Source organism: Leptospira gomenensis, from assembly GCF_004770155.1.
Taxonomy (GTDB): domain Bacteria; phylum Spirochaetota; class Leptospiria; order Leptospirales; family Leptospiraceae; genus Leptospira; species Leptospira gomenensis.
Genome location: NZ_RQFA01000024.1, coordinates 1 through 44,487 on the forward strand (window position 1 = coordinate 1; position 44,487 = coordinate 44,487).

Genomic DNA, 44,487 nt, shown 5'->3' on the forward strand with positions numbered 1-44,487 from the left:
TACCATCCGATATCAAACCGATTCCGAGTTTCATGGATTTGAATCCGGTAACAAGAACCTCGTCACTTAATGATACTGAAATTTCTGGAGCGATGTTCCAGCCAGAAAGGTCGTCCAAGTCGGTGAGAATGTTTTTGTAAAATCCCCACGGAGAAACGAGAGAATACTTTCCGAACTTCCAGTTCTTGAACCGGATCATTTTCGTAGAGAACCGCTCCACCGGATCTTTTTTTTCCGCGAGGCGTTTGTTTGCGATCATCTGACAGATCTCTTTGTCGAAATAATTCGGGACATCCATCTCGTCTTCGAGGAGTCCCCACTTCGTAACCGAAGTCGGATCTTCCGCCCAGGCGGCCAGACCCCAGGATTTGTTTTCGTCGTCCCGATCTTTCGCGCGGTTGATCTCGACGTGATTTACGATTTCGTCGAGGTCTTCGTCTTTCTCGAAGTTCGCTTCTTCCGGAGCGAAAATTTTATCGATCAGGTTCGGGGGATCTGGCCCGAACACTACGAGGCCGTTCGGATCCACCCAGAGGTACCAACCGGGAACAGCTTCTCGGATTTTGTCGAAAGCCTGAGCGATCGTCATCTTCTCGAAGTCGAGCCGTCCACCCAAAAGAATTCCCGTTGAATTCTGGATCCGGGAAACTGATCGGGAAATTCCCTTTGCCTTTGTACAATATTCAGAAACGATTTGTTTCACGACGTCGGACATGAGTGCGGAGGGCTCCGTCCATACCGTTGGGATAACGGTAAGGAGTCCTTGAGGAATCGTTTGCGCTACACCGTCCGGCTTGAGCGCTACGATTTGATTTCCGCCCGTGGAAATCACATTATACCGGCCGTTGTTTTTTGTATCGAATGCGTCCGTGACGAAGAAGAAATTTCCAGGGATGACGGACTCGTGCACCGGAACGTTGAGCGTGATGATCACGTTCACTCCTGCGATCTCGATTTTTTGAATTTCGTAAAGGTGTTTTCCGGGAGCGGGCTTTATTTTGATTTTCTTTAATCGTTCCCGATATCCGAATCCTTTGAATTCGAGTTTCTGAATTTTATCGAAACCTTCGGTCGGATAGTTATAAACATATCCTCCCCACGCGTCTTCCCCTTCGATTGTAATCTTCACACGAGTGAATCGCTCAATCGGGAAGTCCGGCATTGAGTTGAGTTGGAAAGTGATGTCGCGACAACCTTGACGATCGTTTTCGTAACGGAGCTTTTCCCACTTCGTATTTTGTACGTTGATCGGAATTGATCCGAGTAGAGTTCCCGAAATTGTGGAAACGTCGATTCTACCGTCACCAGAATTCCCCGGATCCTCATAGGTTTCGAACGTTTGAATAGGAAGCTGTTGAGAAAACATCCGGGAACCGAATGCACCGAGTCCGCGGAGCGCTATGTTCTTTACCGCGAAACCCATTATATGTAAAACCTCGGACGGAATTTTAGAGTCAGTTCAATGCTTCCCGTTCCCTGGTAACGGACGGCTCGATCGCGCCGGCCGATTGACATCCATCCGCCGTCTGTCATCATGAATTTATTTTCGGAAACTATATCTGTTCCCGCTTTTTTGTGGAGGGCTTTTCCATCTACGCAGTCAATCGTTATGAGATCGTCCGTGTTGAAATTGATTTGCTGGATCCTTACGGATTGACTTCCGCGAAACTCTCCGGTTGCTTTGTCGAGCCTTCCAATATCGATTGCGAAGTCCGGATTCGGATTGAGCGCTTTGATTTCTAATATCGGTTTGACAGCGACGGAATAGCTCGGGAGAGAAAACTCTTTGAACTCTTCGTTGTTCAAAGGAAAGATTTCGATGTTTGGTTTTGAGTTTTCCCAAAGAGCGTCAAGCAAACGAAATTTCATCTCTCCGTCTATGATCCGGTTCTCCAGCCCTTCTCCGGTTTTCGGATCGATTGTTGTGGTCATCACTTTGGCACGGATCTGATTCTCGATGTCTTCGATCCAGAAGTCTCCGTCTTCTTCCGGTTCTGAAAAGAACGCGCCGATTTCATTGATAACGATCCTCGCATCCAGGTCGCGGGGCTTTCCGTTCGCATACGCAAATTTGAGGGTGAAATCTCTTTTACTTTGTTTGGCGTCCCCGATGAATACGGATCCGAACTCTCCCATCTTTTCACGGAAGTCTCCACCGGTTTCGATTGCTGAATGGACGGGCCTCATGGATTCGGTCTCGATTTCTTCGAGGAGTTCCGTCAGATACTCGCCATGTCTGTTATATATTAAATAGTTCATGCGGCGATGGCTGACTTGATCCTTCCGACGATGTCGGAGCAGAAGCGGTCTACGAACGTATCGTAATCCATTCCGTAAATTTGGTTTGTTGCGCTGACGTTCACGTTGTTGATTGTGTTGCCGCCAACGCTTCTTCCTTCGTTGATTGCCTTGAGAGTATCGTAATGACGAGCGGTGGCGCGTTTGTTGATCATATACTCGCCACCCTCCGCGTTGATGTTTACTCCGCCTTGTTCATGAGCCGGTCCGTTGATCGGTCCGCCATAACGGAAGACGGGAGGCATTGGAGGAGGGGTCATATTTACTGCGGACATCGAAGCGGAGCCGGCGGTTAAAACCATTCCGGTCAACATGGTCGCAAGTGCAGGTCCGAGAACCCACCCGACTATTGGAATCGTTGCGGCCATCTGTGCGCCGGCAGCGATCGCATTCATCACACCCATAGCCATGGTCATTTTTATTTGCGCAAGTTGGGCCATCTTTCCCGCATTGAAGGCGTAGAGATTCGCGCCATATTCAAGCCAAGCGAATTTTTTCTTTCGTTCCTCCGCCTCTTTCGCGGCCTGGTCTTCTCTCGCTTTTTTCTCGGCTTCGAGTTTCTTTTGTTCTTCTGCGAGCGCCTTTTGAGTAGCCGCGTTCTTTGTGGCCGCCGCATCCTCTTGCGCTTGCACATTGTCGAGAGCAGCTTGATGGTCAGCTTCGTAACCCGCTTCGAACATGTTTTTGATAGAGAGTTTATCTTGTTCGAATGCTTCGAGAAGATTCAAGAGATCGATTTGTCTTTGCTCTTCATCCGCTTGTTTAGTTTCGATCGCGAGTTTGTCAGCTTCGTATTCTGCTTGCCGATTCTCTATCGCGGCGAGAAAATCCGCGTCTTCTTCTACTCTTTTCCGGTTACGATATTCGCGTTCAATCTCCTCGCGCTTATCTTGGAAGGCTTGCTCTTCCGCGAGAATCGCATCGTTCTTATCTTTAATCTTTTGGATCTCGGCATCGATGAGATCCGTTTGTCTTTGGAGTTCTTTCTCGGCTTGCTTATCAAAAAATTCGGAAATCCATCCGGCGATTGCAACAAGCCTCTGTGCTTTCGCTTGAGCCAACTGTGCTTTTGCTTGAATGACTGCGACAGCCTGTTGAGCGATCTGCCCGACTGCATCGAGAGCACCTTTTAGAGCGCTGCCGAAATCCGATTCAAAGAAAGATTTCACTGTTTGAGACGAGAGCGAAGCGGCATCGATAAGCGGTTGAAACATTCCAGCCGAAACTGGTTTTAGTTTTGGCTCGATCTCGACGGGAAGTTTAACGGGAGTGGCGGCAGATCCGAGAGCTTTCTTTAAATTGTCTTTTGTCGCGTTCGTTCCATCTGGAAACTTTGCCTCAACTTCAATCTGAACTTTCCCGTTCTTATCAGTCGTAACTTGCCGATTTACTTCCGCGCCGAGATCGCGGAGTTTTTTCATTGCGGCAAATGCCTCTTCGGATTTGTCTGCGTCATAAGAAACAGAGAATTTTAAATCCTTCTCTGAGAGTTGTTCCATTTTAATATAGGAATTTATCAGATCGTCGAGGTCTGCTTTCGCCTCTTTGCTTTCTTTTCCGAATCCTTTTGCGCCGCCGGCAGTTTTCTTTAACGCTTCGTTAAGTTTTAATAATTTTTCGATTCGATTATTGTCGGCGAAGTTCCCGTCTGATCCAGCAATCCCTTTTAGTTGTGCTCCAGAAATTCCAGCGGACTTTAAGCTGAGGATGAGGTCGTCAATCGTACGTTTGTATTTTTCTATGTTGCCCCCTCTTCCGTGGGCTAACTTGCTTCCTTCTTCCTTTAAATATTTTAGACTATCTATTTCGTTTTTTTCTAATTTTCTCGTTAGCACCATCTCCGCATTCGCCGCGTCCATTGCTCCCTTGCGCGCCTTCTCCGCTTCCTCCGCTCGGTTCTTCATATAAAGAAACGCGGCACCGAGTCCCATGACCGCCATGGTCAAAAGCCCGACTGGTCCGAGCATTGCGTTGAAAGAAATTCCCAAAGAGGTGAGAACAGGAGCGACCATCTTCGCGGCTACAATCAAACCACTCGCTCCCATGATTACGGAAAGAAGACCGGTCAATCCGACCGTAAGCTGTACGATCGTCTTAAAGAGAGCAGGATTCTCGGATCTCCACTTCAAAATTGCGTCGAGGATTTCCTTCACCTTCTCGACCGCGGCTTTCGCCATATCCGCGAAGTCTTCACCGATTCCTTTTTTCAAAGCGTCGATCGTATCGAGCAGGTTGGAGATTTGCCCTTCCCAGGTTTTGGAAATTGCATCCATCGATCCGGCAACGCCTTTCATTTCTCCGAAGGAAAGAATCGCTTTCGTGATAGCTTCGTCCGTCTTCTCGACGGTTTTGGAAACTCCCTTGAAAGAGAGAGTGACCTTGTCGCCGGCGGAAGAACCACGGATCCCGAATTCTTTAAGTCGTTCGAACTCGCCGGTCATCGCGTCGAGCGCGGCCTCGGTGATCATATCGAAGGACTTGCCCTGTGAAGCGGCAATGTCCCCGAGTTTTATGAGTTCTTTTTCCGTCGGAACGATTCCGCGGTTTGCGAGTTTGATGAAAGAGGAGGTAAGTTCGTTTACTCCGTATGGAGTTTTTGCCGCGAGCACCGCGATCATATTCATCGACGCGGCCGCTCTCTGTTCGTCGCCGAGAGTATTCTTTAGAACGGCGCGGTATTTTTCATACGCACCGGAAACCTGAAGAGCGCCCTGGACCATGCCGCTTACTGCAGTGATAGCGACGGAAACACCGAGCACCTGGAGGAGATCGCGCCACGATGCTTTCGCTTTATTCGATTCGTTTTGAATCGTTCCGGTCGCCTTGGCGATGGCGGCTTCCGTCTTCTTGATTTCTTCCCGGATCTTGTCGGCTCGCTTCGAATCGACATTCAAATTTCCTAAGATCCCTTGGAGTCTCTCCAATCGAGTCCGGAAATCGTTTAAAGTATTTCCGGATTTACTTACGGATTTCTTAATCTTCTCAAAAGCGTTTTCTCCTTTGTTAGAAAGATCGGTGAACGCATGTCCGCCTTTACCTACCAAGTACAAAACTTGACGGAATCCGGAATCGAATGGCGCATTATCAAATTCGATACCCGCGACTACGGATTCAACTGTGGCGGAAGATCCACTCATTCAAAGATATCGAGAAGGTCGGCCGAAGGTATCGGTTTCGCCTCTTTGATCTCCCGTAGAATTTTTGGCAAAGAAAGCATTTTGTCGTAAAAACTTTGAAGTTCGTAAAAGTGTTCGTTGTAGATTTTGTCCGAAATCCCGGATGCGGCGAGAGTATCGTTTATGTATTCAAAACGTCTTTCACTATCTACAATCTTGGCAGCTTTATATCTCCAAATCCTCCCGTAAGAATTCCAGGAATCTATTTCCTGTTTTGAGTATTTCCATCTGCGGAACCGTTCATCTGCGATGATTCGTTGAATTTCGTTCTCTTCTTTTTCCGCCTGTTCTTTCTGTTTTTTTTTACGTATTCTTCCGGCGTTTTCGGAGCTACTTCCGGTTTTCCGGAATCTCCTCCGAGGGTCGCGGTTACGAGATACGTTACAAAAACGTTGATCTGATCTTTTGGGATCAGATCCAATTCAGGAAGATGCCTTTCTAAATCTGGAAGAGCGGCCTTACAATAATCGAAATAATAACGGGAGATTTCGATTCCCGCTTTTCGAAAGCGATCAAGCAGGTCCGCCTGTTCCGGGTTCAGTTTGGTTGCGTCGAGTTTGGAGAAAGGTTTGATCTCACCTTTGAGATCATCGATTTCCTTCGTCTTTCTTTGGTAGTCTTCCGTAATCCTGTCGAGTTGGGCCGCTCTAAAAATCCCGGTTCCGTCGTAGGTTGGAATCGGATATGCCGTTCCATCCGGACGAATGAGAGTTACTTTGAATGGCTCTGCTCTGAATTGATAGAGACGGTCCTCTGACATTTTACTTCTTCCTTTTCTTGAGATACTTCTCGACTTCTTGTACGGCTTCTTCTCGAGTACCGCATCCACGATGGATCAGGATTTTTTTCTCCCGATCGCAAACTTTGAAAGTTCCAAAGCCGTTATCCTCGATCCAATCCGGATATTTTAGTTCCGCCTTTTCGTTCTTCCCCTTTATTTCAGGGGAAGTGTTGGTTTGTTCTGCCATTGGTAGAGTCTCCTTTACGCGACGTCGAAAACGACGGCTTCGGGGTTAATAGATGCGATCACGGGACGGCCGTTGATCGTGCGACGTTTGTCCGGATACGCCATTGCATCCAGGGTGAGCGCAACTTGGCTCGTAGCGTTTCGTTTCTGGTCGGAAGCAAACTTGAACTGAAGCAACCAAAAGTCCATACGGTCTCTTGGATTTTTGGAAATCGCTTCGCCTTCTCCGTAAGCAACGACGGAAAATCTTCTCGCGTTTGCTTTGAAGTTGTATCCGATCGGACGAACGAAAGACATCGCTTCGATTTCTCCTTCGGTGTCTCGGGTAGGAATCGCAGCTCTCGGAATAATCATAGCGAGTTTTTCCAAACTCAATTCCCCGAGTGCCAGAGCAATGGACCAGTCAACCCCACTTGTGAAATGGTTCGCTTCGCTTTCGCCCTGGCCGGCGAATTTGATCGGAGCGACTTTCTCTTCGAACTTGATCGTGATACCGTCTTCGGTTGTTTCTCCCATATCGACTAGTTCCCACTTCCTTCCGGTCGTGAGTGCGGGAACGGAAATGATAAGATCCGCGCGAGTGCCGTCAGGTTCTACGTCCGGATTTCCCATCCGAATCGTGGTCGTGTCGATCTCTTTGATGAAAATGAGTGTTGGCCTTGGTGTTGTTTCGAGTCGAAGATAATCCCCTGGACTCAACTTCGCTGTGAGATCCGCGGAGGTTGCCAGGGAATTCGAAGTGACTCCGCCTGTGCTGAATGTTGGAACGAGAAGAGGTTGCGGTTCTACTCGGTGAAATGCGCGCAGAGGTCCGACTTTGCCGTCCTTCTGCCCGAAGATGTTCATCCCGCCGTTACCGGGAATCGGGTCTACAATTAAACTCATGGTTGGAGGAATCTCCCTGTTACGTTATAGTTGAGCGAAAACTGAAAGAATCCTTTATCGAGAAGACCGAGTGAATACGGCTCATCGATCGGATTGATTCGAGCTAAACGTATGGGAACGATTCCGGGAGGAGTTGAAGGAAGGCCGGCACCCTCCGAGTCCAGTAAAGACGCTGGAACGTCCAAGAGGAGATTGAATTCCTCTCTAACCGCATTGTATATTTTGAATGCAGTTTGTCGAGCGAGTTTTTCGTTTAAGTCTTGAACGATAATATTAAACGATTGCGTTGTGTGTTTTACTGAGTAGAGATCCGGGACGTTACCCGGTCTTCTCTGAATGAGAATGAACCCGTTTGGAGTATTTGCGTTTACCGTATCTTGATAGATCCGCGAAGCAAGAGCGGGTAAACGAGACCGCAAAAGAAAAGTGAAGATGGGAGTAACGTCAAGATACTTTCTCAAAAGTGCCTCCCTGCCATACGCTTAGAAATTCCTTTCGCGAAAACAGGAAGGTAAACCGGACCTGTATATCTTTGGATTTTCGTCGAGAGCCAGAACGGCCCTCTTCCTACCATGGACGCTTTTTTAACGATCGGTTTACCGTTTACGTCTTTTCGTTGAGACACGGGTCTTGGAACCGCGTCCGGATTGTCGTGAAGCGCGGCCGCATACTTCGCAGTGAATCCGATAAGTAGACCGAGCCGTTTGAGTTTTTCTATGGGGAAAGGAAGATAGACTTTTCCAGTGTTCGAATCTTCCGGGACTGTTTTTTTCGAAAGAGGATTCTCGATCGCTTTTCTTTGATAAACTCCGATCGTGGAGGAACCTTGGAGAAACCCGGTGTCGAGGAACGGTTTCGGTTCCTTATTGATCGCATCATTTACGACCAACGGTCCGACGTCCTGTTCTAAGGTCTCTTTCGCGGCTTCTTGGAACGCTTCTTTATACGCATTTAGGCCGGCGATGTGTTTCGAAAAATCAAATCGAATTTGGAACGTCATGCAACATAGAATTGAACGTTCCTTAGATACCTTCCGGCTGGCGGCTTCACATCGTGAACCTGGAACCAGTCCGTCTCTCCTGGGAGTTTTACTTCCCAACCTTTGTTTTCCGTAGCGGGCAATGCGGCCGGTAGTTCTTCTTCGGCGACAAGAATGAAATACGAAGCCTTTGTTTCGCCTCCGTCCTTCCCGATCAGAATCTTTGAACTTGCTTGTAGGTTCACTTTGACGGGATAGGGCTTGTCTGTTCCCGGAACGATATTGTTATCGTTGTCGTAAACCGGCCTTTGGATCTGGATCTCTGCATTGATGAGGAACTTTTGCATCAGGCCGCCTCCTCGTCTGGATACGGATTGAATCCGAGGAGCTCGACCACGTCGAAGAAAATCACGATGACGTGAAGACAGTTCCTATGGAACGGAGTCCACTTCTCCAACTTCGGATATTTCTTAGATTTTCCTGAAATGGAATAGATGTGTCCTTCGAACTTCTTGCAGATTTCTGTAAGCGTATCGTGATCGGAAACTTGAACGAGATCGTTTCCGGTATGCTCGGCGTATTTCTGAACACCCGCGGTTTGCGCTTCCCGCAGGCGTGTGCGCGTGAGCATCTCCGAATAGGAAGAAACGTTGTAGTTTCTTCCGTTGATCTCGAGGTAGTTCCCGTCCGAAATCCCGTCTCGTTTGAGTTTTCTCCGGAATGTTTTTTCCAGATTATCCTTTGCGGTCTTCCAGTTGTTATCCGTCAAAATTCCTTCTGCGAGTTGACGATTGATCTTCGCTTCCGCGATGACCTTCTGTTTCGTCGCTTTAAACACGGACTCGATCTTCTTCTTTCCTCCGGAGGCGGCCGCCTCGAGGTAAGAAAGAGAGTCTTCGTAAATTGCGTTCACGACGTTTTCGTCAACGAACGGACCTTGGATCCGTTTCAATTTCCCGGAAAACCGTGGATCTCTTTTGAGCCGGCTATAGATTCGGTCTGAATTCAGAACGAAGTCCGCGAGAGTTGTTCCTTGAACGAAACCTTTCTCAGCGAGGCTCGGGAATCCATCTTTCCAAATCTGTACCAGATCGTCGAGGATCGCGTTCGCCTGCAAGAGCCGGTCGCTCCAATACCTTTGAGAGGAGCTCCCGTTCTCGATCGCAGTCTTCACGAGTTTGTCGAGACGTTTCTGGACAGTCTTGAAATTGGAAAGGAGGAGCTTGTATTCCTCTTTCAAACGGGAAGAGTCGAAGGGATTTTCAACCTTCTTCCCTCTTCCTTCGAAGTTATACTCCCAGCCTTCGCCCGGTTCCTTAGCCATTAGATCGAGTCCTCAAAGGTCTACGAAGCGGAGTTATCACTTCCCACGTTTTCAGTAAGTTGATAACACGATCCGGCCATTCAGGAAAGTTCGAATTCCGGTATCCGTCAGCGTTCGCCATTTTCAAGACGTTCGGAGAGAAATAATTCTCCTCGTAATCGTTGGATTTCACTCCCGCGAGAGAGGGGTCTCGTTCCGATCGAGCGCTGATTCGGAAATACGCGAGTTCGATCACGGCTTTTTTCAGAGTTTCGGATTGTCGGTCCTGCTCCGGAATTCGTAACTTTGGGTGAATCAGAACATCATCCTCAGCACCGAGAAGAAGCGCGCGGCGTCGCTCGGTGGATTTGGATTCCCAATCGGCCCGATCCCGGGCGCGATTATAGGAGTCTGCTTCGTTCAAAGTTACGATCACGGTTCTTACGCCAGATCCAGTTCCAAAATCTGATCAGTGTCTCCGATTCCCGCTCCTCTCCAAGAGTATCTTGCGAGAGCGTAGTTCAGAGTCAAAGGATCCGTAACGGCGTATTCTTCCATTTCGGATTCGATACCCATTTGGATTTTTCTTCCAGGTAGGATGATCTTTACCTTGTTTTCGTCTGGAATGGCCTTTCCGTTCCAAGTGTAGAGCGGATTGATGCTCCAATCTAAGGCTTGTTTAGAACCTTGGATAGGTTGGATCAAAGTGTTCATCACTTTGGAGATCACAGATTTCTTTTTTGGAGAAGCGAGAACGACAAGACTCGGGTTCGACATGTTTCCGTAAGGACGAGTTTTCAACTTCTCTGCTACCTTCGCACAGCCAAGGTTGAAAAGACGGATATAGTTTTCCGTTTCTGAAAGCCCCGCAACTGTGGAGAATGCCTGGTAGTAGCCGTTGGATCTACCCAAGGCGGCCGCGCCATGTAAAAGAGCTCCGTGATTGTCTCCCATCAGTTGATAGTAGGCAAAACGGAATTCCTTCGCCGCGTCTACGATGCGCCAAATTTTACGGTAACGAATCGTGTCGTCGTTCACTCCGAGAGCCGCACCGAAACGATTCAGTTTTACCTGCATCGCATCGCCGGTGATCCCACCGATCTCCACTCTCTCACCTTCCACGAGCCGTTTCCAAACGATTCCGGAATGGATGTTTGCAATCTCGAAATAATCGAGACCGGGCGTAGTGGGGACTTGGTCAAAGATCGCGTTGTAAAACAGGTCGATTTCTGCGTCCGAATCAACGTAGATGCTCACGTTATCGGTGAACAATTCAGGAAGATCGCCTTTTACAGTTCCGCCGTTAAACGCTTGGAGCTTTTGTTTGTTCCCTTTGAAGGCTTGGAGCTTCTTTTTTGCGAGACGCTCTGGACGACCTACGAAGTGGTCGAGGAGCTTGTTCATGTCTTTTCTCGCTTTGATTCGGAGTTCCGCGTCTTTTCTCGGATCCTTGAAGGCTTGAAGAGCGAGCCAGAATTTTTTCTCTTCCCCTTCCTCGATTAGTAAATCAGCCATTCTTAAATACCGAGAAGGCCGTTAAATCTAAAACGGACTTCAGTTTCGTTCGCCGCGGATGCTTCGAGAGCAATGCCGCATTTTGTATTTCCGGAAGCTGTTTTCGTCAGACCGGATCCGTCACCCGCCCAATACAGAGTGTCGAATTGTGCGAATACATCCGCGGGATTCGATTTCGTGCCGAAGGCTTTTATTGCCTCGAGGTGGGCGGTCACTGTTTCGCCGGCTTTCCCGTATGCGTAAGCTGCATAGAGAATGTTTCCGGATTTAATAACCTGCCCTTTTACGAGGCCGCCGACGGGAGCGGTAACTTGTGCTTGGGGTTCTTCACCTGGTTGAGGATCGATGATAATTTTAGCCATCAGTTCGCCTCGTTAGGTGTCTCGGAAGAAGCCGGTTTGGTTTCATCCTCGGTTTTCGTTTTTGGAGACTTCGGGCTCTTCGCCTCGTTAGGTGTCTCGGAAGAAGCCGGTTTGGACATGGCTTCTCGTAGATCCTCACGAACCGGATTGAGCTTTGTGTCGAAGTCGTTTAGAGATAATTGGCCCATACGGTACCTCGATGTTGATGTAACGTATGGAAACGAGTTTGGGAGAAGAGAAGGTGCCCAATACACCGAGGCGGGATGACTGCCCGTACAGATGTTTCATAAACACTCAATTTTTCTAATGCGTCAATTCTTTTATTTGGCACATAGAAGGATCCGAAATCTTACTTCTTTCTCTTCCGTTTCGGAAATAGATGTTGGATCCGCTGGTCGAATTTCGATTGAACTTACTCCGCCGCTCTTCGCGAAATATCCGTTATCCGGAATCTCGACCGGGTTCCCATTTAGACGGAACGTGAATGGAGCTCTTTTTCCTTTTACAATCTTACTTCCTTCGATGAGTGAACTCTCGTTCCAAAGACATTCGATCTCGAGGTATTCAATTTTCTCAAATTCCGGAAATGAAAAATTCTTATAATCATCGGAGAATCGCGCGCGATAGAATCCCTGCTCTCCCTCTTCGTAACCGTAAAGCTCTTCCGTTGGTTCCAAAAAATCTTTTTGGATAATCGCCTGAGTTTCGTCGTCAATTAAATCGACGACCTTTCGTATGCGCGCAGCCTTCAAAAATCAGTCCTCGTCTTTCGGAAGAGACAGAGAATTCTCGGACTCTTCTTCGTCCTCGTCTTCTTCTTCAAGATAGTCTTTTGTTTCTGTGGATTCTTTTTGAGGAGTTTCCTTCCCTTTAGAATCCTTGAACCAATCCTCACGAAGTTTCTTTGCCTGTGCTTCGCCTTGGTGGCGAGCGATGACTTTCAATTCCGATTCGACTACCTTATCCACAAAGGTGGAGATCGCTTTCGTCTTATCGGTTTTGTATGTCTCCATGTCGAGCTCTTGGATTCGGGATTCCAATTCCTTACGAACGGCTTCAGGAAGTTTCTTTCCCTTCACAGATTCTAAAACCGAAGATGTTGCGTTCGCTCTTTCTGTGCGAAGCGTGATTTCTTTCCTCTCCGCTTCGATGTCAGTCATGGCCTTATTGACCTTCTCCTGATGGTCGTTCAGGAGCTTACGAATGGATTTCTCACCATTCTTATAGTGGCCCTTCCCGGTCCCTTTGGCGTTCTCATCTTCGATAAAATCGGGCATGTAACGGTCTTCGGGAAAAACCATTCCTACGTGGACATCTTTGTTCTTTGTGATCCAGCTTCGGACGATGTCGGTATTCAGCGCGGCCAGGATTTCTTCGATTGTGGGCATATTTGATTTTCCTTTTGGATTTTCTGTCGTTGTGTTTGGTGTGAATGCTTGAAGTTCTGAGAGAGCTCGAACGCCGGGGAATCCGGGTGAATCCTTGGATGATTCGCCGAGGGCAATGGCCGAGATGGCTTCGATTGTTTTGCCGATAAACTCTGCGACTGGAGAAGCGCTTTCGTCTTCGTCTACGTCCGCGTCGAACTCCATGGATACGATATCCTTTTTTTGAACGAGGGCTTTCTTCGATTCGGGGAACGCTCCGATGATTGCTTTCGTCATCTTGCCATCCATTTCGAGATCGATGATCTTTACGATTTCTCCGTGTTCGATGCGGCCGTCTTTGGAGTTGTCTTTTCCGTGACCTTCAAAGAACGGAATCCCCGGTTTGAGGGGTGCGGATTGCACCGCCTCTTTCTTCCAGTTGATATCAATGGCACGGCCTTCCGTTACAGAGAAAGGTTTCGAAAGGCCTTCTTGGATTGCGATCCATGCTTTTAGGAATGGGGTTTTGAACTTCGTTTTGAGTTTCTCGAATTCGGAAACGGACAGGTGGTCCTTTATGAAGTTATCAGGGAGGGAAAAACTTTGGAGTTTAAGCTGCGGCAAGGTGATTCATTTTCTCTTTCGTTCCTGCTTTTTGTTTCGTGGTTTGTTGGTTAGGATCTTGGTTCTGATTCGAAAAATCCGATTCAGCGGCTTGGTTCTTTTTCTCGCCCTCTGCTTCGAGGCGTTCCTTGATAACTTCTGGATCCACTCCTGGGAACATCTCGATCATTGTATCACGGTCGATGAGTCCTTCTTGATAGAGTGGTAGCCAATAGGTCGCAATCATTTGAAGTTGGATCATCGTAGCGAAAGGCAAGTTAATCGAGATTCCGGCCTCCTCGAGAAACTCGATGGAATATCCTTGGAGGAGCATCGCTTTGATGATAAGTTCGTAGAGGTTTTCTTTCCAGATTTCCCGGATCCCGGTGATCGCTGTATTGATTTGTTCGAGCGTTGACTCTGCGCCGGCGTTCGTTCCGAAAAGAGAAATGAAACCGAGAAGATGGATCGGCGTTCCCGATGCACCGGAGACTTTCTGGATCCGGACATTGAATTCCTTAAGGAAGGATTCCGCTCCCGCTCCGGATGGTTCGAGGAACTTCCACTCTACCGGCGAAATCATCATCTGGCCCGGTTCCCAATTCGGATCTCCGTCCGGAATCTCGTTTCCTTCTTCGTCGCGTTTTAAAGGAGTCATGATCAGCTGGATCGTGGCCTCTGCATCCTCGATCGTGGAAGTTTTTCCGACCGGAGTCGGGATCCCGAAAAGGTTGTTTGAGTTTGCGAATTTCTCGAGGATCTCATCCAGGCGGTCGAGATCCGGAAGAATGTTTCCAAGTTTGGGATTTTTTCCGAAGTTCACGAGTTGGAAGTTCTTATAATCGAGAGATTGTTCTTTCCCCCCCTTCTCGTTTTTCCATTTGAGCTGGATTACGGTTTCTTTGTCTTCCGGAGAGAGAACGGTTTCGTATTTGTAGAGGTCTTTCCGGAGATACTTCACTCGGACGTAATCACGATTGAAAAGGATGTGTTTGGTTTTTGTGAGGTCGAGCGCGACTTCGGAATCGAATAGGCCGTTCCGAACGTGATTTTGAAAACCGGAGGAATAAAGTTTATTGTATTCGAGGAAGCGTTTGATGTCGTCTTGGAGAGTTTTGAATTTCGTGTCTTCTTTCGAAGTGAGCGATACGTTTACGCCGTTCCCGGAAATCCAGGTGACGAGGTTATCGATCACGGTTCGGGTGAGCGAGAAGCCTTTGTCTACTTCGGCTTCGTATTTAGCCCGTAAAGCGCGACGTTTGGACTCGGGGGTTTTGTAGGTTTTGGAGAGGTAGGAATCGGAGCGAGTGATCGAACCGAGGATTTCCGCGCACGATCGAAAGCCTTCGACAGTGGCTTGTAGAATTTTGCGACCTGCTTTCTTGGCTTTAATCCCGAACATACGTTTCCTTTTGAAAGACGTATGGTAACGGACCGCTGAGGCTACGGTATGCCAAAGGAGAGAACGGATTCAGTTTAGGAATACGATTTTCCATTTGTCAACGTATTTTTTTACCCCAAGCGTTCCCGAGATTTAGGCTCACGCCTCCGGCTAACGTGCCTTCGAGTTTTTCCAGGGCCATCGTTGTCGTATCGAACTGATCGTCGTGTTTTCCGAAAGGGAACTCAACGTGTTCCCGAATCCACTCCTCCTTCCATGCCGCGAAAAACGGGATCCAGACACGCATATCTTCAAAGACAGGCGAGACTGCTCTACCTCTATCTTCTTTCGAATTTGAGCCTGGCTCATAAGGAACGATTCCGGGAATCTTATTTCGAAGCATGGTAAGAACCGCCGCTCCATTTGCTTTCTTCTCGATGTATATTTTCGTCGTAAGCGGCCACCGGCGTTTCATATCGATGATCGCGTTTCGGGTCGCGATAACATCCATCTGCTTTCTGACGCGATCAAGAAGGTAGCATCCACGACCGATCTTACACCAAACGGCTCCGACGACGAAGTCGGAGTTCTCGGTATCGTCGAACGTGAGATCCCATGTTTGAATGATTGTTTGTTTTCCGGGCGGTAGCTCCGTCCATTCCTGAATCCATTCCCTCTTGATGATCCCACCGTCGCCGGCAATTGGATGTTGTTGGTAGAGGGCTGAGAAAAAAAACGTTCCAAGGCGTTTCCGGATTCTGTTCAGTTCCGCGACCGGGTAACGTTCTGGGCAGAGCGCTTCCCCTTCTTTCCTCCAATCCGGTTCGAGCGTGCAGGATTTCGGGAATGCAAAATGCAGATTCGTTTTGAGTGCTTCGAAATTGACGATGTGCCAGGATTCCGTTCCACCGTCCTCATCGCTTTCCTGTTCAAGCATCCAGCCGGCGAGATCGTAAAGACTCCAGCGAGTCATACACAGGATTATCGCGGCGTCCGGTTCTTTCCGAGTGTAGAACGTGGAAAGATACCATTCGATGATAGCTTGACGAATTGTCGGAGATTTCGCCTCTTTCCAGTTTTTGAGCGGATCGTCGATGATCCCGATATGGAATCCCTTTCCGGTTATAGATCCGTCAACGCCGGCCGACCACATCTCGCCGCCATGATACGCGGACCAGTGGTCTTTTTTCTTTGTGGCGACTTCTCCACCGGATTTCATAAAGAAATCCCGGGCTACTCGACCGAAAGTGAAAGCGAGCGAAGCTGAATACGAACAAAGTCCGATGTTCCACCGGCTTCGATAGTATTGCACGTACGCCGGAAAGAGCCGAGAAACGAGTTCTGATTTCCCGTGTCGTGGCGGCATGAAGATCATGAGCCGTTTTCGTTTCCCCTCGACTACGAGTTGGAGCTGTTCGATTAGGATTTCAGTGTGCCGGTAGAATTTGAAGTGCGAGGCATAGATCGCGATCCATTCCCGGAAGGTGAGTTTTCTTCCGGTGTCTTCTTCCTTTCTCCGGCGTTTGAGCTCTAAGGCAACCTTAGCCTTTAACTCAATCGGAATTTTGAGTATTGAGGAAATCGCCAATCAAAACCTGGATAGGATCTTCACCGTTCGCTATACGTTTCAACTGAGTTTCCGAAAGTTTTTCCAGATTGAGTTTATTAAGGAGGTCCACCGCTTCCGCGAGATTCCCTCCGGAGTGGTTTGAAATGAAAAGTGCCGCTTTCGCATCGCCTTCGGCACCGGCGTAGAATTGTCCTATGACAAGGGTTTCCTGGCGGGTTGCGTTAGCCGGAATGATCCAGCCTTTCTTTCGAAGTTTGGCGATGAATTTTTCCGGCATCGGTTCTTCACCGAGTTTCGATACAACCGTTTTCCAGTTGAGGGAACCGGGTTTCCGCCCTCCTCCATGGCCGTCATTTCCTGGTTGGAACTGCGTTTCAGGTGGTGGGTTGTTTTTTCCGATCGGTGGGCTTTGATCCGGTTTTTTTCCCGGTTTTTTTTGTTTGGTCGGTTTTTTGCTCACGGGAAGAATCCCTATTTATCTCCTATCGTTCGTTGGGTAGTGGAATTTATCTTGTGATTTTGAAAAAGTCTTTCTTATGGAAATTCGGATCGGTGGAAAGGGGCTCTGCGAACGCTTTTCCGCGACGTTCCCATTCGATGGTCCAATACCTTTCCATAAATTCGAGTGAAGATTTGAAAAGCATTTCTCGTTTTATTTCGCGTCGATATCGTTGCGAATATTTCGAACGTTTGTTCATGGAGTCTCCAATCTCACACTTCACAGTTTTACAGAAAAGGAAAGCGATTTTTGGAATTGGTCAGAGTGGAGCGCCGCAACCTGCGCAGAGTGCGGAGCCTGTATCCCGACGTCCGCAGTATCGACAACGTGGATCTCGTTTTTGGAACAGGGAGGAATTCCCTCCTTTCCATTGTTCTCTCATTTTTTCACAGGTGACGATCGTTCCGTTCCGATCCACATAGGCGAGACCATACGGATCGGGAGGTAAATAGTTCGGTAGTCCAATGGCTTCATACACCTTCCAAAATTTTTTTAGTTGGATATCTTGTTCGGAAATATTGCCGCAAGCCTTAGCTTCAAGAATCCGCTGACAGGCCGTCTCTAAATCCACTCCGGTATATTTCCGTATTTCTTTTGCGATCTCAATATCGGAATTACTGAACGATATTTCCTCTCTACTCATTGTAACCTCATTCTTCATAGTCCTCGCCCTTCGGGATAGGTGGAACAGGTCTTACGATGATTTCTTTGGCTTCTTTCGGATCATCGGGAAAGAAATGGAACACGATCCATTTCAGCGGAAGCCAAAGAAAAATCCAGATCGCAAAGAATCCGAGAAGTGTATAGAAAATCGTATAACCCGAGACCAGCTCAAAAGTTTCGAAATCGCTCATAATAGCCCTACCCCTTCACACACATAACTTGTTTTAGTTCTGCCACGATGGAAACGAGCGATTCCTGGTATTTCATAACCTGTATGATATCCTTGTAGGCACCCGGAATCTCATCGAGAACACCCAGATCTTTACGACATTCCACCCCATGAGTCTGCTTTTCCAAATCCTCGACTGAGAAGTGAGCTTTTGCTTTATTGCGCGAGAGTCTACGACCTGCACCATGTGAAGCAGAGTGGAAAGAATCTGGATTTCCGAGTCCCTTCACTATAAAGGATTTTGCCCCCATCGAACCGGGTATGATTCCGTATTCTCCGTTCCTCGCAGAAATTGCACCTTTGCGGGTTACGATCACGTCTTCCCCAAAGTGAGTTTCTTCCGACACGTAGTTATGGTGACAGATAACGTCGAATGTCGTTTCCATGTGAGGAATGTAACGCTTGATTGCGTTCTTATAGAGCTCCATCATCGTAACTCTGTTCAGGTAGGCATATTGTTGCGCCCAAGCAAGATCACGAGCGTATTCCCGCATTTCAGAAGTCCCGCTCAGGAAAACCGCAAGATCCTTGTCTGGAAGAGTTTCGTTGTGAATGAGTCCGCGAGCGATCGCGATATGATGCTCTGCAAGAGTTTTTCCGATGTTCCGGGAACCCGAATGAAGGAGCAACCAGACGTTGTCCTCAGTGTCAACGCAGAGTTCTATGAAGTGATTCCCTCCTCCGAGAGTCCCGATTTGAGTCTTCATTTTTTGGGAAAGATCTTGGACAGTGTGGCTGAGATAAGGAAAATTTCCCATGAGATGGGAGGCGAGTTCCGCATTCGGCCCCTTTGTGAACAACTTGGAAAAAACTTCGTCGTCGTGTGCGTTGAATCCGACAGGGATATCTCTCTCGACTTGACTACGGATCTGTTTCAAGGATTCAGGGAGATCTTTTGAGGTGAGGTTTGTTTTCGAGGCCATCATCCCGCAACCGATGTCTACTCCGACGGCAGCCGGTGAGACCGCGTCTTTCATTGCGATTACGGAACCGACGGTTGCACCCTTTCCATAGTGGACGTCTGGCATCACCGCAACGTGTTTGAAAACCCACGGAAGTTCTGCGATGTTTTTCAGTTGGCCGAGTGCTTGTTCCTCGACCTCTTCTTGTCTCGTCCAAAGTTTGATTGGAACATTCTTACCGTGTAATTCGGATATGCACATTTTATTCTCCTGATATTTTTCTAAAAATTCTTACGCGACTTTCTGAAAAAAACGAAAAGACCGATCGATGTGTCCCGTGGACGGATCGACGGCGATCATTCCGATGTAAGCCCACTTCTTCCGGGAATACCGCGGCTTGTAAGCGTCTTTCCAAATGAGAAGCCCGCCGGGTTTCAAGATTTTGTGAACCTCGTCCATCACCCTTTCCTTATTCACGAGAGGGAGCTTGTAGGTTTTGATCGCGTGTTCTTTGTTCCACGGTGGATCTGCCTCAACGGTGTCGAAGGTGTCTTCCGGATAGTGCTTTGAGAGTTCCGTCGCGTCCCCGCATCGGTCGAGCGGAGCGAGAGTTCCGAGAACTTCCGGCTTTACGTCGAACCGTCCGTAGAGTTCCGAAGGCGGAAGCGATCCGGAAAACAGATGGAGCGCTTTGCCCTTGTTGGGGAGCATCGCCTCGATTCGCTGGATCTCCTGAAGAGCGTAGGCTCCCGGATATTTCGAATGATTCCGAAAATCCTGTCCGTAGTTCCATCTTCCGGAAAAGAAGTCATCACGCTCCCGGTGAAGCCCGGAACTTCCGTATCCCTTTCGCTCTGACCACGCGTTATATTTATCCACAAGTAGGTCCACCGTATCGGCAGGAGATCTGATAGCGGTCGTAATCATCCTATCTTACCGATCCCTGTGATTTCGAATTCCGGTTGCGGTTCGAACGTGAATGGTTTTTTCCACAAACGAGAAATTTCGTTCAGATATTCGTCTGAGATTTTCGGCTCGAAAAGAGAAAGCGCCCCTTTCGTTAGATGGAATGGAAGTGGAAACGAATCCTTCAACACATATCCGAAACCAGATTTCTCGAACCAGACGGATTCTGAGGTTTCAACGCAATCGACAATATTCGTAACACCGACAATTCCACCACGGACTTCCGCGAAATTACTTCCGTAAACGAAATAGAAAATCTTTACTACTCGCTCCGGGAAGATTTTACACAACTTCCTATACGCCATTCGATCGAAAGTTTTAGACGCATGGATGAAAATTTGACCGCGGAAATTTGTCTTCCGTGTTCGATTCTCTATATCCTTCTTTTCCCATTCAGGGCTTTGGTCTTCGATGCGAGTTAGAATGCCGCTCACAATCAGCGTTGCCCACGGCTGACGAACTGAGATCGCTTTTTTCGGGATTTCTTTGAGCAGGTATTCGTTCATCTTTCTTCCCTCTTCGTGAAACTGAAATCATCTATGTCCGAAACGACAACGATCTCGGAACTCCTTTCGAAACCGATCGGACGGCAAAATGCGTTTGTCTTCTCGACTGTTACAGGAATGAAGACACGATCGTTGTGCGGGATAGGTTCGAATTTCCAAATCTCCGGATGGACTGGCGGCCTAACGTAACTCATCAATACCGCCCTCTTCCGTAAACGATCATCGCCGCGTCTCGCGCGTGACTGGACGTTCTTCCGGTCCAACCGGTAAGAATTTGGAATTCTGCGGGCTTGTTCTTCGTTCCGCCCTTCTTCGGATGAACGAGACGGAAAGGAATTCCGTTCTTGTTACAGAACTCTTCCCAAAGTTTGCAGTCTCTTTTTACGGATCCCGCACCCATGCGTTTCGCGCCAGCGTTGTCTCCGAACCACTTTCGTTTTCGTGCGTCTTCGATGAGAAGGCAGAGCGACTTGTCTTTTTCCCAATACGCCAAAACTTCGTCCTGCGCTTTGAGGACTCCGTAGGTCGCAACGTGGACCAACTTCCGAGATTCCCGACTGTAGGCGGCGAACCCGGTATTTACTCCGGGATCGATGCCGATGAGAATCTTCTCGTCAAGCGCATCGAACTGACTTTTTTCGAAGGAGGGAACCGATTTTAGGACGCTCATTCGAAAGACCCCGTTTCGGAATACTTTGTGAGGATCTCCCCGAGTTCACCGGCTTGCCTTCGACTCAAGCGCATACGATCCGCGGTATCGGGCCCGCACCAAATCGTAGGTTCCTTTCCTATCGGTTCGCTTTCGACAATGGAACACATCCGATTTTTGGTGTCCATAAACTTGAGGGTGTTCTGCCCCTTCTTATTTTGAGAGAATACAAATTTTGTTTGGCTCATGCACTCTCCTTCATAGTGCGTTCGTTTTTTCTGAGAACTCGGTTCTGCCAGCTCGCAAGGAGCGCTCCGGAAACGTTGTCTTCTTCCACTGCGATTTTTTTGTAATCGGATTCGATCCAAGATATTCGAACCGGCTCCGGAATTCCTTCCAGGCGTTTGAATTGCGTCACGAAATCGGAAGCCGTCATCCAACGAGGCAAGAGATCGCCGCGGCGGATAACTTGATACATCGCTTCCGTTCCGGTTTCGGGATCGCTTGGACGAATCCGTGAAGCAAAACACGCCTCCCCTGTTTTTCGAGAAACAACATCGTAATATTTTTCTTCCGTGAACGGACCGCGATCTTCACGCTTCGGCGGAGCGATTTTATTCCGCTCCGCTTCTCTACGGGCTCCCTCTTCGAGAGCTCCATAGAAATCGTCAACTGTAATCTCGCGGTCTCGTCTCATCGTCAGATTCAGTTAATTTCTAACCACTCCCTCTCTGTTGGCTTTCGGCGCTCCCCGCAATCTTGACAGATCATTTCTGTAAATTGCTTTGGAAAAGTTTGCGTTGACTTCCATTTATGATCAGCCTCCTCATTCAAGCAGAGCGCCGCTTTAACTTCATAATTGAAACTAATCTGGGTTGTGAATACGAAGATCTTATCGCAGGATACGCAATCTTGATGATGTAAAACACCTTCATCGTATCCATACCCATCGTCGTGATTGATCTCTTGACCATGGTTGCAATACGGACATTTGACGTCATAGCGTTGCAAGGATTCCATCAGGCAGCCGAATTTCCTTCAAAAAGAAGTTGTTGCTCGGCTCTCTTAGGAACGTTCAGAACGCCTTCTTCCCGGATCATTCGGTTTACCGAATCCTTGAAGTATTCGATTCGGGTCATCATCGCTTCACTTATCCGAACTTTCGGATCTCGGCTTCTTTCGAATCGCTTTGGAGTTTTGAATTTCCAAGCGTCTCCGGAATGAGGAAGTTTCTTCGTAACTTCGATCTGAACTTGGAGCCCTTCACCGAGCTTTCCTTTGAAAGTAATTTGTGTAGGCTGGATCAGATACGTTTCCTCTGAATCCAGATTCATCTCGCAGATCTCATTTACATCCAAGCGGAACGAATTGAAGGCATTCATTACTTTGTCATCGTTGAGTGGAAACTCCGGAAGTGTGTAGGGACGTCCGGAGTAATTATCTCGAACGCGAATCTCCAAACCCTCCTTCTTGAAAGCGATGTTCGTAACCTCGTATTGTCTAATAACTTTATTTTGACTCACGTCCTTTCCTCGCCAGTTCGGCACGTTCCTTTTCCATCTTCTCGAGAACTTTCTGAACGAGATCCACTGTCGCGCCTCGCTCCTCTAAAATTTCCGCGATCCTTTTGATTCTGTAGCCGTTGCTAAGATGCCATCGGATCGATTCATCCAGATCTTTTCTCATGCTGCCGGCCTCTTGAACTTGCATGCTCCCCCCTTTGCTTTCTTGAATGCTTCGTAAAATGATTTTGCGTATAGAACCTTTGGATTCTTCGACTCGGGATCGAAGTATTCCTCCGGAGAGTTTGCACTTAGGATGAGTCGTTTTGTTTCTGGCGTAATTTTTTGATCTTGGATCCAGTCCTCAAAAAATTCGAAATCTTCCGGTCCCCTCGATTTAAGTTCTGGCTTGTCCCATGACATCTTCTTCGGAATTCGTAAGGCTTCCGAAGTCGCTCTGATTTGATCGATGTAACTTTTCGCTGAGGAAATTTTTATAGGGATGGGTTTCCAAAATTTCATATCATCGCGGTATAGTTCGGAATCTTTAATGAAAATTAAATTTTCCATTAACTCATAAATCAACGCCGCTTCATGCCCCTCCGTCATAAACCAGTTTATCGCAGAGGTCTCCTTGGATTCCTTCTCATTGTATTTGAGTTTGTATCTTGCCATCAGCTCGATGATCTTGCGGTGAACATTCAGGAACGTAATTTCTTCCGAGAGGGAACTCTTCTCTCTCTCTTTTTCCGTAATAGGTTCATTCTTCTTTGGTTCTTCCGTAATTGGTAGATCCGTACTAGGTTGGTTAATATTTAGTAGGTCGTGATTTTCCGGCGGTGGATTGCCGGACGTGGATGTCCGCGCGTGGGTTTCCACAGGTGGATTTCCACGTGTGGGTTCTGGGGTCTGGACGTCTTCCGGTTGTCCAGACTTGATTTTCACGTCTGGGTTTTTCCGCTTTTTGATTTCTGGAACAATACCTGAAAAATGCGGATTGAGTGACGGGTGTTCGTATATGATATATTCATGGACGAATTCCCCTTTCTCGTTTCTAAATCGATTCCTATGGAAATATCCATGTCGTTCCAGGGCTTTCCAAGCTGATCGATGAGACGTCTCGCCATTGGAAGAGTGTCGCTGAGTCTCGGAAAAATTTATGATCCAATCATCGGGACGAGCGAGGCAGAGGCCAAGAAGACCTTTTGCCTCCAACGGAAGGCTTGGGACAAAGAAGAATTCGGTATTGATCGTTTTGTAAAACGTCTCTTTCTTATTGACCCTAAAAGTTTTGATCGCTTTATCGCTCATCTACCCGCTTCGAGAAGTTCTTCTTGTTCAGATTGGAACAGTCTCAATCGTTCTTCGAAAGGAATCACCTGCTTCGCTGGCAGATACGTAAATTTACCGTACGCCCACGACACTTTAAAGTAGTCGATAGTCGTGACGCAATATCCGCAGAGAAAGTCTTGAATCCGGACGAGGGTGTCGCTTTTGAAAACGATCCTTCCCGCGAGAGTGAAAGTTACCTCGTCGCCGATCGTTGCGATGATCTGGCCGGGTCCATAGAATTTATCCGGATAGGACGTTTCTTCAAACTTGTATTTTTTTAGGATCGCGATAAGCGGTTCTTCTCTCATCTGCTTCCCTCCTTTTTATGTCTCATTGAAGGTTCCAAAAAATTGATAGGCTTCGCGCTCTTGGAATCCACGTTAGTCGCGTTTGCCGCTTCGATCGGAGTTTCAGTCTTGGAAAGAAATCTCCAAAGCCCAAGTCCTGCGAGGAGCGTCATTAGAAGTAAGAATCCTATTTCGGGTGTCATGCTACCCCCTTCTCATTCTTTAGAGCATTGTATTTTCGAATGATCTCCATGTCTCCGTCCTTCCGTTCGAATTCTGATTCGCTTATTTTTTTGCCGTCTTTGACTGCCTTGGATAGCTCTTGTATGGCATTGAACGGAATATACACGGAGCTTCCATTCTGTGAAAGAGCGAATCCTCCTCTATAAAATTCCAAAGCGATCGGAGGATCGCCATCGTCCGGCCAAAGAATCCATGCTCGGTTTCCTGATAGATGTTGAATCACTTTCCTTTCTCCTTTTCGTCCGGAATCAAAATTCCGTTTTTTCTGTATTCTTCGAGTAACCGTTTGTTTATCTCGGCCCGCTTTCGATTATAACTACGACTCCATCGCTGCAAACTGGCTTCCGCTTTCGCCTCGTGATCCTCAATGATCCTGCGCAAATCCCTTTCACGAACGTGACCGGATTTAAGGGCAATACTTCTGTGAGAAGGATCTATTCCGAACTCTGCACACCACGGAGGTGAAATCATTTTTCCTATCCGATTTTTCGGACGTTCCGCCTTAGCGGCTTTATATTCTCCAAGACTCATATATGAAAGACCGAGCCGTATTCTCCGATTTCGATAAGAGAAGTAAGGATCATCTTCATGCCGTTTCATTTATATTCTTTCTCCCAAAGTGCCGGTGGCGGCCGGCTTACATTAGTTTCCCAGGGTTCTTCATCTCCTCCGCCAAGGAGACTGCGTTTGTTTAAGCGGCGACTTCCGTCACCTTACCGTCTTTCACGAAGAAGATTCGATCCGCGATCTCTTGGATCTCCTTCTTATGAGAGATGAAAATCACCTGTTCGAAACGACCTTCCGTCAATGCTCGATCGAGCATCTTTTGGTAGAAATGAGCGTTCTCCGAAGTGAGTCCTCCGTCCGATTCGTCACGGATCAGAGTGCGGATATCCGCGTTCGTTTTGTTCCGCTTGTAGGCGGCCATACCGAGGGAGATCGCTTCTTTGATGATCGCGGCTTCCCCTCCCGATTTGTTTTCCACGAGCGTTTCGATTCCGGTTTCGTTATCGAGAACGAGGATTGAGAAATCCTCTTTGTCTTTTCCTGAACCGGTTTCTTTGATTGTGCTGAGGCGAACCTTGAATCGACCTCCGAAGCATTCGGAAAGAATCGCGTTGATCGTTGCGGAAATTTCCGGACCAGCCGCATCGAGTTTGAGAGCTCGCGCGCCTTTCGGTGAAAGTCCTTCGCACAAGGTTTTCAGAAGTGTCAGTCGTTCGTACTTTTCAGAGATTGATTTTTGAAACTCTTCGATTCGAGCTTGAGTCTCGACTGCTTTTTCTAAACGAGATACCAATCCGCCAAGCGTTGCGATGTGTTTTTTTTGTTCTTCGGTCTGGTCTTCAATGTTTGCTCTAATCTTAGAAAGCGCCTCTTCCTTCTCTTCGATCGTCTTCGACACTTCGCTGACGGTAGAAAGGAACTCGTTTACAGAGTAAAGCTCTGAATCGATGTTTGAGATTCGTTCGCTTACGGAATTGATCTGGCGGTCGTATTCTTTAACTCGTTCGTCTGCGACCGAAAGCTCCGGTGCCATCTTCAAAAGATCCTTGAACTTGGAGTCGTTAAGGACCGACTCAATTTCTCGAATCACAGCTCCATTTTCGGATTCTTTTTCTTTAAGCGCGATTATTCTCGGATCAATTCGGAGGAGCTCCAGCCCAGCTTGTGCAAACTTGAGCTCCGCCCTTGCTTCGAGCACAGGCGTTTCTACGTCCGGACGATCTGCTAAACTATTTTTGAGTTTCAACTCTTCCGTTTCTAAATCGAGAATTCGTGAATGATTTGATCTCGCGTCTTTGAGCAAAGGACATGCCTCCGGAAGATCGACGCCTTCGACAATCTTCCCTTTGCATGGGACTTCAGACAATAGAGCGGAACTTTTTCGCGCCTGTTGAAGTTCGGTTTGAACTCTCGTCAGGAGAGAATTGAAAGAAGAAACACTCGCCTTTTCGATATCCCTATTTTCCTCGAGGGAAACTATTTTTGTTTGAAGATTCTCAATTTCGGCTTTATACGCTCTCGCTTCTTCATCTATGACTGCGTTCACCGAAAAAAATTGGTCTTGAAGCTGATTTAGGATCTTCTTGTGTAGCAGGATTTTTTTTCCAAACTGCTCATTTTCCTCGACGGCTTGGAGAATCTCCGCCTTACGATCCAAGACAAGAACCTGATTGTTATCTCGGCGCGTAGTTAAATTCTTGAGTGCTTCAATCTCCGTGTAGTATTCTTTTTCCAATCGATCTTTCTTATCCAGATACTCTCTTGTTTCCAGAGCGTTTGCTTTCAAATCGGCGAGACTCTGTACTGCTTCCGATTCGGCCTTCCGAAAAAGCGCAAGCCCGGATTCAATAGTTTCTATCGTCTGTTTTGTAGAATCGATCTGAGTTCTTAGAAGGACAGGCTCTTCCTTCCCATCCGAAAGATTTTTGAGAACCAGAATGTCCCCGCTTACCTCTGTCTCGATCGATTTCCGAAGCGTGTCGAATTCTTCAAATTCTTCGTCGAACTTCCAAAGATCAAGCAGGTCGTCGATCAATGCTCTCGCGCTTTTTTGATCAAGTCCGACAACATGACCTTTCCCGTTTTGTGCGTGGTAAACCGCGGAAAGAAAGACGCTCTCGTTCAGGTTCGTAAGTTGGAAAAACTTCTCTCCGAACTCCTTGATCTTTCCTTCAGTGACGGCCTTCCCGTTCCAATAGAGGTAAGGCTTTTGAGTTTTCGCGTTCGGATCGATCAGACGTTTCACGAGACAGATATCGTTTCCGAATTCTGCTTCGACTTCGATGAATGAATCTTTCTTCGTGAAACATTCATAAATCGCACCTTCGTCTCTTCCGGAGCGGGACTTCCGATTCGGAGCCGTTCCAAACCACGCCATCGAAATCAAGTCGAGGAGAGTGGATTTCCCCGCCCCGTTTGTTCCAGTGATAGCAATTTTTTTCCCGGAAACGCCAGGAACGTTCCACGTCATTTCTTCCGGAAAAGGGATAGATCCTTTAGAGGAAATACGAATCAGTTTCATGCTGCGGCCTCCTCTGAATTTTCGATCGCGGAGTTCTGTTTTACTTTTCGGTATTCGCGGATATGGACTTCGATTTCTTCCGGAGTTTTTCCTTTTGCTTCGAGCCAGACTCGGAGGGAATCCTCGATCGTGATCGCTGACCCCATCGCTTCCGATCGGACGGCGGTAGTCGTCTGGATTGTTTTTTCGATCTTGATCTCCTCGGAATTTCTGAACCTCGCCGCAAGGTCTTTCGGGACTGTGTGAACGAGGCTTTCCGGAACATCGAAGCGAAGCCGGAGCTTGGACTCGGAAGCGAAGGAAGTCGGATCGATCTCGAGCTGTGTGCTTTTATCGATGAGCTTTTCCCCGTTCCATTCAGCGTTTACGGTGATCATCGGAACCGGGTTCAGGGAATGGAAGACCGGTTCAGGAAACCAGTGCCCTTCGGAGTCCATTTCCCAAATCAGAACGCCTTTGTCGTCTTCCGCTTCTCCCCAGGTCTGGCGTGTGATTGATCCGGAATACCAAACCTTTCCTCCTACGTTCTGCGGCTTATGGTAGTGGCCACCGACAACCGGACAGTCAAGTGATTCGAGAACGGGTAAAGGGAGGTGAATTCCGTTTTGGCGCGGAATCCGATCGTTATCAAGTTTCGCTCCAGAGACAGTTCCGTGGAAAAGGACCAGCCTCGGGCCGTCGTGTTGCCGAAGGTTTTGGAAAGCGTTTTCCAAAAGATCGGTGAACAATTCCGTTCCGGAAGAATTCATTTCTTCTACCGAACCGGATTTCAGAGCGAGCGCACCTGCGGAGAAATGTGGGATCGCGTAGACCATCAGACTTTTTTCCACTCCGGATGGAGGATCCACAAAACCAGGTTTTTCAAACTCCCAATGGTAGATCAAAGGAACCGCTTGATCGAAAACTTTGAGATCGTTCGCCTTATCGTGATTTCCACGAAGGACGATCGTCATGATTCCGTCCATGTGAAGGCGGTGAAGAAAATCTTTGAAAACGAGTCTGTCTTCAGGAGAGGAGACGTCTTCGTAGACATCTCCGTTCACACAAACGAGTCGAACATTTTGCGCGATGAAAAGATCCGCCGCTTTGAAAAGAGCTCTCGCTTCCTCGGTGTCCCATCCACCTTTGAGGTGGATGTCTGCGATGTGTCCGACTTTCATAACTGAGCACCTCCCGCAGGTTTCAATTCCTGGTGACGCTGGTTTGCGATCGCGCGGATCGCGTTCCACGTAAAGGCATCGAATTCGGAGGAGTTCAGAGGCTCCATGATCTTCTTTATGTCTTCCCGAGACTTTGCCTCTTGAAGTTTTTTACCGATCTCTTCTCCTCGCTTTCTTGCTTCCATCGGATCGAACACCGGTGGTGGAGTGAATTCGGTGTCGGTATCGAAAAGCAAAGTTTCGGCGGCAACCGCGGACCCTTGAATTTCCTTGAGTCTATTTTTTCCGAACTCGGAATCCGGATCGAAAACAGACTTCACGCAAACCCACATTTTCTGCGCTTGGTCGCGAGGCATTGCGGTTGGAATGTTCAAGAGTTCCTTGATCGCATTTCGTTTTACTTTTCTTTCGAGACTCTCGGAAAGATGGACTTGGAGTTTACCGGTAGAAGTGTATAGCGGAAGTTTCTTCGTAACGACAGAAGTTTCCACGACTGTTCCATCCGGAAGATTCATTGACGCAACCCACGCCGCTTCCAAGTGAGGAACACTTCCGACCTTTACTTCGCGGTCCTCGCGAACCTTACGAAGTTTAATTCCCATAGCCTGCCCGATGTTGATAACTTTCTCAGAACGAAGCATCACATGACCCGGCTTTAAGCGCACCTCTTCGGCGTTGGTCTCATCCCAAAGATCCAAGGCGGTAACTGTGACGAACTGCGGTAGGAGAGTTACTCCTTCCGGAAGTCTATTCATAAGGAATTGACTGAACCCTATCATGTTGAATTTATCTGGAGGGAATGCTCTTTGTAACTCCTCCAATTTTTTTAAAGGATCATTCACATACGCTTGAGGATTGATCTCTCCATTAGGGAGAATGAGTTGGTTCTCGTTTACGGTCGCGCTCATGCTATTACCTTTATCCCGTAAGATTTTTTAATATCCGCCACAATCCGATCCGTTTTGTTTTCGATCTCGATCAGAGCCTTGTCGCGTTCTTTGATTTTATTTTCGAGATACTTCACCCTTCTCCGACACTTCTTGTAAGCGACACGAATCCTTAATCTCGATTCCTGAATACTCCGCTTTCTCTTCTCTTCGAAGAGCCAGTCGCAAACTTGTCGAACATCCTGATGAAGCAGTTCCAATCCTTCGACAGGCGCTTCCACCTTTATGATAGATTTCAAACCTTGCATTTGAAGATCAGCATCCATAATCATGCGGCCTCCGTTCCTTCCGGAAGGACTTGTTCGTTCTTAAACATTGCCTCTTCGAGTTCGTCTGCGAGTCCTTCCGTTCTGAGAATCATGAGTTTTTCCTCTTCGGAAGGAGTGTAATCGTTTCTAAGCGCGAAGGCTTGAAACGCCAAGTGGGCTCTCATGCCCAGCGATGCGACTGTCGTGTTACGATTCATCGTTTACTCTCCATTCAAAAATTTGATTGACTGTGGTGGGAATTTCGATAAACAGAGAGTTGCTACATTCTTTTGTTTATCGAAAGGGCCGCCCGCCAAGGCGGCTTTTTTATTCCCGAAATTCTATTCGCTTCTTTCTTTCAGGATGCTGCCGACTCTTTAAGCCAGCGCGGAACCCTTTCTTTTCTTTTGTCAAAAGGGGTTAGGTCATGATCGATACCGAGCATCGTAAGATCGCTGATCACTTCTTGATTCCCAGCTTGGCGATAAATTGTCTTTCGGTAGGTGAGTTCGCTCACTCCGATCGACTCTGCTCGGCCGTGGATCGTTTCTTCCAATTCATGCAGGAGATACACAATTCTACGCCCGTTCGCTTTATCGGACATAATGTCTGTAGTACTTTTTCCTTGCATTTGTGGCCTATTCCCTGTTTCGTGTTTCGTGTTCCCCGAATACTTACGGGTCAGATAGGAATGACCGTAGTATTCATTGAATACTTTGTCAAGAAAAAATACCCATTGAATACCGAAAATTTCGAAAAACAAAAAGACCGTTTCCGGAAAATCGTAGAATTCAGCGGACTAAATAATACGGAATTTGGAAGGAAAGTCGGGATTTCGAAACAACAAGTTTCAAACATACTTGCAGGATCGCGGGATATTTCTGACTTGCTTGCCGTAACGATGGAACTTGTGTGGGGATTCAGGAAGGAATGGTCGCAATACGGCATCGGTCCGGAAATGCGGACCGATCAATTTAAAGAGGAATTGCAGAATCGCATCGGTGAGATCGATCAACTTCTTTTTAATCTTAACCGCGATCCAGAAGCCAAAGCTATGCTGTGCGATTATTTTATGCTAAATCCAGAACGACAATCTTTAGTGAAGGCGCTCGTGAGAAATTTTAAAAATGAAATTTCTTAAAAATCTTGCGAAGGTGCGATTGTCACCTGCCCTTTTACTGATCGTATGATTTCCGCACGTATCGGTTCCAGGCATTCTTTATCGATTGAATCAGTATCCTCTTTATCGAGAGGTTCTTGGAACGCACCTTTTCTTCCATAAGGATCAAACAATCCGAGAACGATATCGTCAAAAATAATACGTGCTTTTTGATCTTTCGCTGTGAAATCTATATTGAAATCAACCCATACTTGATTCATAGGATATTTCCAACGTTTATAAGAGTTGCATTTTATTTGAGCTAACGAAACAATCCGGCCTTGCGATTCATCGCGAACTTGAATCGCAAGGTTTCCGTTATTCAAACTTTTAGCCAAGTAGATCAATGCCCTTTGATAAGCATCTCCTTTCTTTACTCCAGTCTCAAAGATAGTAGAAATGCTCCTCTCCTCCCTTGGAGCAAGACTCACGCAATTCGTAAAAATAAACAACCCTGATAACAGTATTAGTAATTTCATAATTTCATCCTTCTATTTTATTCTATGTTTAAATTTCTCAGATAGCGCCTCGGCTCTGGTCTGCATACTCAAGCGATATGACTCTCGAAGATAGTAATCCTCGAACAATATACCCGCAGTAACAGCCAGCTTGCTTTCTGCGATCCTCATGGAATATCCGGAAGGATCAAGCAACGCATAAAGACCTAACATGATCCGTGAGGAATATCTCGAAAGCAACGGCGTGGGCATGCCTTCCAAAATTTTCTCGCGTATCTCGAACGTGTCGTAATGCAAAACTGCGGTCGCCCAGAATAATGAAAAAGGTATGAATCCAAAGATACTCTTGGAAGCCCAAAATAACCCGAGCATAGGCAGCGCCCAAACGCATGTAATTGTAAACGCTAAAGCGGATACCGTTCCGATCGCCAACAGGAACGCTCGAATTCTTAAATCTCCGTCGAAACGAAAGAGAGCTCGCATGAGTAAATAACAAGAGTAAGAAATGTAAATCAGTTCATACGTTATGATTAAGTGATAATTTGCATTAGGCTGGTAGGTGAATCTATCCGGATCCTTTATCTCAACCGCATTACAAAGGAATACTGATCCTACCATATAAATCAAAATCAATGAATGCAAATGAATTGAGATGTTCCGAAAGAGGAAGTGGTTTCCGACTCCGAATATCGCCTGGACTACCTGGAAAAGAATGTGTGGGACGAAGAGGATCGGAATCAACGTCCAGTTCAGTGCAAGTTCTCTAAGGGAATCAGGAAGTAAAATTCGGAGACCATGGCAAAGCATCCAAAGGGAAAGCGCCACACAAAGCCAAAAGAATTTTTTCTGAGCAACGCGTCCGGATCCGGCGTTCCGAACATACAATCCCAAAAAAAATAAAAAGAATCCAATAACTACGTTAAAGATGTTTGTCGCGTGCATGTAAAATGTATACTCAAATACCGCATTTTACTACAATTTTGAGGCAATTTTTTGTAAAGAATCTTTCCTTAACTCGATCACGTTAAATTTTGAAAGTTCGCCTTTCAAATTAAAGCCCGGAAAATAGCAGTAAGCCGGGTATCGATCCGATATCTCAGCACCTTCTCGAAGATACAAATTTTCTATTCCTGAAAGTTCGGGATTATACATTCCGTACACGATATAATATCCCTTATCCGCACAGAACTTCGCCACTGTTCGGAATGTTTTTTTCGCTGCGAGAACTCCTTCTCTACTGGACTTAAATGCAACCGCATTCCAATCGGCAACGTTTTCTTCTAAAACTGCATAATGAAGGAATGGATTCTTTATTCCGTAGATAACCGCCTTTTCGAGCGGAATGATATTATCCGGAGTCTTTTCAACGATCCGCATCGCAGCAAGAAGTTCCCCTCGGACTTCGACCCAAAACCATGTAGACCATGGGTCGTAATTCTGATTCTTCCATGGGGTCTCGGAGTATCCTGCATCCGAATAGACCGATGATACGAAAGACTTAATTCTATGTAGCAACTCTTCCGACATCGACTTACAGTCCATGATCGAGACGTCCATGGACTTTGCGACCGGCCTTTGAAGTGTTAAATCAAGAGACATAATTTAATTATGTCGCACAGAAGGTTCGAAACTTCAATTAGAATATTATGGAAAGCGGATCTTTATTTGTGGGCGTGGAGATTTGCGAGGTGCTTGTTTGGTTTGAGATTGGCTGGAAATAAATTTACCAATTACATTTTGCTAATGTGAGGAGGAAGTTCGTCAGTTTGATCAATAGCAATCTCCTCCGTCCTTTCAGCTTTTTTCGAGATTACGACTCCGGTTACAAATACACCAACCAATCCAGCAAGGGCGCTGATAATTACTGCAAATCCGGCCGCCGACTCTGGATTTATTATACTAATCGCAGTCCCCGAAAGAATTGCCAAAGCACAGATTCCACCTCCTAACCATAGACCCGTCTTTTGGTGGGAAAAAGACTTATCAATAATCTTATCTTCGGAACGGAACCTATGGTCAGTTTGTTTCTCAAGGATCTTCATCGTCCGTTCGGTGAAACCAGGAAGAATGTTCTCATACTTAGCCAACATTTCTGGAGGCGGAAATGGGCCTTGATAGCTGGCAGAAATAACTTGTCGAGTTTGTATTTTTTGGAGATGCGGATTTCCTAAATCTACATTTATAAACTTATTCCTTTCAGGTTGTTTTGCTTCTTCCTTTTGCTGATCACTCATTTTTAGATCCGGAAGGCAATGCTCGTGCGTGACGAATTACGACTCTACGGAAATTTCTACCTACGATTTCCATATCTTCCCTTAATATTTCAGAATCGGTTTTTGCATAAATTTCTCGTAAGCCTTCTGCGTCGATGACTCCAAATAAATCGAATGCACGAGCCATCCCTACAACGAGACTCTTTCCTGTGGATCTTCCTAAATTTAGATTTTTCCTCACGATGCTCATATTGTTGGGTTTCCTCTTTCCCCTTGCGGTACTTATCGGACCGTATATTACTTAGTTTCAGTACCAAAAATCAAGATTTTTTGTACAAGTTGGTAAAAACTACTCTCGTTTTCACAGGGAATATTATATCACGAATTTCCGCGAGCAAAAACGCGTTTCGGTCCGAACTGCCGCTAAAGGGATTATGTCTCTTTTTTCCAACACCCAAATTGTTTTTTAAGCGAATCCCGTTTTTATTTACTCCAAAAGGAAATTCCGCTTTTAAAAAACATAATCCAAAAACAGTTTCTCCAGAGATGAAAACTAAAATTTTCAAAATCGGCCGCGCCGTCATTATTTGTTTTATCGCCCATAAAGGTGGAGTCGGAAAAACCACTGTGGCTATGGGACTTGGCCAGGCTCTCATAACTCTCGGGAAAAAAGTCCTCCTAATGGACCTCGAAGAAAACAATAATTTATCGGATGTTGGTCTCAACTCCCACCCAGATTATCCTGCCAAGCTCCAAAAGAAAAACTGGTATACAGTTCTGTCCGGGGCTCATGATCTGAAGGATGTCATCTGGACCGGTCTTGCTCATGGATTCGATCTTATTCCTACAGTTGGCCTGACAGAAGCAGCGAACGGGATGTTCCGCGGCGATCCTTCTTTAAGCATCCGATTAGAGCAACAGATTCATGAACTCGATTATGATTTCATAATCATGGACCTGAGTCCCCTCGTTAATGGAATCACAGAGTTCGCATTGAGTGTTTCCGATTTGATTTTGGCTCCCGTCGAATTTGATACGCAAGGCTTGAGCGGCATCGTCCGTTTGACCAACCATTACAAAAAAATCGATCCTGCACTGATCAAACCTCTTCGCGTAGTTCGAAATAATATCACTGCCTCAAAAGAAGAAGCTCTGAAAAGAATTGTAAGTAAAGTCGGACTTACGCCTACCGAAGCCGTCATTTACAAGAGCGAATCACTCCTTAATTCAAAAAATGCGAAGGAGCCATTTTCAACTAAACATCGAAGTTTCGAGGCATTCATGGAGCTTGCGCAAGAGATAGTAAGGGAGGTTGCATGAGTAGAAAAAAACAAAGTGATCGTGTTGAAGAAGCTATGCTTCGATCGCACGCTGGCGCCGATGACTCCCTTGAAGTTTACAACGGTCAAGAAACTTCACTCGTTACGCAAGATCCGATCGCAAGGAAAATCTTTTCTCTTTTAGAGGCCGCAGATAACCAAGCAAAAACCCAGATGAAGACCTATATTGCTTTGGGAAAAGTTTTGATTGAACATAAAGCTTTAGTTGGTCACGGGAAATTTCAAAAGTGGTTCGAGAAAAATGTCGGCCCTGAGTCAGGCAATCCTCGTTCTTTTTCCTATATGATGGGCACCAGATATATGGAGATCGCCGAGAACGAAGAAGAGGTTCTCAAGATGGAACAGATATCGCTCAGGAAAGCATTGGTCCATCTGAAGGAAAAGAAAGCAGTTGCGCGTAAAGAGAAGAGCTTGAATGAAGATTCGCCGAAGGCTCGGAAGCTGAGAGCTGAATCTTTGAGAAGTCGAAAGCATTCAGGTGAGACTATCTCTGACGAAGAATCAAAGTTTGTCTACCAATACCTCCTTGAAATAAAGAAAGAAAAAGAAACCGAATTTACCGTCTTCATTAAAAACCTCGACGATGAAATTTCATTTTTTTCCTAAATCAAAAATAACACGCGTGTTATTTTTGGAATCCGGTATTGAACTTTTTCTATCGCAGAATAAAAAATGTGTACCCAAAATCGTACATGGGTTTTAGAGTACCGAATAGATCTCATCCGAGGTTGATTCCGAAAAGCCTGTTGTGGAGGTGAGAGTCCCGCAGGCAATTCCTCCCCACCAAATAATAAAATTATGTCTCTTTTTTCCTTGACAGTTTTCCGGCTGTTGATCTAGATTTGTACCCGTTTAGGTGACATAACTAAACACGGCCTCTCTCACAATAAGGCCGAGGAATCAATCGAGGACATCCGAAAAGCTCCAAGCCTTCCTATGTTCCCGAAGTAGAGTAGGGTAAACTTCTTTACCGTGCGTAGCCCTTACTATATGTCCGCACCGTAAGAAAGGAAACGATCGTGAAAGGAATACATCTACGTGTGCCAGAGGCATTTGCAAAAGACAAGAGAATAAAGAGTTCTCAACTCGGACCGATGATACTCGTCTTCGGATCAATGTGGTCGTTTACTGGGAAAGGCAACGTCTGTTATGCGTCCGTAGGCTTTGGGCCGAACGATAAGCAGAATCCCAAAACGAAAAATAAGGAAAAAGATAAAGCCACGCTTTGCTCGCGATCCGGTTTATCAAAAAACACGGTCATCAAATACAAAAAACTTTTAAAGCAACTCGGTTGGATTTCCGTTAAGCGAGAGGGTAGGGGATTAAACGATACAATGCTACTTCATGAGATAGCTTTGATAGAGCCCACAAACAAGAATCCCAACGTTTGCGATACTGAAGGTAAAAATTTAGGTATCGAGGTCTTCAAGAATACCAACGCTATAGAAGGTTCTTCTGGTGGCGTACCTCAAGGCGATGGTTTTGCATATACAGAATCTTCTATTGAACCTATAAAGAGAATAGAAGGGAAGCACTGGGACATTTTTATTCGATGGGGAAGGGAGCGCTTAACTCGATCATCTATTCGATTATTGGAAGAGGCGATAATCAAAGAACAAGATGGGAGCTTAATTGTAAGAGGAAGGATACCGGAATCAATTGGAATGATAGTTCATAAATACTTTGTTGAGGAGTTGAAATTTCCGAACTCGGTAATCATTGAACAGATCGAAGAAGAAAGTAAGGCGGCCTAAGTCGGGTTCGTAAACAAACCCATCTGCGAACCAGGAATCTCTTCTTCTTCGGCAGTGATTTCTTCGGAAAGATATCCTTGGCATAATTTGAAGAACGTTTCCTCGCCGTAGTGCTTGTCGCTAAGCCAAAAGTCCCACGCGGACGGCTTGACCAAGCAAGGCTGTCGGAATCGGTTATCTCCGGAATTGTGAATGAGGCGCATTTTACTACAGGCTTCCTGTGTTATGAGAGAAACCCATCGAATGGGTTCTTGATTCTTGTCTTCTGGAAAATGAGTCCCGGCAAGTCCGGCCATGTATGCGATCGGAAAATCATTGAACCAGATGTTGAATGGTTTCCTTAGTCCGCTCTCTTCCTTGTATTCTTGGAAGTGTGTTATAGGGATTAGAACTCGGTTGTCGGAGTATTTAGACCAGTGGGTCGTGATGTTTTCGATTCGAGTATTGTTTACGACTTTAGATTTATCGGGAAGAGGGCGGCCCCATTGGAACGAGTTCATTTTTTCGATTCCTGATTTTGCTCTGTAGATGACTTCCACGGGATTCTTCGGATATTTCATCTCCGATTTTCTCATGAGATCCGAATGAGTTTTTCCGTCGTAGAGCGTAGTAGGGGCATCGTAGCTCGGACGGATCCAGTGTTGAGTTCCATCCGGTTTAGTCACAAGCTGAGCAAATTTATTGCACACGTTCTTTTTTCTCGCTATTAGATTTTTCGAAAGCAGCGATCGCTACCAGACCGTCGCAGATTTTGTTCCAGTAATCGCAATACATCTCAAGAGCTACTATTTCCTTCTGCTCGGGATCATACCACAATTCAGCTTTTAATTCTTCTAATGTGATATTCAGCGCAGCCTCAGAAATAAAAATGCTCCCTTGTTTTCCTCGCGTAGGTTTGCCATGAGAATCGAACGAATAGGATAAATTTATTATCTTGCATTTCATGGGAACGTCAAAAAGAATACGATCATCTTCGAGGAGCGTTCCTCCTATTGAAAGCAAGTAGCCTACTGGTAGTTCGATTTGTTTTCGCGATACTCTCATAATCCGGTCGTTGTCGGATTAAATTATATACTAAACAGACATTTACATGTAAAGAATTTTCACGTTCCAGGGATTGAAAAGATTGGAATGACGTGTCATTCACTTCCGATAATGCCATTTATGTCTCTTAAAAAATAAAACGAAGCGGATGCGCTTTCAAAAGTCAGCTTGCTTTTCGAGGGTGCGATACGAATCTCATCGATCATGGAAAAGAAAAAGTATAGTAATGAATTTGAAATCTCGATCACGGAGCTTGTCTCCTATCCTCTTCCTATAAAACGTCAAAGAAAGATAAGACCGGATGCGGTGGGAGCTCTGAAGGAAGATATAGAGCGCATCGGACAGCTTGAAGCAATTACGATAAGTTCCCAAAAAGTAAATGGTAAACATCTTATTTACAAAGGTAACCGTCGGACTCAGGCATTTACAAGTCTCGTAAAAGACGGTCACGAAAAATTCAAAACAATTCGGGCAAGGAAACTTCTCGATGACGATAACAAGAGGTCGGTTCGTAGAGAAGTCTATGCGAGTAACAACGATGGAGAGCCATGGTACGAAGGCGATATGCTCGACATCATTGCGCTCGAATATCCTAAAGCAAAGTTCTTACAAAATTATTCAGGCGCTCCTCAGATCGGGAAAAAGAAAGAAGCTTCCTTGGCTCAAGAGATAGCGGAAGACTGGGCCTTCTCCTTGAGGACGGCATACCGTTGGATTGATAGGGTAGTAGAGCATAAAGGTTGGGCTGTAGATAAACAAAAGAAAACTCGTCCCTACCCCCTTCTCGAAAAGAATGATTTTAAATTCGCTCAAAGAGTCGCAAAAGAATATATCGCTGCGGAGAAGAGGTTGGCTCTGGCTCAGAAAGGTATAGATAAAGCGATGAAGGAAATTTTAGATCACGAGACGAAGGTGATGAAAAGGAATGAGTTTCTGGCCTTCGTAGAGGATGTGAAAAATAAAAAGGCTCGTCACGCGTAAAGCATACGAATGACGAGCCTTTTCTTTGACAGGTGGCAAAATTCTTTTAGGAAGAACCTGCCTTTGAAAGAAATCCAGAAACAAACGGGATTTGAATTTTCCCTCGAACGATCAGATAAAGGAGAAGGATTAGGATAACTCCAGCGATCGCGAGAAGAATAAACCAGCCGAGGTCTTGTATTCCATCCCCCCAGCCCGCTTCTCTTTGAAGGATGGAGTTTTTCTGTTGAGTTTGTTTTTCGCCTTTGATGGCCGCTCTTGCGTTCTTGTCACCGGCTTCTATAGAATCAGCCGCGGCGCGCAGGAGTGTTCCAATTCTTTTTTCTCCTTTTTTGTCCTGATCCTTTGCTTCGGTCCGAAGCACCGTAGGCATCCCTACGCTGTCAGGGGTTTGGGCTACGACGGTGATGCACTGAATTTCTGTAAAGCCAAGGGTTGAGAGAAAGATAAGACTAAGAATTTTGTTCATCTTTAGTTTCCTCCGGAACCGTCTTCCCGGTCCTGAACGTGACCCAGGCTTGGGTGATTGGCTTTCTCAGATAAGCGAGGAGCGAGAGGATTGCAATCGCTCCGAACACCGTGTAGTGTAAGTCAAGAACGGAGAGTTCTTTTGCTTTCTCTGTAAACTGCAAGCCAGCTTCAATGAGGAACGAAGCCGAGAAGATTGCAAGAGACGGAGTTCTGAATTCGTCTGCAAATTTTTTAATTTTCTTTGTCATGGTTTTTCCTTTTTAATTTACGAGATCCATCATGTGCGTATCTTCTCGGAAAATATCTTTAAAGACGCCTTCCGGAAGGTATGACATGAATCCATCGAGCGCCTTTGAATAGCCTTCGGTATAGACGCCGGCGGGATCGGAGACCCAAAGACCAATGATCTTTCCTTTGTCGTCCACACGGTAGCCGAGAACCGTGATGATATGCCCGCCGTTCTGACCCAGATGTATTCCTACTAAGACTTGCCTTCCGAAATGAATCGGTGTTACAAGTTGATTGAGTGATCTAAGGCCAATCTTTTTGTAATCGACTCGAAGAATCGGGTCAGCGTCAGGAAATCCATCCGCGAGGATTTTGTTGATAAACTTCCGGTGATTCTCCCAGAAGAATCGTTTATTGTTTTCGAATGTGTCGCCGGTTTTATATTCACCTACGCACATCTTTACCGCAAGCTCATCGACTCTACCTGTGTTTTTAAATCTATATCCCGATTCGATAAGGACATCTAAAAGCTGATTCGTAAAACCGGCGTCCGAAGAGATGAAACAATCGTTGAATCTTCTCCAGCCGGACGACCAAACCATGTTCGGCGTACCATCCGGGTTCACGTTGTTTTTCTGTGTGAAGTGCCAAGCTTGTTTCAGTACAAAGTCGTTCTTCGTAAGGTTATATTTTTCTCGGTCTATTTGCCGGCGGCCTTCCTGGATCATCTTTTTCGATCCTCCTTTAGATCTTCTTTCATGTCTTCCATTGCTTCGGTAAGTTTTACGCACGTCTTGTCGAGAGAGTGCAGTACATCCCTGAGTTCCTTGTGGGTTTGATTGTTTTCTTCTATACGCTTTTCGTGATATTCAATCACGACTTCCAGCTTCTTTGTCCGTTCTAGGGAATCGTATGCAACAGACTTAATTGATTTGAATTGTCTATAGATGTCCCGAAAGAAAAAACCCAAAATTGCGATAAGGCTCGTTATGAAAAGTTTGAATATTTCTTCATATGTCATGCTGGAATCTCCACCGGGACCTCGTCCCATCCGGATTGAATATCAATTAGCGATAATTCTTCCATGGACGTGGTCACTTGTATCAAAGCTTTTAAGTTCGAATTCCTCTGAAGGAGAAAGCTTTTTCGAATCGCTCCGTCATGCAATACCTGTCCGATTTGCGTCTCCGAATGCAATCGGTAAGCTTTAGCTCCGTTTTGATCTGTACATTTAAACAAGACAGAATCACGTAGTGAAGCGGCTCCTATAAGATTGAGTTGATCGTCGCGATCGCTGCCATAGAAGTGGTAAGCGCCCAACGCCGAAGAAAAAAATCCGGAAACGATCTTTGATTCACAGATCGCATCGACCGATCGAATCAGGTATTCCCTTGCCTGATCAAGATCGATGACCCAGCCGGATTCTCCGTAAATCTGATAAGGAGTCATTTCTCCCGTTTCGTCTTTAAGCGGCGTGGATTCAGTCTCGGAATCTAAAATTTTATCATCCCAACTCTGGAGAACTCTTGAAGTTTTCGTAATTTTGTCGTAAACGGTTTTTAGGGAAAATTCCTTTGCGCAACCTGATTCAATATCTGCGTTAAAAACTTCTCCAATTTGAGGATTGTAATGAAGCGCAAAAACAATTTCGTGTTGCGTGGGATCATAATTTCCCCAAGCTGAGGAGCCGCTAAGAGGATTCGGATCAGGATTGATCCAAATCACTTTTCTTGATTGTTTTTCAATAACATAGTTGCTCATTACAGCACCCTTACTTTATATTTTACAGCTACATAAACCGGAGTCGTTTCGTCACCGGTTCTCGGAGGTCCGTTCGTCGTGTCAGCTAAAATTGCCGTCGTATTAAGCGGAACCGCTCCTCCACCAGTTCCGCTTGTTTCCGACGCAGCGGAAGCCGCTGCTATGGTTGCGCCTCCTTGGTACGATCTTGGGAACATTCTATGAACGTGCCCTTGAAATTGGTCGATTCCATCAAATCCAACGGCTCCAGCATTGTAATTATTTCCGGTTGCCTTAGTTCGGGATCCGTGAATTCCTGCTCCTCTGACAAAGATCCCTCGACGATCCGGAACGTTATATGTCGTTGATCCGTCTCCGAATCCATACTCGACGTTTGTTATCATATCGCCACTCTGAGATGCGGTAAGATCAAGAATTGATCCCGAAGGAGTCGTCGAAATCTGAAAATCGTTCGTAGTCGGATTCCTTACGTAATATTTCGCAAGTGCAGTAATGCCTCCGCCAGTAAACGCAAATTTCACCAACTGACCCTCGGTACATCCGTGCGATGTTACGTTGATTCGATCGGTTGCAGGAATAATTCCAGAAACGGTACGATGAACCAAATTCCAAAGACTCGAAAATGTGACGCGGGAAATTGCCTGCGCGTTCGCTTCTTTGAAATTTGAGCTCGGCGCTTGGTTTAGATTATCTTCGATGATGCAGCCGAGAGGGACGACCGAAAATAAAAACGAGTCTACCTGGCTTTTTGTATAATATACGGCATCGTGATTATGCAATGATGGAGCTGCATCCAAATCAACGTTCGAAAGAACGACAGCGCCTGAGTGTCCATTTACTGAAGTGACGGAAGCCGTTGAGGCTGGAAGTTGTTCTGGGAAAACTTTTCCGTCCGGTCCGAGAGTGGCGACGCCGTTCGCCACCCCCTTTTCTGAACTCGAGATTTTGGTTGCGATGAGGTTTACGATCGTGGTCGCAAAGTTTGGATCATTCCCGAACATCGCCGCGAGTTCTCCGATCGTATCGAGAGCGCCGGGAGCTCCGTTGATGAGTGCGTTCACGGCCACATCAATTCGGGAAATGATTTCGGAAACCACCCAATCCCGACGTGTCGCATGGCTATCCAGAGAAGGAGGAAGCAGGAGCGTCAGGGATCGGACATTTGTGACGTTGTCCGCTGTATCCACTTCTATTCCCGCTTCCAAGATTTCGATGGGGGAAGATCCAGATCTCAAAAGTTTCGATCCGGTATAGGCGACGATTCTTCCGATCTTATTGTTATTCAACCAACGGAGACAACGCTCAACGGTTAAGTTTGCCGCTCCGAGGAGGCCGGTCCAAAAACTCGCGGCGACTCCTACGAGGGAAGCGCCCTTCCCGTCTGCGGTAGAAATCAAATTTGCATAGATGTCGTTTATAACAACCGGATCCACGGTCTCATCTGTACGGGAAATCGTGGCTTCAAGTTTGAATAAACCTTTATATTCGTAGGTAAATTCACTTCCATTGCGGACAACGAGAAGATCATAATGATATCTACCGCCGCGAAGCCCTCGGGTTTGAGCGGGAAGAAGGCGAACGGCGACACGACCTCCCGCCCAATTTGCGAGCGGATCGGAAGGGGAAAGATCGATTGAAATGAGTGGCTTCGTATCCCACGAGTTTTCCCTTACTTGAAAAATGATAATCGCGAACGGATCCGTGATTGATTGGATTCTTTCGAATAGAAAAACTTTCGATTCGTTTTGAAGGTGCTCAAGGTCTCTCTGATTTGCCATTAACCTACTTGTAGAATACCGCGGTATTCTACGCTCAGAGACTTCCCGTCTGGGAAGTGTGCATCCGGCCGTTCAACTAATACGTCGAAACGATAAGCTCCGTTTCGAATCGATTCTATTTCCGATCTTAATTTCGTGAGTCGGATTCCAGAAGGTTGGATCGTGGCGGAAAAATCCCCTACTCGAATCGGCTCTCCATGCTCGACTGTCCCAAATTCACTTTTTACCGTGGATCCGAGGAGGTTTGTAGCCGGCAAAAAAACCGAGAAGTCTTCGCCCTTTGATATTTCCAAATTCAATTCAATCATGAGTAGTGATCCGTCATCCATTGAATCATGCACCAACGCATAAGAGCGTTACTCGGATCGGTCCACCTGAAATTATATTGCAACCCGGTATCAATGACCTGGAAGTCGGATCCCGAGTTTCCGTATGCACCAATCCCGCCGATACCTGTCCGAACGTTATACCAGATTAAAATCGATTTTTGTACGGTTCCGAAAAGGACTTCGTATGATTCCATCCCGAGCGTTCCGGAAGCACCGTCCACAGCGTAATCCCTTTCCCGAAGAGAAAACCCGTTCCATTTCACAAGATTAAGGAGTGGGTTCAGTTTAGAGTTGATCGTCGCGTCTGAGGAAGCTCGGCTCGCAATCTCTGCAACCAACGCTTGAAGAACGTTGTCAAGTTGGGAATAGTTTACTGCGTCAGTGGGATTCGTTCCTGCGGCGAGATTCAGAATCTTCTTTAGATTCATATTTAGATCCCCCAGCATAGGAAGCGATCCGTCTCGCGAGAGTTTTTCAAGGAGTGTGATGTCTTGAACGTATTTCTGATTTTCGAACGAATTGACCGGTCCGCAACGATCATACCAAATTCGGAACCAGTCGTCTGCGTTCACTTCGTCCATTATGATCAAACCGTCACGAGAGAAAACGTCGTTGTGATAGTTCGAATAAAATTGGAGTGGTCCGGGTTGAACAACGACTTCCGTAAAGTTTTGGTTATCCGAAACCCGTTGGATCCGCAGGGTAGAGACCGGGGTTACCTTTTCAGGAACTTCGTCCAGCCGGAAACCGAACGTTGCGGTTCCGGGATATTCTTCCAGTTCGAGGCACTGTTTAAGTTCCGGCTCTCCCTCGGGAACGGTTTCGTAAATGAATCGTTTTTGAATCGGATGGTATCTATGGTTAAGCCGCTTGCTCATTATTTTTCCTTGAGGGCGAGGCGTTGATTGTAGACCAATGCCATGGTGGCCGCGAGCTTGCTGTCGAGTGAACTGCGAGGACGTCCGAATTCCAGTTCGCAGTAGCGCTTTCGAGGTTCTATATTCGTGACTACCCGTTCGAGAGACGTGACCGTATGCTTTCGGCTATACGATTGAATTGATATTTCGTCGATATAGACTTCCGTTCCATCCGAGGCATTATCAACGCGAAAGCCGATCTCTCCCAAATGCTCCAGATTTACCGAGGAAATTTCGATTTGGAATCTTTGGAAGGAAACGTTTTGCCCAAATGGAATTGAAATCGTATGATCTTCCGCGGACGTTTTCCCGAAACCGAAAGTTAGGAAGTCCCCTACTTTATTCGTATGTCCGTAGATAAAAAACTTCCGTGCTTGTAAGAACCTCCGGCCAACAGGGAGCTTTATCCATTTACCATCCGATATCAAACCGATTCCGAGTTTCATGGATTTGAATCCGGTAACAAGAACCTCGTCACTTAATGATA

58 protein-coding genes are annotated in these 44,487 nt (G+C 46.5%); 5 read left to right on the plus strand and 53 right to left on the minus strand.

Annotated elements, in window-relative coordinates:
- From EHQ17_RS04410 to EHQ17_RS04615, 39 genes are all read right to left on the minus strand, one after another.
- On the minus strand, window positions 1-1,423 hold a 1,423-nt coding region (locus tag EHQ17_RS04410), incomplete at its 3' end, for a hypothetical protein (RefSeq protein WP_135736142.1).
- A complete protein-coding gene (locus EHQ17_RS04415; RefSeq protein WP_135595526.1) occupies window positions 1,423-2,259 on the minus strand; it encodes a hypothetical protein in 837 nt (278 codons plus the stop codon). The genes EHQ17_RS04415 and EHQ17_RS04410, both read right to left, overlap by 1 nt.
- Complete coding sequence (locus tag EHQ17_RS04420; RefSeq protein ID WP_246057388.1) at window positions 2,256-5,192, minus strand: hypothetical protein; 2,937 nt, start codon at window positions 5,190-5,192, stop codon at window positions 2,256-2,258. Before EHQ17_RS04420 ends, EHQ17_RS04415 begins: the two co-directional genes overlap by 4 nt.
- 484 nt (window positions 5,193-5,676) lie before the next feature.
- On the minus strand, window positions 5,677-6,234 hold the full coding sequence (locus EHQ17_RS04430; RefSeq protein ID WP_135595524.1) for a hypothetical protein: 558 nt from the start codon (window positions 6,232-6,234) through the stop codon (window positions 5,677-5,679).
- A gap of 1 nt (window position 6,235) precedes the next feature.
- Window positions 6,236-6,442: a hypothetical protein gene (locus tag EHQ17_RS19735; RefSeq protein WP_135595523.1), complete on the minus strand. Its 207-nt coding sequence runs from the start codon at window positions 6,440-6,442 to the stop codon at window positions 6,236-6,238.
- A 14-nt stretch (window positions 6,443-6,456) separates the two neighbouring features.
- The gene (locus EHQ17_RS04435; RefSeq protein WP_135595522.1) at window positions 6,457-7,326 is read right to left on the minus strand and encodes a hypothetical protein; all 870 of its coding nucleotides are present in this window, start codon (window positions 7,324-7,326) and stop codon (window positions 6,457-6,459) included.
- Window positions 7,323-7,787, minus strand: a complete 465-nt coding sequence (locus EHQ17_RS04440; protein WP_135595521.1) for a hypothetical protein — start codon at window positions 7,785-7,787, stop codon at window positions 7,323-7,325. Before EHQ17_RS04440 ends, EHQ17_RS04435 begins: the two co-directional genes overlap by 4 nt.
- A complete protein-coding gene (locus tag EHQ17_RS04445; RefSeq protein ID WP_135595520.1) occupies window positions 7,784-8,326 on the minus strand; it encodes a hypothetical protein in 543 nt (180 codons plus the stop codon). Before EHQ17_RS04445 ends, EHQ17_RS04440 begins: the two co-directional genes overlap by 4 nt.
- Entirely contained in the window at window positions 8,323-8,652 is a 330-nt protein-coding gene (locus EHQ17_RS04450; RefSeq protein ID WP_135595519.1) for a hypothetical protein, read from the minus strand. Before EHQ17_RS04450 ends, EHQ17_RS04445 begins: the two co-directional genes overlap by 4 nt.
- On the minus strand, window positions 8,652-9,629 hold the full coding sequence (locus EHQ17_RS04455) for a phage minor capsid protein (RefSeq protein WP_135595518.1): 978 nt from the start codon (window positions 9,627-9,629) through the stop codon (window positions 8,652-8,654). The genes EHQ17_RS04450 and EHQ17_RS04455 overlap by 1 nt, the downstream gene beginning before the upstream one ends.
- Window positions 9,622-10,032, minus strand: coding sequence for a hypothetical protein (locus tag EHQ17_RS04460; RefSeq protein WP_246057390.1), 411 nt, complete (start codon window positions 10,030-10,032; stop codon window positions 9,622-9,624). Before EHQ17_RS04460 ends, EHQ17_RS04455 begins: the two co-directional genes overlap by 8 nt.
- A 17-nt stretch (window positions 10,033-10,049) precedes the next feature.
- Entirely contained in the window at window positions 10,050-11,123 is a 1,074-nt protein-coding gene (locus EHQ17_RS04465) for a hypothetical protein (RefSeq protein ID WP_135595516.1), read from the minus strand.
- A 2-nt stretch (window positions 11,124-11,125) separates the two neighbouring features.
- Complete coding sequence (locus tag EHQ17_RS04470) at window positions 11,126-11,485, minus strand: DUF2190 family protein (RefSeq protein ID WP_135595515.1); 360 nt, start codon at window positions 11,483-11,485, stop codon at window positions 11,126-11,128.
- Window positions 11,485-11,673, minus strand: a complete 189-nt coding sequence (locus EHQ17_RS04475) for a hypothetical protein (protein ID WP_135595514.1) — start codon at window positions 11,671-11,673, stop codon at window positions 11,485-11,487. The genes EHQ17_RS04470 and EHQ17_RS04475 overlap by 1 nt, the downstream gene beginning before the upstream one ends.
- A 567-nt stretch (window positions 11,674-12,240) precedes the next feature.
- On the minus strand, window positions 12,241-13,275 hold the full coding sequence (locus tag EHQ17_RS04485) for a hypothetical protein (RefSeq protein ID WP_246057392.1): 1,035 nt from the start codon (window positions 13,273-13,275) through the stop codon (window positions 12,241-12,243).
- Window positions 13,276-13,462: 187 nt separating this feature from the next.
- The gene (locus EHQ17_RS04490; protein ID WP_135595511.1) at window positions 13,463-14,857 is read right to left on the minus strand and encodes a UBA domain-containing protein; all 1,395 of its coding nucleotides are present in this window, start codon (window positions 14,855-14,857) and stop codon (window positions 13,463-13,465) included.
- A gap of 97 nt (window positions 14,858-14,954) precedes the next feature.
- Window positions 14,955-16,211: a phage terminase large subunit gene (gene terL, locus EHQ17_RS04495; RefSeq protein WP_342776088.1), complete on the minus strand. Its 1,257-nt coding sequence runs from the start codon at window positions 16,209-16,211 to the stop codon at window positions 14,955-14,957.
- Window positions 16,212-16,389: 178 nt separating this feature from the next.
- A complete protein-coding gene (locus EHQ17_RS04500; RefSeq protein ID WP_135595509.1) occupies window positions 16,390-16,866 on the minus strand; it encodes a hypothetical protein in 477 nt (158 codons plus the stop codon).
- A gap of 298 nt (window positions 16,867-17,164) precedes the next feature.
- A complete protein-coding gene (locus EHQ17_RS04505; RefSeq protein WP_135595508.1) occupies window positions 17,165-17,548 on the minus strand; it encodes a hypothetical protein in 384 nt (127 codons plus the stop codon).
- Window positions 17,549-17,555: 7 nt separating this feature from the next.
- On the minus strand, window positions 17,556-17,759 hold the full coding sequence (locus EHQ17_RS04510; RefSeq protein WP_135736143.1) for a hypothetical protein: 204 nt from the start codon (window positions 17,757-17,759) through the stop codon (window positions 17,556-17,558).
- A 7-nt stretch (window positions 17,760-17,766) separates the two neighbouring features.
- The gene (locus EHQ17_RS04515) at window positions 17,767-18,960 is read right to left on the minus strand and encodes an RtcB family protein (RefSeq protein ID WP_135736144.1); all 1,194 of its coding nucleotides are present in this window, start codon (window positions 18,958-18,960) and stop codon (window positions 17,767-17,769) included.
- Between the two features lie 30 nt (window positions 18,961-18,990).
- Entirely contained in the window at window positions 18,991-19,626 is a 636-nt protein-coding gene (locus tag EHQ17_RS04520; protein ID WP_246057394.1) for a class I SAM-dependent methyltransferase, read from the minus strand.
- Between the two features lie 738 nt (window positions 19,627-20,364).
- Window positions 20,365-20,841, minus strand: coding sequence for a hypothetical protein (locus EHQ17_RS04535; protein ID WP_135595561.1), 477 nt, complete (start codon window positions 20,839-20,841; stop codon window positions 20,365-20,367).
- Window positions 20,838-21,068, minus strand: coding sequence for a hypothetical protein (locus tag EHQ17_RS04540; protein ID WP_135595560.1), 231 nt, complete (start codon window positions 21,066-21,068; stop codon window positions 20,838-20,840). The genes EHQ17_RS04535 and EHQ17_RS04540 overlap by 4 nt, the downstream gene beginning before the upstream one ends.
- On the minus strand, window positions 21,065-21,298 hold the full coding sequence (locus tag EHQ17_RS20105; protein WP_135595559.1) for a hypothetical protein: 234 nt from the start codon (window positions 21,296-21,298) through the stop codon (window positions 21,065-21,067). Before EHQ17_RS20105 ends, EHQ17_RS04540 begins: the two co-directional genes overlap by 4 nt.
- 227 nt (window positions 21,299-21,525) lie before the next feature.
- Window positions 21,526-21,840, minus strand: a complete 315-nt coding sequence (locus EHQ17_RS04550) for a hypothetical protein (RefSeq protein WP_135595558.1) — start codon at window positions 21,838-21,840, stop codon at window positions 21,526-21,528.
- On the minus strand, window positions 21,840-22,343 hold the full coding sequence (locus tag EHQ17_RS04555; protein ID WP_135595557.1) for a hypothetical protein: 504 nt from the start codon (window positions 22,341-22,343) through the stop codon (window positions 21,840-21,842). Before EHQ17_RS04555 ends, EHQ17_RS04550 begins: the two co-directional genes overlap by 1 nt.
- Window positions 22,330-22,530 carry a hypothetical protein gene (locus EHQ17_RS04560; RefSeq protein ID WP_135736145.1) on the minus strand — a complete coding sequence of 67 codons (201 nt, stop codon included), beginning with the start codon at window positions 22,528-22,530 and terminating at the stop codon, window positions 22,330-22,332. Before EHQ17_RS04560 ends, EHQ17_RS04555 begins: the two co-directional genes overlap by 14 nt.
- Window positions 22,503-23,633 (minus strand): hypothetical protein, encoded by a 1,131-nt coding sequence (locus EHQ17_RS04565; RefSeq protein ID WP_135595556.1) that lies wholly within the window; start codon window positions 23,631-23,633, stop codon window positions 22,503-22,505. The genes EHQ17_RS04560 and EHQ17_RS04565 overlap by 28 nt, the downstream gene beginning before the upstream one ends.
- Entirely contained in the window at window positions 23,630-23,962 is a 333-nt protein-coding gene (locus EHQ17_RS04570; RefSeq protein WP_135595555.1) for a hypothetical protein, read from the minus strand. Before EHQ17_RS04570 ends, EHQ17_RS04565 begins: the two co-directional genes overlap by 4 nt.
- Window positions 23,959-24,144 (minus strand): hypothetical protein, encoded by a 186-nt coding sequence (locus EHQ17_RS04575; RefSeq protein ID WP_135595554.1) that lies wholly within the window; start codon window positions 24,142-24,144, stop codon window positions 23,959-23,961. Before EHQ17_RS04575 ends, EHQ17_RS04570 begins: the two co-directional genes overlap by 4 nt.
- A complete protein-coding gene (locus tag EHQ17_RS04580; RefSeq protein ID WP_135595553.1) occupies window positions 24,141-24,407 on the minus strand; it encodes a hypothetical protein in 267 nt (88 codons plus the stop codon). Before EHQ17_RS04580 ends, EHQ17_RS04575 begins: the two co-directional genes overlap by 4 nt.
- Window positions 24,404-24,784, minus strand: coding sequence for a hypothetical protein (locus tag EHQ17_RS04585; protein WP_135736146.1), 381 nt, complete (start codon window positions 24,782-24,784; stop codon window positions 24,404-24,406). The genes EHQ17_RS04580 and EHQ17_RS04585 overlap by 4 nt, the downstream gene beginning before the upstream one ends.
- A 91-nt stretch (window positions 24,785-24,875) precedes the next feature.
- Complete coding sequence (locus EHQ17_RS04590; RefSeq protein WP_135595551.1) at window positions 24,876-27,212, minus strand: endonuclease; 2,337 nt, start codon at window positions 27,210-27,212, stop codon at window positions 24,876-24,878.
- Window positions 27,209-28,372, minus strand: coding sequence for a metallophosphoesterase family protein (locus EHQ17_RS04595; protein WP_135595550.1), 1,164 nt, complete (start codon window positions 28,370-28,372; stop codon window positions 27,209-27,211). Before EHQ17_RS04595 ends, EHQ17_RS04590 begins: the two co-directional genes overlap by 4 nt.
- On the minus strand, window positions 28,369-29,280 hold the full coding sequence (locus EHQ17_RS04600; RefSeq protein ID WP_135595549.1) for a hypothetical protein: 912 nt from the start codon (window positions 29,278-29,280) through the stop codon (window positions 28,369-28,371). The genes EHQ17_RS04595 and EHQ17_RS04600 overlap by 4 nt, the downstream gene beginning before the upstream one ends.
- Window positions 29,277-29,585 (minus strand): hypothetical protein, encoded by a 309-nt coding sequence (locus tag EHQ17_RS04605; RefSeq protein WP_135736147.1) that lies wholly within the window; start codon window positions 29,583-29,585, stop codon window positions 29,277-29,279. The genes EHQ17_RS04600 and EHQ17_RS04605 overlap by 4 nt, the downstream gene beginning before the upstream one ends.
- Before the next feature lie 2 nt (window positions 29,586-29,587).
- The gene (locus EHQ17_RS04610) at window positions 29,588-29,785 is read right to left on the minus strand and encodes a hypothetical protein (RefSeq protein WP_135595547.1); all 198 of its coding nucleotides are present in this window, start codon (window positions 29,783-29,785) and stop codon (window positions 29,588-29,590) included.
- A 140-nt stretch (window positions 29,786-29,925) separates the two neighbouring features.
- Window positions 29,926-30,198: a hypothetical protein gene (locus tag EHQ17_RS04615; protein ID WP_135595546.1), complete on the minus strand. Its 273-nt coding sequence runs from the start codon at window positions 30,196-30,198 to the stop codon at window positions 29,926-29,928.
- A gap of 60 nt (window positions 30,199-30,258) precedes the next feature.
- On the opposite strand from EHQ17_RS04615, the gene EHQ17_RS04620 reads away from it, so the two are divergent.
- Window positions 30,259-30,708 (plus strand): helix-turn-helix domain-containing protein, encoded by a 450-nt coding sequence (locus EHQ17_RS04620; protein ID WP_135595545.1) that lies wholly within the window; start codon window positions 30,259-30,261, stop codon window positions 30,706-30,708.
- On the opposite strand, the gene EHQ17_RS04625 is transcribed toward EHQ17_RS04620, so the two are convergent.
- The 4 genes from EHQ17_RS04625 to EHQ17_RS04640 form a co-directional block, all read right to left on the minus strand.
- The gene (locus tag EHQ17_RS04625; RefSeq protein ID WP_135595544.1) at window positions 30,705-31,205 is read right to left on the minus strand and encodes a DUF4468 domain-containing protein; all 501 of its coding nucleotides are present in this window, start codon (window positions 31,203-31,205) and stop codon (window positions 30,705-30,707) included. The two genes, EHQ17_RS04620 and EHQ17_RS04625, sit on opposite strands and share 4 nt — an antisense overlap.
- Window positions 31,206-31,217: 12 nt before the next feature.
- Window positions 31,218-32,126: an LIC10906 family membrane protein gene (locus tag EHQ17_RS04630; protein ID WP_135595543.1), complete on the minus strand. Its 909-nt coding sequence runs from the start codon at window positions 32,124-32,126 to the stop codon at window positions 31,218-31,220.
- Window positions 32,127-32,156: 30 nt separating this feature from the next.
- Window positions 32,157-32,741, minus strand: a complete 585-nt coding sequence (locus EHQ17_RS04635; protein WP_135595565.1) for an LBL_2463 family protein — start codon at window positions 32,739-32,741, stop codon at window positions 32,157-32,159.
- 173 nt (window positions 32,742-32,914) lie between these two features.
- Entirely contained in the window at window positions 32,915-33,418 is a 504-nt protein-coding gene (locus tag EHQ17_RS04640; protein ID WP_135595542.1) for a DUF2335 domain-containing protein, read from the minus strand.
- A 309-nt stretch (window positions 33,419-33,727) separates the two neighbouring features.
- On the opposite strand from EHQ17_RS04640, the gene EHQ17_RS04650 reads away from it, so the two are divergent.
- From EHQ17_RS04650 to EHQ17_RS04660, 3 genes are all read left to right on the plus strand, one after another.
- Window positions 33,728-34,717 (plus strand): ParA family protein, encoded by a 990-nt coding sequence (locus EHQ17_RS04650; RefSeq protein ID WP_246057396.1) that lies wholly within the window; start codon window positions 33,728-33,730, stop codon window positions 34,715-34,717.
- On the plus strand, window positions 34,714-35,343 hold the full coding sequence (locus EHQ17_RS04655) for a DUF3102 domain-containing protein (RefSeq protein ID WP_135595539.1): 630 nt from the start codon (window positions 34,714-34,716) through the stop codon (window positions 35,341-35,343). Before EHQ17_RS04650 ends, EHQ17_RS04655 begins: the two co-directional genes overlap by 4 nt.
- 413 nt (window positions 35,344-35,756) lie before the next feature.
- On the plus strand, window positions 35,757-36,491 hold the full coding sequence (locus tag EHQ17_RS04660) for a helix-turn-helix domain-containing protein (RefSeq protein ID WP_135595538.1): 735 nt from the start codon (window positions 35,757-35,759) through the stop codon (window positions 36,489-36,491).
- Here the strand turns inward: EHQ17_RS04660 and EHQ17_RS04665 are convergent.
- Together EHQ17_RS04665 and EHQ17_RS04670 are read right to left on the minus strand one after the other, a co-directional pair.
- On the minus strand, window positions 36,488-37,180 hold the full coding sequence (locus EHQ17_RS04665) for an SOS response-associated peptidase family protein (protein ID WP_135595537.1): 693 nt from the start codon (window positions 37,178-37,180) through the stop codon (window positions 36,488-36,490). The genes EHQ17_RS04660 and EHQ17_RS04665 overlap by 4 nt on opposite strands.
- Window positions 37,170-37,535 (minus strand): hypothetical protein, encoded by a 366-nt coding sequence (locus EHQ17_RS04670; RefSeq protein ID WP_135595536.1) that lies wholly within the window; start codon window positions 37,533-37,535, stop codon window positions 37,170-37,172. Before EHQ17_RS04670 ends, EHQ17_RS04665 begins: the two co-directional genes overlap by 11 nt.
- A gap of 204 nt (window positions 37,536-37,739) precedes the next feature.
- On the opposite strand from EHQ17_RS04670, the gene EHQ17_RS04675 reads away from it, so the two are divergent.
- Window positions 37,740-38,516: a ParB N-terminal domain-containing protein gene (locus EHQ17_RS04675; protein WP_135595535.1), complete on the plus strand. Its 777-nt coding sequence runs from the start codon at window positions 37,740-37,742 to the stop codon at window positions 38,514-38,516.
- A 46-nt stretch (window positions 38,517-38,562) separates the two neighbouring features.
- Here EHQ17_RS04675 and EHQ17_RS04680 read toward each other — a convergent pair whose 3' ends face one another.
- The 8 genes from EHQ17_RS04680 to EHQ17_RS04720 form a co-directional block, all read right to left on the minus strand.
- Complete coding sequence (locus tag EHQ17_RS04680) at window positions 38,563-38,985, minus strand: hypothetical protein (RefSeq protein WP_210412866.1); 423 nt, start codon at window positions 38,983-38,985, stop codon at window positions 38,563-38,565.
- Window positions 38,969-39,235, minus strand: coding sequence for a hypothetical protein (locus EHQ17_RS04685; RefSeq protein ID WP_135595534.1), 267 nt, complete (start codon window positions 39,233-39,235; stop codon window positions 38,969-38,971). The genes EHQ17_RS04680 and EHQ17_RS04685 overlap by 17 nt, the downstream gene beginning before the upstream one ends.
- A gap of 12 nt (window positions 39,236-39,247) precedes the next feature.
- Window positions 39,248-39,943: a hypothetical protein gene (locus EHQ17_RS04690; RefSeq protein WP_135595533.1), complete on the minus strand. Its 696-nt coding sequence runs from the start codon at window positions 39,941-39,943 to the stop codon at window positions 39,248-39,250.
- Window positions 39,940-40,236, minus strand: a complete 297-nt coding sequence (locus EHQ17_RS04695; RefSeq protein WP_135595532.1) for a hypothetical protein — start codon at window positions 40,234-40,236, stop codon at window positions 39,940-39,942. The genes EHQ17_RS04690 and EHQ17_RS04695 overlap by 4 nt, the downstream gene beginning before the upstream one ends.
- Entirely contained in the window at window positions 40,233-40,976 is a 744-nt protein-coding gene (locus EHQ17_RS04700; RefSeq protein ID WP_135595531.1) for a hypothetical protein, read from the minus strand. The genes EHQ17_RS04695 and EHQ17_RS04700 overlap by 4 nt, the downstream gene beginning before the upstream one ends.
- A complete protein-coding gene (locus EHQ17_RS04705) occupies window positions 40,976-42,754 on the minus strand; it encodes a hypothetical protein (RefSeq protein ID WP_135595530.1) in 1,779 nt (592 codons plus the stop codon). Before EHQ17_RS04705 ends, EHQ17_RS04700 begins: the two co-directional genes overlap by 1 nt.
- A 304-nt stretch (window positions 42,755-43,058) precedes the next feature.
- A complete protein-coding gene (locus tag EHQ17_RS04715; protein WP_135595528.1) occupies window positions 43,059-43,961 on the minus strand; it encodes a hypothetical protein in 903 nt (300 codons plus the stop codon).
- Window positions 43,961-44,446 (minus strand): hypothetical protein, encoded by a 486-nt coding sequence (locus EHQ17_RS04720; protein WP_210414536.1) that lies wholly within the window; start codon window positions 44,444-44,446, stop codon window positions 43,961-43,963. The genes EHQ17_RS04715 and EHQ17_RS04720 overlap by 1 nt, the downstream gene beginning before the upstream one ends.
- Between the last annotated feature and the right edge of the window lie 41 nt (window positions 44,447-44,487).

Coding starts and splice junctions, on each gene's coding strand:
- EHQ17_RS04415 (WP_135595526.1), bottom strand. CDS start 2,259: ATGAACTATTTAATATATAACAGACATGGCGAGTATCTGACGGAACTC.
- EHQ17_RS04430 (WP_135595524.1), bottom strand. CDS start 6,234: ATGTCAGAGGACCGTCTCTATCAATTCAGAGCAGAGCCATTCAAAGTA.
- EHQ17_RS19735 (WP_135595523.1), bottom strand. CDS start 6,442: ATGGCAGAACAAACCAACACTTCCCCTGAAATAAAGGGGAAGAACGAA.
- EHQ17_RS04435 (WP_135595522.1), bottom strand. CDS start 7,326: ATGAGTTTAATTGTAGACCCGATTCCCGGTAACGGCGGGATGAACATC.
- EHQ17_RS04445 (WP_135595520.1), bottom strand. CDS start 8,326: ATGACGTTCCAAATTCGATTTGATTTTTCGAAACACATCGCCGGCCTA.
- EHQ17_RS04450 (WP_135595519.1), bottom strand. CDS start 8,652: ATGCAAAAGTTCCTCATCAATGCAGAGATCCAGATCCAAAGGCCGGTT.
- EHQ17_RS04455 (WP_135595518.1), bottom strand. CDS start 9,629: ATGGCTAAGGAACCGGGCGAAGGCTGGGAGTATAACTTCGAAGGAAGA.
- EHQ17_RS04465 (WP_135595516.1), bottom strand. CDS start 11,123: ATGGCTGATTTACTAATCGAGGAAGGGGAAGAGAAAAAATTCTGGCTC.
- EHQ17_RS04470 (WP_135595515.1), bottom strand. CDS start 11,485: ATGGCTAAAATTATCATCGATCCTCAACCAGGTGAAGAACCCCAAGCA.
- EHQ17_RS04475 (WP_135595514.1), bottom strand. CDS start 11,673: ATGGGCCAATTATCTCTAAACGACTTCGACACAAAGCTCAATCCGGTT.
- EHQ17_RS04490 (WP_135595511.1), bottom strand. CDS start 14,857: ATGTTCGGGATTAAAGCCAAGAAAGCAGGTCGCAAAATTCTACAAGCC.
- terL (WP_342776088.1), bottom strand. CDS start 16,211: ATGATCTTCATGCCGCCACGACACGGGAAATCAGAACTCGTTTCTCGG.
- EHQ17_RS04505 (WP_135595508.1), bottom strand. CDS start 17,548: ATGAGTAGAGAGGAAATATCGTTCAGTAATTCCGATATTGAGATCGCA.
- EHQ17_RS04510 (WP_135736143.1), bottom strand. CDS start 17,759: ATGAGCGATTTCGAAACTTTTGAGCTGGTCTCGGGTTATACGATTTTC.
- EHQ17_RS04515 (WP_135736144.1), bottom strand. CDS start 18,960: ATGTGCATATCCGAATTACACGGTAAGAATGTTCCAATCAAACTTTGG.
- EHQ17_RS04520 (WP_246057394.1), bottom strand. CDS start 19,626: ATGATTACGACCGCTATCAGATCTCCTGCCGATACGGTGGACCTACTT.
- EHQ17_RS04535 (WP_135595561.1), bottom strand. CDS start 20,841: ATGAGCGTCCTAAAATCGGTTCCCTCCTTCGAAAAAAGTCAGTTCGAT.
- EHQ17_RS04540 (WP_135595560.1), bottom strand. CDS start 21,068: ATGAGCCAAACAAAATTTGTATTCTCTCAAAATAAGAAGGGGCAGAAC.
- EHQ17_RS20105 (WP_135595559.1), bottom strand. CDS start 21,298: ATGTATCAAGTTATCCGCCGCGGCGATCTCTTGCCTCGTTGGATGACG.
- EHQ17_RS04550 (WP_135595558.1), bottom strand. CDS start 21,840: ATGGAATCCTTGCAACGCTATGACGTCAAATGTCCGTATTGCAACCAT.
- EHQ17_RS04560 (WP_135736145.1), bottom strand. CDS start 22,530: ATGCAAGTTCAAGAGGCCGGCAGCATGAGAAAAGATCTGGATGAATCG.
- EHQ17_RS04565 (WP_135595556.1), bottom strand. CDS start 23,633: ATGAGCGATAAAGCGATCAAAACTTTTAGGGTCAATAAGAAAGAGACG.
- EHQ17_RS04570 (WP_135595555.1), bottom strand. CDS start 23,962: ATGAGAGAAGAACCGCTTATCGCGATCCTAAAAAAATACAAGTTTGAA.
- EHQ17_RS04575 (WP_135595554.1), bottom strand. CDS start 24,144: ATGACACCCGAAATAGGATTCTTACTTCTAATGACGCTCCTCGCAGGA.
- EHQ17_RS04585 (WP_135736146.1), bottom strand. CDS start 24,784: ATGAAACGGCATGAAGATGATCCTTACTTCTCTTATCGAAATCGGAGA.
- EHQ17_RS04590 (WP_135595551.1), bottom strand. CDS start 27,212: ATGAAACTGATTCGTATTTCCTCTAAAGGATCTATCCCTTTTCCGGAA.
- EHQ17_RS04595 (WP_135595550.1), bottom strand. CDS start 28,372: ATGAAAGTCGGACACATCGCAGACATCCACCTCAAAGGTGGATGGGAC.
- EHQ17_RS04600 (WP_135595549.1), bottom strand. CDS start 29,280: ATGAGCGCGACCGTAAACGAGAACCAACTCATTCTCCCTAATGGAGAG.
- EHQ17_RS04605 (WP_135736147.1), bottom strand. CDS start 29,585: ATGGATGCTGATCTTCAAATGCAAGGTTTGAAATCTATCATAAAGGTG.
- EHQ17_RS04610 (WP_135595547.1), bottom strand. CDS start 29,785: ATGAATCGTAACACGACAGTCGCATCGCTGGGCATGAGAGCCCACTTG.
- EHQ17_RS04615 (WP_135595546.1), bottom strand. CDS start 30,198: ATGCAAGGAAAAAGTACTACAGACATTATGTCCGATAAAGCGAACGGG.
- EHQ17_RS04620 (WP_135595545.1), top strand. CDS start 30,259: ATGACCGTAGTATTCATTGAATACTTTGTCAAGAAAAAATACCCATTG.
- EHQ17_RS04625 (WP_135595544.1), bottom strand. CDS start 31,205: ATGAAATTACTAATACTGTTATCAGGGTTGTTTATTTTTACGAATTGC.
- EHQ17_RS04630 (WP_135595543.1), bottom strand. CDS start 32,126: ATGCACGCGACAAACATCTTTAACGTAGTTATTGGATTCTTTTTATTT.
- EHQ17_RS04635 (WP_135595565.1), bottom strand. CDS start 32,741: ATGGACGTCTCGATCATGGACTGTAAGTCGATGTCGGAAGAGTTGCTA.
- EHQ17_RS04640 (WP_135595542.1), bottom strand. CDS start 33,418: ATGAGTGATCAGCAAAAGGAAGAAGCAAAACAACCTGAAAGGAATAAG.
- EHQ17_RS04655 (WP_135595539.1), top strand. CDS start 34,714: ATGAGTAGAAAAAAACAAAGTGATCGTGTTGAAGAAGCTATGCTTCGA.
- EHQ17_RS04670 (WP_135595536.1), bottom strand. CDS start 37,535: ATGAGAGTATCGCGAAAACAAATCGAACTACCAGTAGGCTACTTGCTT.
- EHQ17_RS04675 (WP_135595535.1), top strand. CDS start 37,740: ATGGAAAAGAAAAAGTATAGTAATGAATTTGAAATCTCGATCACGGAG.
- EHQ17_RS04680 (WP_210412866.1), bottom strand. CDS start 38,985: ATGAACAAAATTCTTAGTCTTATCTTTCTCTCAACCCTTGGCTTTACA.
- EHQ17_RS04685 (WP_135595534.1), bottom strand. CDS start 39,235: ATGACAAAGAAAATTAAAAAATTTGCAGACGAATTCAGAACTCCGTCT.
- EHQ17_RS04690 (WP_135595533.1), bottom strand. CDS start 39,943: ATGATCCAGGAAGGCCGCCGGCAAATAGACCGAGAAAAATATAACCTT.
- EHQ17_RS04695 (WP_135595532.1), bottom strand. CDS start 40,236: ATGACATATGAAGAAATATTCAAACTTTTCATAACGAGCCTTATCGCA.
- EHQ17_RS04700 (WP_135595531.1), bottom strand. CDS start 40,976: ATGAGCAACTATGTTATTGAAAAACAATCAAGAAAAGTGATTTGGATC.
- EHQ17_RS04705 (WP_135595530.1), bottom strand. CDS start 42,754: ATGGCAAATCAGAGAGACCTTGAGCACCTTCAAAACGAATCGAAAGTT.
- EHQ17_RS04715 (WP_135595528.1), bottom strand. CDS start 43,961: ATGAGCAAGCGGCTTAACCATAGATACCATCCGATTCAAAAACGATTC.
- EHQ17_RS04720 (WP_210414536.1), bottom strand. CDS start 44,446: ATGAAACTCGGAATCGGTTTGATATCGGATGGTAAATGGATAAAGCTC.